General features: G+C 43.2%; 58 protein-coding genes (2 of these 58 only partly in view). 36 read left to right on the top strand and 22 right to left on the bottom strand.

The window, feature by feature from the left end:
* Nucleotides 1-1,060 carry the 5' portion of a type IX secretion system periplasmic lipoprotein PorW/SprE gene (gene porW / locus IRJ18_RS13875; RefSeq protein ID WP_194106920.1) on the bottom strand. 1,742 nt of this gene lie to the left of the window's left edge, so only the first 1,060 of its 2,802 coding nucleotides appear in the window; its start codon is at nucleotides 1,058-1,060; the stop codon falls past the left edge of the window.
* Between the two features lie 72 nt (nucleotides 1,061-1,132).
* Between porW and IRJ18_RS13870 the strand changes: the two genes are divergently transcribed.
* The 9 genes from IRJ18_RS13870 to IRJ18_RS13830 all read left to right on the top strand — a co-directional run bounded on the left by IRJ18_RS13870 (nucleotide 1,133) and on the right by IRJ18_RS13830 (nucleotide 7,601).
* Nucleotides 1,133-1,354: an AtpZ/AtpI family protein gene (locus IRJ18_RS13870; RefSeq protein ID WP_194106919.1), complete on the top strand. Its 222-nt coding sequence runs from the start codon at nucleotides 1,133-1,135 to the stop codon at nucleotides 1,352-1,354.
* A complete protein-coding gene (locus IRJ18_RS13865; RefSeq protein ID WP_194106918.1) occupies nucleotides 1,351-1,737 on the top strand; it encodes a hypothetical protein in 387 nt (128 codons plus the stop codon). Before IRJ18_RS13870 ends, IRJ18_RS13865 begins: the two co-directional genes overlap by 4 nt.
* Before the next feature lie 32 nt (nucleotides 1,738-1,769).
* Nucleotides 1,770-2,834: a F0F1 ATP synthase subunit A gene (atpB, locus tag IRJ18_RS13860; RefSeq protein WP_228072864.1), complete on the top strand. Its 1,065-nt coding sequence runs from the start codon at nucleotides 1,770-1,772 to the stop codon at nucleotides 2,832-2,834.
* A 56-nt stretch (nucleotides 2,835-2,890) separates the two neighbouring features.
* Nucleotides 2,891-3,133, top strand: a complete 243-nt coding sequence (gene atpE / locus IRJ18_RS13855) for an ATP synthase F0 subunit C (RefSeq protein WP_194108238.1) — start codon at nucleotides 2,891-2,893, stop codon at nucleotides 3,131-3,133.
* Nucleotides 3,134-3,241: 108 nt separating this feature from the next.
* Nucleotides 3,242-3,736 (top strand): F0F1 ATP synthase subunit B, encoded by a 495-nt coding sequence (atpF, locus tag IRJ18_RS13850; RefSeq protein WP_194106915.1) that lies wholly within the window; start codon nucleotides 3,242-3,244, stop codon nucleotides 3,734-3,736.
* Nucleotides 3,737-3,817: 81 nt separating this feature from the next.
* Nucleotides 3,818-4,372: an ATP synthase F1 subunit delta gene (atpH, locus tag IRJ18_RS13845; RefSeq protein WP_194106914.1), complete on the top strand. Its 555-nt coding sequence runs from the start codon at nucleotides 3,818-3,820 to the stop codon at nucleotides 4,370-4,372.
* 37 nt (nucleotides 4,373-4,409) lie between these two features.
* A complete protein-coding gene (gene atpA / locus IRJ18_RS13840) occupies nucleotides 4,410-5,984 on the top strand; it encodes a F0F1 ATP synthase subunit alpha (RefSeq protein ID WP_194106913.1) in 1,575 nt (524 codons plus the stop codon).
* Between the two features lie 107 nt (nucleotides 5,985-6,091).
* Nucleotides 6,092-6,976 (top strand): ATP synthase F1 subunit gamma, encoded by an 885-nt coding sequence (atpG, locus tag IRJ18_RS13835; protein WP_194106912.1) that lies wholly within the window; start codon nucleotides 6,092-6,094, stop codon nucleotides 6,974-6,976.
* Between the two features lie 127 nt (nucleotides 6,977-7,103).
* A complete protein-coding gene (locus tag IRJ18_RS13830; protein WP_194106911.1) occupies nucleotides 7,104-7,601 on the top strand; it encodes a hypothetical protein in 498 nt (165 codons plus the stop codon).
* Between the two features lie 32 nt (nucleotides 7,602-7,633).
* Here IRJ18_RS13830 and IRJ18_RS13825 read toward each other — a convergent pair whose 3' ends face one another.
* The 9 genes from IRJ18_RS13825 to IRJ18_RS13785 all read right to left on the bottom strand — a co-directional run bounded on the left by IRJ18_RS13825 (nucleotide 7,634) and on the right by IRJ18_RS13785 (nucleotide 16,099).
* Nucleotides 7,634-9,709 (bottom strand): TonB-dependent receptor, encoded by a 2,076-nt coding sequence (locus tag IRJ18_RS13825; RefSeq protein WP_194106910.1) that lies wholly within the window; start codon nucleotides 9,707-9,709, stop codon nucleotides 7,634-7,636.
* A gap of 15 nt (nucleotides 9,710-9,724) precedes the next feature.
* The gene (bshC, locus tag IRJ18_RS13820; protein WP_194106909.1) at nucleotides 9,725-11,326 is read right to left on the bottom strand and encodes a bacillithiol biosynthesis cysteine-adding enzyme BshC; all 1,602 of its coding nucleotides are present in this window, start codon (nucleotides 11,324-11,326) and stop codon (nucleotides 9,725-9,727) included.
* Between the two features lie 282 nt (nucleotides 11,327-11,608).
* Nucleotides 11,609-12,961, bottom strand: coding sequence for a 30S ribosomal protein S12 methylthiotransferase RimO (gene rimO / locus IRJ18_RS13815; protein WP_194106908.1), 1,353 nt, complete (start codon nucleotides 12,959-12,961; stop codon nucleotides 11,609-11,611).
* A gap of 7 nt (nucleotides 12,962-12,968) precedes the next feature.
* On the bottom strand, nucleotides 12,969-13,343 hold the full coding sequence (locus IRJ18_RS13810) for a GxxExxY protein (protein ID WP_194106907.1): 375 nt from the start codon (nucleotides 13,341-13,343) through the stop codon (nucleotides 12,969-12,971).
* Nucleotides 13,344-13,384: 41 nt separating this feature from the next.
* On the bottom strand, nucleotides 13,385-14,347 hold the full coding sequence (gene ftsY / locus IRJ18_RS13805; RefSeq protein WP_194106906.1) for a signal recognition particle-docking protein FtsY: 963 nt from the start codon (nucleotides 14,345-14,347) through the stop codon (nucleotides 13,385-13,387).
* Between the two features lie 192 nt (nucleotides 14,348-14,539).
* On the bottom strand, nucleotides 14,540-14,695 hold the full coding sequence (locus tag IRJ18_RS13800) for a DUF4295 domain-containing protein (protein WP_194106905.1): 156 nt from the start codon (nucleotides 14,693-14,695) through the stop codon (nucleotides 14,540-14,542).
* 79 nt (nucleotides 14,696-14,774) lie between these two features.
* Nucleotides 14,775-14,957 (bottom strand): 50S ribosomal protein L33, encoded by a 183-nt coding sequence (rpmG, locus tag IRJ18_RS13795; RefSeq protein WP_194106904.1) that lies wholly within the window; start codon nucleotides 14,955-14,957, stop codon nucleotides 14,775-14,777.
* 93 nt (nucleotides 14,958-15,050) lie between these two features.
* Nucleotides 15,051-15,284, bottom strand: a complete 234-nt coding sequence (rpmB, locus tag IRJ18_RS13790) for a 50S ribosomal protein L28 (RefSeq protein WP_194106903.1) — start codon at nucleotides 15,282-15,284, stop codon at nucleotides 15,051-15,053.
* A gap of 125 nt (nucleotides 15,285-15,409) precedes the next feature.
* On the bottom strand, nucleotides 15,410-16,099 hold the full coding sequence (locus tag IRJ18_RS13785) for a hypothetical protein (protein WP_194106902.1): 690 nt from the start codon (nucleotides 16,097-16,099) through the stop codon (nucleotides 15,410-15,412).
* Between the two features lie 135 nt (nucleotides 16,100-16,234).
* Between IRJ18_RS13785 and acs the strand changes: the two genes are divergently transcribed.
* From acs to IRJ18_RS13740, 9 genes are all read left to right on the top strand, one after another.
* Complete coding sequence (gene acs / locus IRJ18_RS13780) at nucleotides 16,235-18,136, top strand: acetate--CoA ligase (RefSeq protein ID WP_194106901.1); 1,902 nt, start codon at nucleotides 16,235-16,237, stop codon at nucleotides 18,134-18,136.
* 157 nt (nucleotides 18,137-18,293) lie between these two features.
* Nucleotides 18,294-18,479, top strand: coding sequence for a CsbD family protein (locus tag IRJ18_RS13775; protein WP_194106900.1), 186 nt, complete (start codon nucleotides 18,294-18,296; stop codon nucleotides 18,477-18,479).
* A 312-nt stretch (nucleotides 18,480-18,791) separates the two neighbouring features.
* Complete coding sequence (locus tag IRJ18_RS13770) at nucleotides 18,792-19,709, top strand: hypothetical protein (RefSeq protein ID WP_194106899.1); 918 nt, start codon at nucleotides 18,792-18,794, stop codon at nucleotides 19,707-19,709.
* A gap of 24 nt (nucleotides 19,710-19,733) precedes the next feature.
* Entirely contained in the window at nucleotides 19,734-20,432 is a 699-nt protein-coding gene (locus tag IRJ18_RS13765) for a hypothetical protein (protein ID WP_194106898.1), read from the top strand.
* Between the two features lie 57 nt (nucleotides 20,433-20,489).
* Nucleotides 20,490-21,431, top strand: a complete 942-nt coding sequence (locus IRJ18_RS13760; protein ID WP_194106897.1) for a T9SS type B sorting domain-containing protein — start codon at nucleotides 20,490-20,492, stop codon at nucleotides 21,429-21,431.
* 74 nt (nucleotides 21,432-21,505) lie between these two features.
* Entirely contained in the window at nucleotides 21,506-22,480 is a 975-nt protein-coding gene (locus IRJ18_RS13755) for a PorP/SprF family type IX secretion system membrane protein (protein WP_194106896.1), read from the top strand.
* A 45-nt stretch (nucleotides 22,481-22,525) separates the two neighbouring features.
* Nucleotides 22,526-23,296, top strand: a complete 771-nt coding sequence (gene surE / locus IRJ18_RS13750) for a 5'/3'-nucleotidase SurE (RefSeq protein ID WP_194106895.1) — start codon at nucleotides 22,526-22,528, stop codon at nucleotides 23,294-23,296.
* A gap of 218 nt (nucleotides 23,297-23,514) precedes the next feature.
* Nucleotides 23,515-23,934 carry a hypothetical protein gene (locus tag IRJ18_RS13745; RefSeq protein ID WP_194106894.1) on the top strand — a complete coding sequence of 140 codons (420 nt, stop codon included), beginning with the start codon at nucleotides 23,515-23,517 and terminating at the stop codon, nucleotides 23,932-23,934.
* A 99-nt stretch (nucleotides 23,935-24,033) separates the two neighbouring features.
* A complete protein-coding gene (locus IRJ18_RS13740) occupies nucleotides 24,034-24,723 on the top strand; it encodes a GNAT family N-acetyltransferase (protein ID WP_194106893.1) in 690 nt (229 codons plus the stop codon).
* A gap of 42 nt (nucleotides 24,724-24,765) precedes the next feature.
* Here the strand turns inward: IRJ18_RS13740 and pgi are convergent, their stop codons facing one another.
* Entirely contained in the window at nucleotides 24,766-26,412 is a 1,647-nt protein-coding gene (gene pgi / locus IRJ18_RS13735) for a glucose-6-phosphate isomerase (protein ID WP_194106892.1), read from the bottom strand.
* 322 nt (nucleotides 26,413-26,734) lie between these two features.
* On the opposite strand from pgi, the gene IRJ18_RS13730 reads away from it, so the two are divergent.
* The 5 genes from IRJ18_RS13730 (at nucleotide 26,735) to IRJ18_RS13710 (ending at nucleotide 30,900) form a co-directional block, all read left to right on the top strand.
* On the top strand, nucleotides 26,735-27,172 hold the full coding sequence (locus IRJ18_RS13730) for a hypothetical protein (protein ID WP_194106891.1): 438 nt from the start codon (nucleotides 26,735-26,737) through the stop codon (nucleotides 27,170-27,172).
* Between the two features lie 247 nt (nucleotides 27,173-27,419).
* Nucleotides 27,420-28,509, top strand: a protein-coding gene (gene prfB / locus IRJ18_RS13725; RefSeq protein ID WP_194106890.1) for a peptide chain release factor 2 whose coding sequence is annotated in 2 segments (ribosomal slippage) — nucleotides 27,420-27,479 and nucleotides 27,481-28,509 — 1,089 coding nt in all. Because the reading frame shifts where the segments join, the coding sequence is not laid out codon by codon here.
* Nucleotides 28,510-28,673: 164 nt separating this feature from the next.
* Nucleotides 28,674-29,570, top strand: coding sequence for an alpha/beta hydrolase (locus tag IRJ18_RS13720; RefSeq protein WP_194106889.1), 897 nt, complete (start codon nucleotides 28,674-28,676; stop codon nucleotides 29,568-29,570).
* A gap of 108 nt (nucleotides 29,571-29,678) precedes the next feature.
* Entirely contained in the window at nucleotides 29,679-30,023 is a 345-nt protein-coding gene (locus IRJ18_RS13715) for a DHCW motif cupin fold protein (RefSeq protein WP_194106888.1), read from the top strand.
* A gap of 16 nt (nucleotides 30,024-30,039) precedes the next feature.
* Nucleotides 30,040-30,900 carry a YitT family protein gene (locus IRJ18_RS13710; RefSeq protein WP_194106887.1) on the top strand — a complete coding sequence of 287 codons (861 nt, stop codon included), beginning with the start codon at nucleotides 30,040-30,042 and terminating at the stop codon, nucleotides 30,898-30,900.
* Nucleotides 30,901-30,985: 85 nt separating this feature from the next.
* Here IRJ18_RS13710 and IRJ18_RS13705 read toward each other — a convergent pair whose 3' ends face one another.
* On the bottom strand, nucleotides 30,986-31,852 hold the full coding sequence (locus IRJ18_RS13705; protein WP_377094140.1) for a transglutaminase-like domain-containing protein: 867 nt from the start codon (nucleotides 31,850-31,852) through the stop codon (nucleotides 30,986-30,988).
* Between the two features lie 40 nt (nucleotides 31,853-31,892).
* Between IRJ18_RS13705 and IRJ18_RS13700 the strand changes: the two genes are divergently transcribed.
* A complete protein-coding gene (locus IRJ18_RS13700; protein ID WP_194106885.1) occupies nucleotides 31,893-32,678 on the top strand; it encodes an O-methyltransferase in 786 nt (261 codons plus the stop codon).
* A 248-nt stretch (nucleotides 32,679-32,926) separates the two neighbouring features.
* Entirely contained in the window at nucleotides 32,927-33,190 is a 264-nt protein-coding gene (locus IRJ18_RS13695) for a hypothetical protein (RefSeq protein WP_194106884.1), read from the top strand.
* 47 nt (nucleotides 33,191-33,237) lie between these two features.
* Here the strand turns inward: IRJ18_RS13695 and IRJ18_RS13690 are convergent, their stop codons facing one another.
* The 5 genes from IRJ18_RS13690 to IRJ18_RS13670 all read right to left on the bottom strand — a co-directional run bounded on the left by IRJ18_RS13690 (nucleotide 33,238) and on the right by IRJ18_RS13670 (nucleotide 39,526).
* Nucleotides 33,238-34,062 carry an alpha/beta hydrolase family esterase gene (locus IRJ18_RS13690; protein WP_194106883.1) on the bottom strand — a complete coding sequence of 275 codons (825 nt, stop codon included), beginning with the start codon at nucleotides 34,060-34,062 and terminating at the stop codon, nucleotides 33,238-33,240.
* Between the two features lie 498 nt (nucleotides 34,063-34,560).
* The gene (locus IRJ18_RS13685) at nucleotides 34,561-35,697 is read right to left on the bottom strand and encodes a BamA/TamA family outer membrane protein (protein WP_194106882.1); all 1,137 of its coding nucleotides are present in this window, start codon (nucleotides 35,695-35,697) and stop codon (nucleotides 34,561-34,563) included.
* Nucleotides 35,698-35,827: 130 nt separating this feature from the next.
* On the bottom strand, nucleotides 35,828-36,532 hold the full coding sequence (locus IRJ18_RS13680) for an SDR family NAD(P)-dependent oxidoreductase (protein WP_194106881.1): 705 nt from the start codon (nucleotides 36,530-36,532) through the stop codon (nucleotides 35,828-35,830).
* A gap of 126 nt (nucleotides 36,533-36,658) precedes the next feature.
* The gene (locus IRJ18_RS13675; protein WP_194106880.1) at nucleotides 36,659-38,434 is read right to left on the bottom strand and encodes an aromatic amino acid hydroxylase; all 1,776 of its coding nucleotides are present in this window, start codon (nucleotides 38,432-38,434) and stop codon (nucleotides 36,659-36,661) included.
* A 153-nt stretch (nucleotides 38,435-38,587) separates the two neighbouring features.
* Nucleotides 38,588-39,526 carry a lysylphosphatidylglycerol synthase transmembrane domain-containing protein gene (locus IRJ18_RS13670; RefSeq protein ID WP_194106879.1) on the bottom strand — a complete coding sequence of 313 codons (939 nt, stop codon included), beginning with the start codon at nucleotides 39,524-39,526 and terminating at the stop codon, nucleotides 38,588-38,590.
* A 221-nt stretch (nucleotides 39,527-39,747) separates the two neighbouring features.
* Between IRJ18_RS13670 and IRJ18_RS13665 the strand changes: the two genes are divergently transcribed.
* Entirely contained in the window at nucleotides 39,748-40,617 is an 870-nt protein-coding gene (locus tag IRJ18_RS13665) for a carbon-nitrogen hydrolase (RefSeq protein WP_194106878.1), read from the top strand.
* Between the two features lie 108 nt (nucleotides 40,618-40,725).
* Nucleotides 40,726-41,775 carry an agmatine deiminase family protein gene (locus tag IRJ18_RS13660; protein WP_194106877.1) on the top strand — a complete coding sequence of 350 codons (1,050 nt, stop codon included), beginning with the start codon at nucleotides 40,726-40,728 and terminating at the stop codon, nucleotides 41,773-41,775.
* An 11-nt stretch (nucleotides 41,776-41,786) separates the two neighbouring features.
* Here the strand turns inward: IRJ18_RS13660 and IRJ18_RS13655 are convergent, their stop codons facing one another.
* Complete coding sequence (locus IRJ18_RS13655; protein WP_194106876.1) at nucleotides 41,787-42,206, bottom strand: hypothetical protein; 420 nt, start codon at nucleotides 42,204-42,206, stop codon at nucleotides 41,787-41,789.
* A gap of 242 nt (nucleotides 42,207-42,448) precedes the next feature.
* Here IRJ18_RS13655 and IRJ18_RS13650 point away from each other — a divergent pair, with 242 nt between their 5' ends.
* From IRJ18_RS13650 to IRJ18_RS13640, 3 genes are read left to right on the top strand one after another with little or no spacing between them, the layout of a single operon-like run.
* Nucleotides 42,449-43,291: a LiaF transmembrane domain-containing protein gene (locus tag IRJ18_RS13650; protein ID WP_194106875.1), complete on the top strand. Its 843-nt coding sequence runs from the start codon at nucleotides 42,449-42,451 to the stop codon at nucleotides 43,289-43,291.
* Nucleotides 43,292-43,328: 37 nt separating this feature from the next.
* Nucleotides 43,329-44,363 (top strand): sensor histidine kinase, encoded by a 1,035-nt coding sequence (locus IRJ18_RS13645; RefSeq protein ID WP_228072863.1) that lies wholly within the window; start codon nucleotides 43,329-43,331, stop codon nucleotides 44,361-44,363.
* Entirely contained in the window at nucleotides 44,360-45,100 is a 741-nt protein-coding gene (locus tag IRJ18_RS13640; RefSeq protein WP_194106874.1) for a LytR/AlgR family response regulator transcription factor, read from the top strand. Before IRJ18_RS13645 ends, IRJ18_RS13640 begins: the two co-directional genes overlap by 4 nt.
* A 54-nt stretch (nucleotides 45,101-45,154) precedes the next feature.
* Here the strand turns inward: IRJ18_RS13640 and IRJ18_RS13635 are convergent, their stop codons facing one another.
* Nucleotides 45,155-46,447 carry an HAD-IB family phosphatase gene (locus IRJ18_RS13635; protein WP_194106873.1) on the bottom strand — a complete coding sequence of 431 codons (1,293 nt, stop codon included), beginning with the start codon at nucleotides 46,445-46,447 and terminating at the stop codon, nucleotides 45,155-45,157.
* Nucleotides 46,448-46,903: 456 nt separating this feature from the next.
* Here IRJ18_RS13635 and IRJ18_RS13630 point away from each other — a divergent pair, with 456 nt between their 5' ends.
* The 5 genes from IRJ18_RS13630 to IRJ18_RS13610 all read left to right on the top strand — a co-directional run bounded on the left by IRJ18_RS13630 (nucleotide 46,904) and on the right by IRJ18_RS13610 (nucleotide 54,096).
* Complete coding sequence (locus IRJ18_RS13630) at nucleotides 46,904-47,275, top strand: VOC family protein (protein WP_194106872.1); 372 nt, start codon at nucleotides 46,904-46,906, stop codon at nucleotides 47,273-47,275.
* Nucleotides 47,276-47,286: 11 nt separating this feature from the next.
* Complete coding sequence (locus tag IRJ18_RS13625; protein ID WP_194106871.1) at nucleotides 47,287-48,150, top strand: helix-turn-helix transcriptional regulator; 864 nt, start codon at nucleotides 47,287-47,289, stop codon at nucleotides 48,148-48,150.
* 954 nt (nucleotides 48,151-49,104) lie between these two features.
* Complete coding sequence (locus IRJ18_RS13620; RefSeq protein WP_194106870.1) at nucleotides 49,105-52,125, top strand: SusC/RagA family TonB-linked outer membrane protein; 3,021 nt, start codon at nucleotides 49,105-49,107, stop codon at nucleotides 52,123-52,125.
* A 12-nt stretch (nucleotides 52,126-52,137) separates the two neighbouring features.
* Nucleotides 52,138-53,580, top strand: coding sequence for a RagB/SusD family nutrient uptake outer membrane protein (locus IRJ18_RS13615; RefSeq protein ID WP_194106869.1), 1,443 nt, complete (start codon nucleotides 52,138-52,140; stop codon nucleotides 53,578-53,580).
* Nucleotides 53,581-53,901: 321 nt separating this feature from the next.
* Nucleotides 53,902-54,096 carry a hypothetical protein gene (locus IRJ18_RS13610; protein ID WP_194106868.1) on the top strand — a complete coding sequence of 65 codons (195 nt, stop codon included), beginning with the start codon at nucleotides 53,902-53,904 and terminating at the stop codon, nucleotides 54,094-54,096.
* 113 nt (nucleotides 54,097-54,209) lie between these two features.
* On the opposite strand, the gene IRJ18_RS13605 is transcribed toward IRJ18_RS13610, so the two are convergent.
* The 3 genes from IRJ18_RS13605 to IRJ18_RS13595 form a co-directional block, all read right to left on the bottom strand.
* Complete coding sequence (locus IRJ18_RS13605; RefSeq protein ID WP_194106867.1) at nucleotides 54,210-54,506, bottom strand: hypothetical protein; 297 nt, start codon at nucleotides 54,504-54,506, stop codon at nucleotides 54,210-54,212.
* 16 nt (nucleotides 54,507-54,522) lie between these two features.
* Nucleotides 54,523-55,437 carry a methionyl-tRNA formyltransferase gene (fmt, locus tag IRJ18_RS13600; RefSeq protein ID WP_194106866.1) on the bottom strand — a complete coding sequence of 305 codons (915 nt, stop codon included), beginning with the start codon at nucleotides 55,435-55,437 and terminating at the stop codon, nucleotides 54,523-54,525.
* Nucleotides 55,438-55,537: 100 nt separating this feature from the next.
* Nucleotides 55,538-56,842: an exo-beta-N-acetylmuramidase NamZ family protein gene (locus IRJ18_RS13595; RefSeq protein ID WP_228072861.1), complete on the bottom strand. Its 1,305-nt coding sequence runs from the start codon at nucleotides 56,840-56,842 to the stop codon at nucleotides 55,538-55,540.
* 95 nt (nucleotides 56,843-56,937) lie between these two features.
* On the opposite strand from IRJ18_RS13595, the gene IRJ18_RS13590 reads away from it, so the two are divergent.
* Nucleotides 56,938-57,671, top strand: partial view of an ABC transporter permease gene (locus IRJ18_RS13590; RefSeq protein ID WP_194106865.1) — the 5' portion only. 478 nt of this gene lie beyond the right edge of the window; 734 of the gene's 1,212 nt are visible here — the first part of the coding sequence; it begins with the start codon at nucleotides 56,938-56,940; its stop codon lies off the right edge, out of view.

Here is a 57,671-nt window from a genome sequence, read left to right as displayed (position 1 = left end):
TGTTATTGTTTTTAAAGCTGATATCGGCCAGGCGCAGATAGGAGAGCCCTTTCTGGTTTTGGTTCTTAGTGCTGTTGCGAATAGATAGCTGCAGGTTTTTTACTGCGTTAGGGATATCATTATCGGCCAGGTAAAGCAGCGCCATTTGGTAATATATTTGATCAATGAAATCTTCGTTCTTATCATCGCGCAGTAAACGCCTTAACCTTTCCATGCGGGTAAGGTTGCGGTTGGCCCGGCTATCTTCTAAACGGATGCGGTTCAGGTCGGCGTTAAAAGCCATCTCGAACGATGCGTTGCTTTTTACCACATGGCTATAATTTAAATAAGCATCCTGCGGCTCGTTGTTTAATTCCTGCAACTGGGCCAGTATAAAGGTCCAGCGCAAGCGCTGCCTTTTATTATTGGCATATTTTACCGCCAGTTTGGCCATGCTTTCAGCATTCGTATATTCGCCGGTGTGGATATAGTATTGTAAGGCGATAGCATAAACATCGGCAGTAATGTTCTTTTTAGGATTAACATTTTTCAGCGCCGAATCAATAAGCAGTTTAGCCTGCGGCATTTGGTTAAGATACATAGCAGACCGCGCCTGCCAAACCCGTGCCTCCTGTACCAGGTCTTTCTGTTTAGGGAACGATAAGGTTACATATCTAAAAAACTCAATTGAGTTGAAATAATTGCCATATAAATGATTGGCCTTACCCAGCAGCAGGTAAGCATCACCAATATAATGGCTTTGTTCTTTTACACTGATGATGGTATTTGCTTTGGTAATAGCGGCATCAAGTTCCTTGTCTGCCGCAGCTTTTGCGTGGGCGGTGGTATCCTGGTAAACGCTCAGTATCTCGTCATAAGCATCAACGTATGATGTTTCATAGATCTCCTGCTTTTGGCGCAGCAGTTCGTTGGCGTTGAATAAAATGTTGTAGTGCGCGGTAAGGTTTTGCAGGCTACGATTAAGCCCGCTTTCTTTTTCAAGGGAGCAACCAGCCAACAGCAAAACAAAAAACACTAACCCAATTTGTGGTAAACTATATAATGCAGATACTCTCCTCAAAGCAATATTCGCCTATTTTAAAAGCAACGCTAATTTACTAAACATTATGCAATAGGTTTAATAAATTTGCACATGACTAAAAACGAACAGGATAATTTAGGCAAACAGGGTAACAGCTACGCCAAATTTACCGGCCTGGCTTTCCAGATGATCGCCATTATAGGCATTATGGCCTACGCGGGTTATAAAATAGACCAGCATGCCGGGCACCAAACCAAATGGGTAACCGCGGCAATGTCACTGGCCGGGGTGTTTATTTCCTTATATCTTGTTATCAGATCTGTAAAAAGTTGAAACTATCAAACACTATTTTGCGCTACCTGGTATTTGTGCTGGTAATAGCCATACCCCCGGCAATAATGATATATACCGGGCAAACCGAATATATTATTACTAAATTTTGGTTATTATTTGGTTATTTATCGGCTTTAACGCTAATGGTTATTATTACGGTGCTTACTGTGCAAAAAAATAATAAGGAATTATATGCCCCGTCCTTTTTAGCGTCAACCACGGTTAAGATACTGGCAACGCTGTTTTTTGTGCTGTTTTTTCTGCGGAAAAACCCCGTAAACCGCTTCGCTTTTGCAGGCGATTTTTTTTATGTATATTTCTTAAATACGGCCTTTGAAGTTTATGGTTTGTTGCGTAACTTGCGCAACCAAAATTTAAGGTAGAAAACTTCATTTAGATGTATAACGGCTCGATTTTGAACTTAAAAAATTTTAAACTTTCGCTATTTTCTGCGTTTTTTGTGATGCTGGCCCTGTTTCCGGTTCTTGGTTTTGGCCAGGAAAAAACTGCCGGCGAGCCTAAAAAAGAGGTAGACACCAAAGACATCATTTTCGAACATATCGGCGATTCGCACTCGTGGACAATGTTAGGCGAGCATGCCTTACCATTACCTATTATTTTATATACTGATAAAGGCCTGGAAATATTTTCTTCGGCAAAAATAAAGTCGGAAGGTGAAGAAGCGCCATTGCACGTTTATCAGGGCAATCATTACAGCTATGCTTTAGAAAAAGATAAAGTAAAAGTTGTTGACGCGGCAGGTAAAGTGGATGAGGCGGCGACCAAAAAAGTATGGGATTTTTCTATCACCCGTAACGTAGCCAGTATGTGGATGGGGATGATCATCCTGATCCTGATCTTCGGCAGCATATCATCAGCCTATAAAAAACGCCAGGGCAAAGCGCCTAAAGGTTTACAGTCGTTCTTAGAGCCCATTATCCTTTTTGTGCGCGACGATGTGGCTATCCCTAACATTGGCGTAAAGCATACTAAATACATGCCTTTATTGCTAACTATATTCTTTTTTATACTAATAAATAACCTGCTTGGTTTGATCCCGATTTTTCCGGGTGGTTTTAACCTTACAGGTAATATAGCGGTAACTTTAACCTTATCGGTTATTGTATTAATAGTAATAAACTTTAGCGGTAACAAATATTACTGGAAGCACGTTTTCGCACCAGATATCCCGCTATGGTTATACCCAATTATGGTTCCGGTGGAAATTATCGGTATCATATCTAAGCCATTCGCGTTGATGATACGTTTGTTCGCTAACATTACCGCGGGCCACATTATTGTGTTGAGCTTAATATCGCTGATTTACATATTTAAAAGTATGTGGATGGCTTCAGTATCAGTTCCGTTTGTAGTATTTATGGACTGTATTGAGTTACTGGTGGCTTTCCTGCAGGCGTTCATTTTCACCATGCTTTCAGCCTTATTTATAGGCATGGCTGTTGACGACCACAAGCACTAATTTGAATTATTAATTATCTATATATACACGTTTTAAATTAACAAACAATGACTGGAATGATCGGAATGATTGCAGAAGCTGCTACAGCTGGTGTTGTAAACCTAAGCAAATTAGGCGCTATCGGCGCTGGTTTAGCGGTTATCGGTGCTGGTATCGGCATTGGCCAAATTGGTGGTAAAGCCGTTGAAGGTATTGCCCGCCAGCCAGAAGCTGCTTCTAAAATCCAAACCAACATGATCATTGCTGCAGCCCTTGTAGAAGGTGTGGCTCTGTTCGCGGTGGTAGTTGCATTGATGTAATCTTTTAAGGTTACGTAAAAACAAAATATGTATCCCGGAGCGGTTGGCTCCGGGCGACATATTTTAGAATTAAAGAAATTGAAAATTTAATATATATCTGAAAAGAGTATGGACATTGTTCAACCCGCGATAGGCTTAATTTTTTGGACGCTGATATCGTTCGTTATCCTGTTATTCATTTTAGGAAAATTTGCCTGGAAACCAATTTTAGGCGCCGTTACCGAACGTGAGCGTTCTATTGAAGAAGCCTTATCGAAAGCAGAGGCTGCTAAAGATGAGATGTCGCGCCTGACTAACGAGAACGAAGCTTTGTTAAAGAAAACATTGGCCGAGCGTGATATGATCTTAGCTGAAGCAAAGCAACTGAAAGACCAGATTGTAGGTGAAGCCAAAGAAGCTGCGCAAACCGAAGGTGCCCGCATGATAGAAAATGCCCGCATTGAAATTAACAATCAAAAAGCCATTGCTTTGGCTGATGTGAAAAACCAGGTAGCCAGCCTTTCTATTGAAATTGCTGAAAAAATATTACGCAAGCAGTTTGAAGATGCCCACAAGCAGGATGAACTGGTGAGCGATCTATTAAAAGAAGTGAAATTGAAATAAGTTCTAAGTCTTGAGTCCTGAGTTCTAAGTTTTCTTTGCACTCATTACTCGAAACTCATAACTCTCAACTAAAAGAAGAGAATGTCTGAATTAACAGTTGCCACCAGGTACGCCAAGTCGCTGATAGACCTTGCACAGGAGCAGAATGCCCTTGATGCGGTACGCGAGGATATGGCATTTTTTGTAAAGACCCTGAAAGCCAGTTCAGAGCTGCAGGCTGTTTTGCGCAACCCTATCATCGCGCATACAAAAAAGAAAAGTATCCTGCATGCTATTTTTGGCGAGAAGGTGAGTAAAGTTACCGTATCGTTTTTTGATATTATGGTGAACAAAAGCCGCGCGGAAATATTGTTTCCAACCGCGCTTGAATTTGTAAACCAGTATAATGTGATCAAAAACATTATCAACGCCAGTGTGGTATCGGCCACTCCGCTATCAGCAGAAAATTTAGAGAAGCTGACCGCTGAGGTGAAAGAAGTGACCGGTGGTAATGTAATATTACATACCAAGGTTGATCCTGAGTTAATTGGTGGCTTTGTATTAACCATTGGCGACCGCCAGATTGATACCAGCGTAAGCACCAGTTTAAAAACAATTAAGAAAGATTTTGCCCAAAAGGTAATAACCCGTGGGTAGTACAATAAATTAAAACTAACACAAAATAAAGTAACAAATGGTAGAGGTTAGACCAGACGAAGTATCGGCAATTTTGCGTCAGCAACTGTCGGGCTTTAAGTCAGCAACTGAGTTAGAAGAAGTAGGCACGGTATTGCAGGTGGGCGATGGTATTGCCCGTGTATACGGCTTAACAAAAGTACAATCAGGTGAGCTGGTTGAATTTGAAAACGGACTGCAAGGTATCGTATTAAACCTTGAAGAAGATAATGTGGGTGTAGTATTGCTGGGTGCTTCAGAAGGTGTAAAGGAAGGCGATACTATTAAACGTACTAATAAAATTGCCTCTATTAAAGTTGGCGAAGGTATGCTTGGCCGTGTGGTAAACACACTGGGCGAGCCAATTGACGGTAAAGGCCCTATTGCAGGCCAAACCTATGAGATGCCTTTAGAGCGTAAAGCGCCAGGCGTTATCTACCGTCAGCCGGTTACCGAGCCTTTACAAACCGGTATCAAAGCTATCGACGCGATGATCCCTATCGGCCGTGGCCAGCGTGAGTTGGTTATCGGCGACCGCCAGACAGGTAAAACTGCGGTTTGTATCGATACCATCATCAACCAAAAAGAATTTTACAACGCAGGCCAGCCTGTAATTTGTATATACGTGGCTTGCGGCCAGAAAGCATCAACCGTTGCGAACATCGTTCGTACACTGGAAGAGAACGGCGCTATGGCTTACTCAATTGTAGTAGCCGCTAACGCTTCTGACCCTGCACCAACCCAGTTCTTCGCGCCATTTGCGGGTGCTGCCATTGGCGAGTATTTCCGCGATACCGGAAGGCCTGCTTTGATCATCTATGATGATCTTTCTAAACAAGCAGTTGCTTACCGTGAGGTGTCATTGTTACTACGTCGTCCACCGGGCCGTGAGGCTTACCCTGGTGACGTATTCTACCTGCACAGCCGTTTATTAGAGCGTGCCGCTAAGATCAACTCTAACGACGCGATAGCACAAGCGATGAACGACTTACCAGAGTCTATCAAAGGTATCGTTAAAGGTGGTGGTTCGTTAACCGCGCTGCCAATTATCGAAACACAAGCTGGTGACGTATCGGCTTACATCCCAACCAACGTAATTTCTATTACTGATGGCCAGATCTTCTTAGAGTCGAACCTGTTTAACGCGGGTGTTCGTCCGGCTATCAACGTAGGTATTTCGGTATCACGTGTAGGTGGTAACGCGCAGATCAAATCAATGAAGAAAGTAGCAGGTACCCTGAAACTTGACCAGGCACAGTTCCGCGAGTTGGAAGCCTTCTCAAAATTCGGTTCAGACCTTGACGCTTCGACCAAAAACGTAATTGATAAAGGTGCCCGTAACGTAGAGATCCTGAAACAAGGTCAATACTCACCGGTATCGGTTGAAAAGCAGGTAGCTATAGTTTACGCAGGTACTAAAAACCTGATGCGTAACGTGCCTGTGAATAAAATAAAACAATTTGAAGCTGAATATACCAGCCAGTTAGAACTGCGCCACCCTGAAGTGTTGGCAGGCCTTAAAGCCGGTAAACTGGATGATAATATCACCAACGTACTGGAAACAGTAGCTAAGGAATTATCAGGTAAATATTAATGTGCGGATATGCAGATGTGCGAATGTGCAGATGCTATCTTCATGAATTAATTAACGAATAAGTCAATTTGCATATTTGCATATAAGCACATTTGCACATTTAAAACATGGCTAATTTAAAAGAAGTAAGAAACAGGATATCGTCGGTAAGCTCAACGCAGCAGATCACCAAGGCTATGAAAATGGTTTCGGCGGCTAAGTTGAAACGTGCTACCAACGCCATAGTAGCTTTGCGCCCTTATGCCACTAAGCTTAAGGAATTGCTGGGTAACCTATCGGCAAGTTTGGAAGAGGGTTCATCGCCGTTTTTGCAGGAGCGCGAACCGGTGCGTGTGCTGGTGATTGTGGTAACATCAAACCGTGGTTTGGCAGGCGCATTTAATGCTAACGCTATCAAAACTGCGAATAACCTGATCGCCGAGAAATACAGCACGCAGTTAGCTGCCGGTAATGTATCTATCGTATCTATCGGTAAAAAATCGCAGGAGTTTTACGAGCGCCGCAAATACAACGTAATTGGTAACAATAACGACGTATACAACGATCTGAATTTCATTAACGTTTCGAAAATAACCGAAAGCGTGATGGAAGGTTTTCTGAAAGGCCAGTACGATAGGGTAGAACTGGTATATAATCAATTCCGCAACGCCGCTGTGCAGATTTTGACTACTGAACAGTTATTGCCGGTACCGAAATCGGAAGCCAGTAAGGTAGCCAAAGCCCCAACTGTTGATTATATCCTTGAGCCATCGCAGGAAGAAATTGTTCAGCAACTGATCCCTAAGAACATTAAGATCCAGGTATACAAAGCGGTGCTTGATTCTTACGCATCTGAACATGGTGCCCGTATGACAGCCATGGATAAAGCAACTGAAAATGCCGGCGACTTGTTAAAAGCACTGAAATTAGCTTACAACCAGGCCCGTCAGGCGGCTATCACTACCGAGCTGACCGAGATTGTGAGCGGTGCGGCAGCGTTATCAAACGGTTAATAATTATAATCTTAATAAATCCATTAGCCTCTCCTGCAAAGGAGGGGCTTTTTTATACCCCTTTGTGGCTTTAACTTAAGCCACTTAAATATTAAAAATTTGTTTATTTTTGATCGCCCTGATTAAAATGAAGAAGTACCTGATTATCACATTCCTGCTTTTTTGCTGCGCTGTTTCCCGGGCGCAAACCATGTCTTTTTCCGATCTTGCCGATCTGGCAAATTTAACCCTGCCCCAGGCAGATAATATTTTGATACAAACCGGTAAGTTTAAGATCAATAATAAAGAGGAAGTATTAGGGCAGATACTCACCCATTATCAAAGTATCGACAAAAATAAAAGCGTGATCAAAGGAGAAAGCCTGGTCACGGGCGCCTACCGCACTACCGGCGACGGTATTATGTTAAAAACCATTACTTACAAAACCGTTTACCCTGCTTATATTGATAACCTGGTGAAACAGATCAGGCATTTTGGTTATCGGTTAACATTTACCGGTAAGGATGAAACCCAAAATATTCTGATATTTGATAACCAGCTAAACCATATTACTATTTCAAAAAGGTTTGATGGGGTTAGCAATTCTATGGTTATCCGTCAAAAAGAAATAGGGGTAGATCAATAACTTTACCTTATTCATTTTGCACCGTTATGTTCCTAAAATATAACATTAAAGCCTGCAAAGTAATTGCGCAATGGCGATGGGTTAAAATACCGGCTGCCTACCGCGTTCAAATCGTTTCCTAAGCTATAATGCGCATTCAGTAAGTTATCGGCCCCGGCATATAGTTCAAATTTTATTTTATGATTAATGGCATGCGCCCAGCCAATTTTTGATTGCAATAAATGATATTGCGGCGCAAAAACGGTGTTGGCATCGTTAAGCGGGATGCTGGCGGTATAATTATGCTGCACAAACAAATAAAGCTGATGCGGTACTTTTACCTGCAAACTGCTTACAATTACGTGTTTGGGTACGCCGGTTAAGGGATTACCGGAATAATTGGTAGTAGCATCGCTATAATCCCGGAAAAAATAACTACTCAGGGTATAAGCTGTATTGAACTGCAGCCCACGGATAAAACGGCTATTGTTTTGGCGGATCAGCCAATCGGTAAAGGCCAGCTCGAAGCCGGTTTGATTAGTCCCCCCCGCGTTTGTGTAATATTCGGTTTCATCGGGGTGCAGCCGGCGCACAATAGCGTTTCGTATACGATAATAAAATACCGAAGCATCAAGGTACAGGCTTTCATCGCGGTTACGCAGGCGCAGGCCGGTTTCGTAGTTCCAGCCGGTTTGCGCTTGCAGGGCTGTGTTAACTACATTATCCGTCGGGCGTACCTCGGCCGTAGTTGGTGTGCTATAGCCACGACTTACAGAAGCCCGGGCAATAAAATCGTATGTTAAGGAATAGGATAGCGCCAGCCTCGGCATCAGTTGGGGCGAGAAGTTCCGATCAGTAAACCCTGATTGATTTAAAGGGTAAATATTTTGGAACGTATAATTATAATAATTCAGGCTTAGCGCCACCTCCAAATGTAATTTGTTTTGGATATCGGCTGCGTAACGCCCAAAAACAAAATGTTGCTTGCTGTGGATGTTATCAAATTTTTGCGGGTTACCTTTTACCCCGGCATTATTGTCGTAATTATTAATTACCGATTTGGTTTGTTGCCATTCCATGCCAAGGTTTACTTTCCAGCTATAGCTGTTTTTTCCGTTAGCCAGTTCAAAGTAACTGCGCAAGGCATAAGTGTTTTCGGTGCGCTGTTCGTAATTGGTGATGAACGGGTTAGCAAAATCTACGTGCATAGTTGATACCGAAGTGACATTTTTAAGATGATCACTTAGTTGTGCTTCGTTAACCAACCCGCCCAAAAATACTTTTGTGGTGATGCGTATTTGCTGATCTATAGCGCCCGGAACTGTTTTGGTAGCCAGCCGTGCCGACTGGGGATTGGCCTGCATTTGTGCCAGCGTTAAACCGCCCGGTGTTTCATAAGCCAGATTTGAGTATAAGGCCAGTACTTTCAATCCGTCCTTTGCCGATATATTGTACTTGTCACCTAACTGAAAATATTGCCTATCCATGTAACTATGTTCGCGATAGCCACCATAACTTTGATAGGCCTGACTAATATTGAGCTGATTTTTGCCCAGGCTGTTTTGAATAGCAGCGTTTTGATGCAGTAAACCGTACGACCCGGCATTGAAGCCAACCTTAGCATAATTGCTATCCGCTAAAGTTGATAAGGGCCGCAGAATAACCACCCCGCCCGAATTGGCGCCGAACAAGCTGCCGTCGGGCCCTTTTAAGATTTCCACGCTCCTTATGCTGTTTACATCGATGGCATTCAGATAGGTGTTGCCGCCGGCATCTGTAAGAGGGATCTCATCAAAATAGATCTTCACATCGCGCACGCCAAACGGCGACCGCAATAAACTGCCCCGGATGGAAAGGCGATAGCTGCCCGGCGAACGTTCTTCCATTTTTACTCCCGGTACTGTGTTTAATGCCGGTACGAATGAATTATCGGCCTGCAGTTTGAATTGTGACGGCCCTAATACGCTTACCGATGCTGGAATGCTGATAACAGGCTGCGCCGATAGATAAGCTTTGATGGTCACCGTTTTTATAGTGTCGGTGGTAAGTGGTTTACCTGTTTGAGTTTGCCCGTATGTGGCGAAGGTGGGTATCAGCAATAAAGGAAGTAAGTATAAGCGCTTTGCCATTGTAATTACTGCCCGTTACTCTGCCAATACCGTAAATTCAAAAGCCAAAGGTTGAAAATGGCGTATCAGTTCATCAATAAAGGATTGGCCCCACTTTACGTAAAACAGGCCAAAGTTCTCGGTGCGCTCCTGCAGACTGTCTTTAGGGAACAGGTCGGCTTTAATATGGTCTATTTGCTCTAAACGGGTGCTGTAGTTGCGTTTTTCAGCGCGAACTAACTTCTTCTCCAGATTATCTAAAGCGTGCTTTAAACGGGCTTGTACGGCCGCAGCCGAGGGGGCAAGGGTTGGGTCTATTTTGGCGGCCTGTTGTTTAATGTTTTCAAACAGGGCTTCCAGTTGTGCCCATTCATTTTGGAGGCTTAAATTATTATTGGTATTGGCTTTAACCCAATTCTTCTTTACCTCGTCAGCTGGCTTAAAAAAGTCTGCTGCCGTAAGTCCCATGCGGGCAATTTTAGGGGTGTATTCTTTAGGGATGATCAGGCCTGAATTGCGCAGGATAAGGATAGGGAAATCAACTTTATAATGGTCGAAATTGGATTTCAGTTCCAGCCAGTAAACTACTTCGGCACCACCGCCCACATAAGCTATGTTTGGTAAAATGCACTCCTGGTAAAGCGGGCGCATCACTACGTTCGGACTAAACCGCTCGGGGTGTTCAGCTATTTCGGCTTTCAGTTCCGCTTCGGTGAAAGTAATTTCTGTATTTAAAACGCTGTACGTGTTATCCTCAAAAACCAAACGTTCGCGCAGGTTATCTTTTAGGTAAAAGAAATTGATCTCGCGTGGGTTAACCTGTATGTGCACATCAATAGCGGCCAGCAGTTTGTTGGTTTCGCTAATGTTTTTGAAACTGTTTTGCCCGATAATATCCTGCTCCATAATAGGGGCGAAGTGCTTTTTCAGGCGGGTATCATCAGCATCAATAATCACTAACCCATACTGGCCAAATAATGCGTTAACCAGGTAACGGGTAGCATCCGCTAATTTGTGAAACTTAGTATAGGCAGTTTCCACCAGCTGGGCCAGTTCCGGGCCATGGGCTTCCATACCTAATACGCCTTTGTATTGATTCAGCGCCTGGCGCATGGTATCGGGATTGATTCGGCCTGTAGCGCCGCTGGCTTCGTACCACCAGTGCACTTTTTTACCGCCAATATTGGTGTAATTTATTTCGGCAAAATCATGGTCTTCCGAGGCCATCCAGTAAACAGGCACAAAGTTTTTATCGGGGAAAGCCTCTTTTAACTGTCGGCTTAATTTAATAGCAGTAACAATTTTATATATAAAGTACAGCGGCCCGGCAAAAATATTGAGCTGGTGGCCGGTTGTAACGGTAAAAGTATTATGGGACTTTAAAAGCTTGATATTATCATGAACACTTTTTAGGCTAAAGGTTTCACTTTCGTGAATGCTGGTATATTGTTCTGTTAAAACTGTAGCTAACAGCGCACGATCGGCAATTACTCTTTTGTGATTGAACTGTTCGGCGAAACCTTCAAGTGTGGGGCGATAGCTATAAAATGATTTAAGGTTCGGGGCATCCTCCAGGTAATTGATCACTGTTGGCGAGAAATACCCGGTGTTTTTATAGCTTATACAACTTGATTCCATAATCGTAAATGCGAATTGCGAAAGTTCAGGTTCGGAATTAGACCAGAACCCGCTTATAAACATCGAATTTAGATTTTAAAATGCGAATTCAAACATTGGCATCCGGCAATCGCCAATATTTTACAATTTGTAGATAATGATATGATAGCGATAATGGTGTATTGTCATTTCGAACGAACCCGCGTGTGACTGTGGGGAAGGAGTGAGGAGAAATCTTCTACGCGCAGCCGGCTGCATTTGGAAGATTTCTCCCGCTGGTCGGAATGACAATGGGGTTGTGAATTACTTCACAATATCCCCGTACAGATCAAAATCTTCAGCGTTGTCAATTTTTACATTCACAAAGCTGCCGATGGTGGCATAGTTAACCGTGGCGTCAATTAATACCTCGTTATCTACTTCAGGCGAATCGTATTGGGTGCGGCCTATAAAAAAGTCGCCATCTTTTTTATCTATCAGCACTTTAAACGTCTGACCGATCTTTTCCTGGTTCTTATCAAAAGAAATACCCTGCTGAATTTCCATAATAGCATCGGCGCGTTCCTGTTTTACTTCCTCAGGTACATCATCAACGAGGCTATGGGCATGGGTTTTTTCCTCGTGCGAATAGGTAAAGCAACCCAGGCGGTCGAACTTAGTATCTTCAACCCATTGCGCCATTTCTTCAAAATCCTGCTGAGTTTCGCCAGGGTAACCGGTGATCAGTGTGGTACGCATGGCAATACCCGGCACCTTATCACGTATCTTGTTTACAATATCAATGGTTTTTTGCTTGGTAATACCACGGCGCATAGACGATAGCATATTATCGGTAATGTGCTGCAGCGGCATATCCATGTATTTGCAGATATTATCGCGCTCGTTCATTACATCCAATATCTCCATGGGGAAACCTGAAGGGTAAGCATATTGCAGGCGGATCCATTCAATACCGTTAACATCGCTCAGGCGGCGCAGCAATTCATCCAAATTACGTTTGCCATATAGATCAAGACCGTAATAGGTCAGGTCCTGCGCAATTAGTATCAGCTCCTTCGTGCCGTTTTTAGCTAAAGATTCCGCGTTGCGTACTAAATCCTCCATGGGGGTGCTCAGGTGCTTGCCGCGCATTAACGGAATAGCGCAAAATGAGCATGGGCGGTTACAGCCCTCGGCAATTTTAAAATAAGCAAAATGCGATGGGGTGGTCAGCATGCGCTCACCAATCAGTTCGTGACGGTAGTTGGCGCCAATTGAAGTCAGAAGATTAGGCAGGTCATTTGTACCAAACCATGAATCGACGTTGCCAATTTCGGCTTCCAATTCAGGTTTATAGCGTTCAGAAAGGCAGCCGGTAACAATTACCTTGCCTACCTTGCCTTGCTCCTTCAGTTCGCTGTATTGCAGTATGGTATCGATAGATTCCTGCTTGGCGTTATCAATAAATCCGCAGGTGTTAATAACAATGATATCGTTCTTACCCACTTTATCTGCCTCGTGCACTACATCAAAAGCGTTGCCTTTTAACTGCCCCATCAGCACTTCCGAATCGTAAGTGTTTTTAGAACAGCCAAGGGTCACTACATTGACACGAGGCTTCGCCTCGTTTGATTTCACAGATTTTAAACCCGATTTCACCGATTCTTTCGTCCTCATTATATAACTATTTGGATACCCTTTTAACCTCGCAACTTGCATTGCCAAAGTTTATAAGTAATCCTGTTTGTATTTTACTTGCTTTTAAATAAGACAATAACTGATTTTCAAAAAGCTTCGGGATATATCCCGTTACGGATTTTAATTCTACAATTACTTTATTGTCAACAAATAGGTCACATCTAAATTTGCCTACAAATTCTTCATTGAAAAATACATTAAACTCTTTCTCTGCCTCGTATTTTAAACCTTCTTTTCTCAATTGAATTTGTAAGGCTTTCGCGTATATTTTCTCGATAAATCCAGGCCCTAAAGCAGTATGAACAGCATAACAACAACCTATTATTCTATGGGTTAATTCATCTTGTTCAACGCTCGCCATTTTTAATCGGTGAAATCAATTCTTAATCGGTGAAATCAGAATCACTTAAAAAGTGATTCTACAAATGCCTTCCTATCGAAAAGCTGCAAATCGTCCATACTTTCACCTACACCAATATATTTTACCGGTATCTTAAACTGATCGGATATGCCTATTACCACGCCGCCTTTGGCAGTGCCGTCCAGCTTGGTTAGGGCCAGGGCATTAACGTTGGTAGCTTCGGTAAATTGCTTGCATTGTTCAATGGCGTTTTGCCCGGTCGAGGCATCCAGCACCAGTAAAATCTCGTGCGGAGCGCCAGGCACAACCTTTTGCATTACGTTTTTAATTTTAGTCAGCTCGTTCATCAGGCCAACTTTATTATGTAAACGACCGGCAGTATCTATAATTGCCACATCATCACCATTAGAGACAGCAGATTTCAAAGTATCAAAAGCTACCGAGGCCGGATCCGAGCCCATTGCCTGGGCCACTACACGTACTTTAACACGTTCGCCCCAAAGTATCAGCTGATCCACTGCCGCCGCACGGAAGGTATCGGCAGCCCCTAATACCACCTGGTTGCCTGCTTGTTTTAGCTGATGGGCCAGTTTGCCAATGGTGGTGGTTTTACCCACGCCATTTACGCCCACCACCATAATTACATAAGGCTTATGGTTGCCATATTCAAAGCTCTGGAAATCGTTACTGTTATTTTCGGCCAGCAGTTGCTGTATCTCATCGCGCAGTATGCCGTTCAGTTCGGATGTGCCGATGTATTTATCGCGGGCTACACGGGCTTGTATACGCTCAATAATTTTAAGGGTGGTTTTAACGCCAACGTCGGATGTTACCAAAATCTCTTCCAGCTCATCCAGTACGTCATCATCGACAGTAGATTTACCGGCTACCGCCTTGGTTAACTTGCTGAACAGGTTATCCTTGGTTTTTTCCAAACCGGTATCCAGCGCCTGCTGCTGCTGCGGGGTAGTTTCCTTTTTCTTAAAAAAATCAAATAAGCCCATGTGAATATGCGAATCTATGGATGTGCAAATATGCAGATTAATACTCGACGATGATTTCCCTGATCGTTTTACGGAATTGATTTTTACACAATCGTGTAGATACTTAAATCCGTTTAATCATGGTCAAGACCATTAACAAAAAAAGCCCTCTCGCGAATACAAGACGGCTTTTGGTATTTTTTATAGTAGTAATTAGTTTTTAGCAATCACATCCTTAACGGCTTCGTTAGGAACAATTGCTTCTTTAAATGAATAAGCACCGGTTTTAGGTGACTTAACCATAGTAATTACTTTTGAGAATTCTTTGCCTTTACCTGTTTTCAGGGTTGCAACTACTTTCTTTGCCATTTCTTTTAGTTTTATAAGTTTTGAGTTTTGGGTTTTGAGTTCAAAAACTCATCACTCACTACTCACAACCGAGTACTTATTACTTAATTTCTTTATGAACGGTTACTTTTCTTAACACCGGATTGAATTTTTTCATTTCTAACCTTTCAGTGGTGTTTTTCTTGTTCTTGGTGGTAATGTAACGAGACATACCCGGCATACCGCTTTCTTTATGCTCGGTGCACTCTAATATTACCTGAACCCTGTTGCCTTTTTTTGCCATCTTGTTTATGAATTGTAAGTTATGGGTTTTGAGCTTTAAGTTTGAGCATCACCAGGATACTCACAACTACTGACTCACCACTCAATACTTGAATTATATTTTTCCTGTTTTTACAAATTTGTTAATGCAGGCAGTGATGCCGTTTTTGGTAATGGTTTTAACAGCCGAAGTAGACACTTTCAGTGTGATCCATTTATCCTCTTCAGGGATATAAAACTTTTTCAGTTGTAAATTTGGATTAAATCTGCGTTTGGTTTTGCGGTTCGAATTTGAAACGCTATTACCGGTAAGTGCCGATTTCCCTGTTAAATCACATATTCTTGACATGACAATTTCTTTTTAGTTGTATTCCTTTTCTCAAAAGAGTTTGCAAATATCAGGATTTTAAGTTTAATATTCAATAGCGGATTGAAAATATTTTCAAAAGATTTCAACAAGGACATTTACGCCTGCTATTCCCAATAAGTTAATTGCCTGCCAGATACATTGAGCACATTTTTGTTGGCATCCAGCCGCGTACATTTAGTCCAATTGCCTTTGGCGTCGGGGTCACTATATATATTGTAATAAATATAAGCTAAGGTGCCATTAGGGTTGTAACTGCTTTCTTTCAGTTCATTACCTGCAGTATCATACTCATATTTTATCTTGTTAACCAAAGAATTATGGCCATCATAAAATTTAGTTTGTGATTGGACTGTGTTTTTGTATTTGCTCACCATTTCAACCTCGATTTTTCCGTTAGGATTGTATTCTGTGTAGTTTACAATACGGCCTTTCACATCGTGCGTTATCACAACTTTTGTCCGCCCCCGGTAAAAGCTTATAATTAAATTTTTATACTTGTCGTAAGTGCGTATAAAGACAGATTCCACGAATTCTTTTTTTAAGTGCGGGTTTATTTCACGCTTTCGAAAAAAGGTAACTGTTTGATTAATCGCCTCTCCATCCCGATTATAATTAATAATACTTACGCTCGAATCGGCATTAGGGATATTGCTTTTATTAAAGGTAATATTGGTTACAGATGCCACCCTGCCATTCATGCGCTGGTTACCGAATATACTGCGAGTATACTGGGCGTAACCCTTATCTGTAAAAGCTATAAATATCAATAGCGTGTATAGTAATATTTTTTGCATGTGGTTAATAAGTGTGGCTTTTTAAAAGATATATCGGGTACGTACACATTTTGTTGTTTATATTCAATTTTTATTGTTTTTTTGTTATTGATACCGCATATAATTACTAATTTACGCCACCATTTATACTAAGCTATGAAAATTACCTCATTCGACGATTACAAGCAAATTTATAAACAAAGTGTAGAGCAACCCGAGCAATTTTGGGAAGGCGTAGCCAACACATTCCAATGGCGCAAAAAGTGGGATAAGGTGCTGGAATGGAATTTTACCGAACCCAGGGTTCGCTGGTTCGATGGCGCAAAACTGAACATCAGCGAAAACTGCCTCGACCGTAACCTGGAAAAACTGGGCGATAAACCAGCCATTATATGGGAACCGAATGACCCGACCGAAGACCACCGCGTGTTGACTTATAAGCAACTGCATGATAAAGTTTGCCAGTTTGCTAATGTGCTGAAAAATAACGGGGCCAAAAAAGGCGACCGCATTTGTATATATATGCCAATGGTGCCCGAACTGGCTATTGCTTTGCTGGCGTGTGCCCGTATTGGCGCTATACACTCGGTAGTGTTTGGTGGGTTCTCTGCCCAGTCAATTGCTGATAGGATACAGGATGCCGAATGTAATATTGTGATCACTGCCGATGGTGGTTTTCGTGGAGCTAAAGATATCCCTTTAAAAAGTGTAATTGACGATGCCCTGGTGCAATGCCCATCGGTTAAGAGGGTAATTGTATTAACCCGCACCCGCACACCGGTGGCCATGATAAAAGGCCGCGATGTTTGGTGGGAAGATGAAGTAAAAAAGGTAGAAACGCAGGGTAATGTTACTTGCGAAGCCGAAGAAATGGAAGCCGAGGATATGCTGTTTATTCTGTACACTTCGGGATCAACGGGTAAACCTAAAGGGGTGGTGCATACTTGCGGCGGGTATATGGTTTATGCCGGGTACACCTTTGATACCACCTTCCAATATCAGCCCGGAGAGATATTTTTCTGTACCGCAGATATCGGCTGGATAACCGGTCACTCCTATATTGTTTACGGGCCCTTATCGCAAGGGGCAACTTCATTAATGTTTGAAGGGGTACCTACTTGGCCGGATGCAGGCCGTTTTTGGGATATTGTAGATAAACACAAAGTAAATATATTATATACCGCGCCAACTGCCATCCGCTCGCTGATGAGTTTTGGGGATGAACCGCTGAAAGGGAAAAACTTAAGTACGCTAACCAAACTCGGATCGGTAGGTGAACCTATTAATGAAGAGGCCTGGCATTGGTTTGATGAAAAAATAGGGCATGGCAAATGCCCCATAGCAGATACCTGGTGGCAGACTGAGAATGGCGGACATATGATAACGCCGATTGCTGGCGTTACGCCATTGAAGCCGGGCTATGCCAGTTTCCCGCTGCCAGGCGTACAGCCTATTTTGGTTGACGAAAAAGGTAACGAGATTGAGGGTAACGGCGTAAGCGGTAACCTTTGTATAAAATTCCCATGGCCGGGTATGCTGCGTACCACTTATGGCGATCATGAACGTTGCCGCCAAACGTATTTTGCTACCTATCCCGGCAATTACTTTACCGGCGATGGCTGCCTGCGTGATGAAGACGGCTATTACCGCATTACCGGCCGTGTGGACGATGTGTTGAATGTATCCGGTCACCGCATAGGTACGGCCGAGGTAGAGAACGCTATTAATATGCACAGCAGCGTAGTGGAATCGGCAGTGGTTGGTTACCCACACGATATTAAAGGACAGGGCGTATATGCTTTTGTGGTTAGTCCGAATCAGCATGGCGATGCCGAACTTGCACGCAAAGATATCATGATGACTGTAGCCCGAATTATAGGCGCCATTGCCAAACCCGATAAGATCCAGTTTGTAAGCGGCTTGCCAAAAACCCGCTCGGGTAAAATTATGCGCCGCATATTGCGCAAAATTGCCGAGGGCGATACCAGCAACCTGGGCGATACATCCACTTTGTTGGATCCGGGCGTGGTGGAGGAGATCAAAGCGGGGGCGTTGTAGGGATTGCCATCGCTGGCAGCAATATTTTTCTAAACGACATTTCACCATTTGGCGAAATGTCGTTTTCGTTTATAGCCAACCTGATGCTTTAATCCTGATTATTCCCAAACTAAATCCACCTCAGGCTGTTTTTCTAACACATCTAAATAAAAGCAACATGGATAAGTTAGAGATTAAAGGCAAATGGAACGAGATAAAGGGTAAGATTAAGCAAGCTTATGGCGACCTGACCGAGGACGACCTGGCGCACGAAGAAGGCCAGGACGATGAACTGTTAGGTAAGCTGCAACAAAAAACCGGCAAAGGCCGTGATGAGCTGGTAAAATGGATCAATAGTTTATAATAAAGCTCCTCTCTAAATTCTTCCCGGTCAAATATGATATCTGAAATAAATATCTTCGGATATCACTATAAATTAACACATTAACAAAATGTGGATAAATTATGACAAAAGCCGCCAATGTGCGGCTTTCTTTATAACCATGCTATGAAAATTTACTATCGTTATAACCGAAAGTAATATTGCAGCAGGTTTTTATTAAATATCTCCCGCAGTTTTATTGGTACTCCCAAGAATTTGATAACCCTGTATAAGCTTTTACGTACAAAATCCCGGATCGTATAATTAGGTAAACAATACAGTGTCGGATTTACTATGCAGGGGATTTATACCAAACAAGTTTCGCTTACATATTACCGGGTAGTTTTAATTACCATGGTAGCAGTTTCGCTACTCTTGGCCAGGACCATTATAACAAAGGGCAACCATGCTGGCAATTCGCCTGAAACTTCGTATAAAAGCGCTCCGGCGGCCCAGGCACCCCAAATTTGCCATATATCTGCAGATACTACTATAACGCAATGCGGCAGTAGTGTAACGCTGCATACTGATGCGGATATTCCCAACTACACCTGGAGCAACGGTTCAACCTCATCTGCTATCACGGTTACCGAATCGGGCCAGTATTATTGGCAGTTTATTGATATGAGCCGTAATACGGTTACCAATGGCGATTTCACCAGCGGTAACACGGGGTTTACCAGTGCTTATACTTATATCTCTCCAACAGGTTCAACAGGGGCCTATGGTGCATTAAGCGCGGAAGGTTATTATACAGTTACTACCAGTCCTAAAATTACGCATACCAATTTTTCGGATTTTCCCGATCACACTACTGGCACAGGCAAAATGATGGTGCTCAACGGATCGCCAACGGCTAATGCTAAAGTATGGGGACAAAGTATTACGGTTGAGCCCAATACCAGCTACATATTTTCAATCTGGGCAGCATCGGCGCATCCGTCAAATCCGGCTAAACTTACCTTTTCAATCAATGGGTCGCAACTGGGGGTAATACAGTTAACCACTACAACAGGTGCCTGGCAAAACTTTACCGTACAGTGGACATCGGGCAGCAGCACAACAGCGGCTATTGGTATAGTTAACCAGAACACCATTGCCAGCGGTAATGATTTTGCCCTTGATGATATTGTATTTGCGCCGGTTTGCCGCAAAATTTTCAATGTAACCTTAACACCCAATCCTGATAAACCATCTATAACGAATAACTAAACACACTTAACAGAACACACACACATGAAACTATTACTTACAAAAAAATTAATCTTATTACTATGCTTAATGGGGTTAACCGTATTTGCGAAGGCGGCCACTTCTGGCCCAAGCGACGCTACCAGCGCCCCGCCTGTTAGCGCCTCGAGTGTTGGACAGGTAGTATGCTATGGCGCGCCTATCAGCCTGAAGGGCCCTACAGATCCGGGATCGAGCTACAAAAAATACGAGTGGTATAAACTTGATGCCAATGGTAACAAAACTTTGGTTAAAGACGGTACCGCTACAGATAATTCTTATACCGAAGCATCAGATGGCGCCGGTTACTATATCTATCAATTGGTAATTATTAATACTAATGATTGTTCGTCCGATATTTCAGACCCTTACAAGGTATATGTATTACCACAGTTAAATGTCAATATAGTCCCTACGGGTAACGTAACCTCGGTTTGCGAAAAAGGGCAATCAACTACAACTTTAACAGCCAGTGTAACTAACCCAAATCCTAACCTTGTTTATACCTACCAATGGCAGCGTAACGGTACCGATATAAGTGGTGCTACTACCAATACTTATTTGGTTACCGAAGCAAATTCGGGCAGTGTAAATTTTGGTGTTAAAGTAAGTTATGTGCTTGATAACGGATGTACGCAAACGGCATCGCAAACTATTACTGTAGTGCCAATGCCGGTTAAGCCGGTAATTGTTGCAGGTCCGTAATTTATAGTAATACAGGCTTTGCGTTTCATCAGTTATATAGCTGTTATAAGTATACTCATGTTTTGGGCAGTGGATAGCTTTGCCCATAATAAAATAAAAACTGATTATACAGATGGTAATGTAATTGTGATTCAGGAAGGCCACCAGATAACCTTGCACGCCGGGGTAGCTAATGCGGCAGCCTACCAATGGTTCAACCAAAAAGTAGCTATACCCGGCGCTGTAAAAAGCGAATTGACGGTTAACAAAGGTGGTGTGTACACCGTAATGGCCTACAGCAAGGCAGGATGCTCAACGGATATGTCGGACGAGATGAAGGTGATCGTAGTGAATACGTCTATTCCTGCTGTAGTTGATATAGCCGTGAACAAAGTTGCTGACAGCAAGCCTGTTACTTCAGGCGAAGTTTATGGCTACACTATTACTGTAGTTAATAAGGGTGCAAACGGCGCTACCGATGTTACAATGAAAGATGTGCTGCCCCAGGGGATGTTCTACGTGGGTATAAAAAATGCCACGGTTGGTACCGGACTATATGACGCCGATAGCCACACGGTGATCTGGAAAATTGGTAATATGAAAGGTGGCAGTACCGAAGAAATGCAGTTGCTGGTTAAATCATCAGGTAACGGCGCTATACGGAACACCGCCACGGTAACATCAATTGAGGCCGACAGCGATCCGTCCAACAACGCATCCACCAGTATTAAAGATATCCAGGGATTAAATATACCCAATGTGTTTACACCTAACGGTGATGGTGTAAATGATACGTTTGAAATTGCCGGCTTGGCTAATTATCCCGATAACGTTATTGATATTTTTAACCGCTGGGGCAACAGCATCTATCACAAGAAAGGCTACCTGAATGACTGGACAGGCGAGGGCCTTAACGAGGGGACTTATTTTTATGTGATACAGGTAAAGGATGCCACTGGTTTTTCTGCCACCTATAAAGGTTATATAACGCTGTTACGATCAAGAAATTCGGAAGAGTAAAAAATCCCTGCATGCTTAACTAAGAGGATGCAGACACAAATATGAAATAGAAACATTAAGATAGATTTATGAGGATGAAAAGGTTTTTATGGATATTATTTTGCCTGATAGCCGGTGTGGCCAGGGCACAACAGGATACACAATACAGTCAGTATGTGTTTAATGGGTTATTTATTAACCCCGCTTATGCAGGGTATAAGCAGGACCTTTACCTGCAAAGTTTTTACCGTGCGCAATGGACCGGTTTGGAAGGCGCGCCGCAAAGCTTTTCTGTATCGGCAGATGGTGCCGTTAACGATAATAAAGTGGGTTTAGGTGTGCTGATAGCACAGGATAGGATAGGGGCGCAAAGTTCGCTGGCGGGGTATGCTAACTATGCCTATCGTTTACAGGTAGGCGAGAACGAAAATAGCCATCTCTCGTTTGGCATAGGCGCGGGTTTTGTACAATCGGGTATCGATGGGACAAAGTTGCATGCCGCTAATTTAAATGATAATACGGTACCGGCAGTTTATCAAAGCGAGATATTGCCCGATGCCCGCCTTGGTGTAATGTATACTAATGATGACCTGTTTGTAGGTTTCTCGGCCGATAACTTAATTGCCCAGCATATGCGTACGGATAAATCTTTATTGGTACCCATACCTAAGCCACACTATTATTTTACCGCCGGGGCTTTGTTTGAAATGAATGGTGGAACCAAATTTAAACCATCCATATTAATTAAAGATGATGCCGCCGGGCCAACCAGTCTGGATGTAAACGCCTTTTTTTTACTGGGTGAAAAAATATGGATAGGCAGTACTTTCCGCACCGCTATACCGCTTTATGCTAAACCTTATTTGCAAAGCGACCTGCAAAAATCAAACTCTATTACCGGCATGGCCGAGTTTTTTGCAACCGACAGGTTTAGGGTAGGTTACGCTTTCGATTACTCGCTGACATCCATAGGCACCTATAGCTACGGGACGCACGAGTTATCTATCGGCTTCTCATTCGGTTCAGACAGCAGTGATAAAAGGCAGTATAGGCCTAAGTGTTATTTTTGATTTGGTGATAGGAAGCTTGTTGCGGATATTACCTAATTTCGCCCCATGAAAAACCAGCCCACCATACTTGTAGTAAACGACGACGGCATTACCGCACCCGGCATAAAAGCTTTAATTGATGTAATGAAAGAACTGGGCAGGGTGGTGGTAGTTGCACCCGATAGCCCGCAATCGGGCATGGGGCATGCCATTACTATTGGCAAACCCTTGCGTTTAGACCAGGTAGATATTTATGATGGTGTGGAAATGTACCGTTGCTCGGGTACACCGGTTGATTGTGTTAAACTGGCCGTTACCCGTGTATTCAAAGGTAAAAAGCCCGACTTGTGTGTATCGGGGATCAACCATGGCTTAAACAACGGGATAAACGTATTGTATTCCGGGACAATGTCGGCAGCGGTAGAAGGCGCTATTGAAAGCATCCCATCCATTGGTTACTCTTTAGATGATTATACCTTGCAGGCCGATTTTAGTCATTGCCTTAAATTTGTAAAAGAGATAGCCGCACAGGTGTTGCAAAATGGCCTGCCGGTAAATACACTGCTGAATGTAAACTTCCCCAATACTGCCCATATAAAAGGCATAAAGATATGCCGCCAGGCTAATGCCAAATGGGCCGAAGAATTTGATGAGCGTGTTGACCCATATAAACGTCCGTATTTTTGGTTAACCGGGGTATACCAGTTGAACGACCATGGCGAGGACACCGACTCCTGGGCGCTTGATCATCACTACGTCTCGATAGTGCCGGTACAGTTTGATATGACCGCGCATCATGCCATCCCCGTTTTAAACGGCTGGACTTTTAACGTTTAACTATTTAATACCGGGCAAAGGATAATTAACACACACCGGGTTACCCTTCATGTGCGGATAGGTAGATAAGCGGGATTAGTCCTTGATAACGTTATTTTTAAGATACATATAATTAAAACAAACTATTTAACATTTATTAACGTATACTTATATAAATACCAGTATATTTAACCATCTGAAATAGCACCGGACGATATTTTCCGCAGGGCGATTTTATAATGAAAAAACTTGTATTATATACTGCCTACATTTTCACCATGCTTTTTATAGCTGCAGGCTGCAAGAAGGACGATTCGGTGGAAAAGAAGGAAGAAAGTAAAATAGTGCAAAGTGCTATCGCCGGTGTTAATGGCCCCACCAGCGGTAAAGTAAATAAAACACTGACCTTTAGTGTAGTGTGGCAAAATGCAGATGGCACGCTGAAGTTTGACCATTTGAAGGATTCTACTATCGCTACCACCAAAATTATTCGCCTGTTTGCTTTAACCAACGTAACAGACACATTGGCTACTGTTAAAGGGTCAAACACAGTTTCCTATAAGTTCAAAGCAGATAGCGCAGGTACCTACTACCTCAAATTCTACCGTGCCGATAATTCAGACAAATCGGCCATTATTGATACGGTGGTTATTAAATAATTTCCGGCTAAACGAAATTTCTTTTCGGTCAAAACTAAAATGACAAGCTGATAACATGGCTAATGTTAAAATATCAGCCGGGTTTTATAGGTTTGCCGCATGGCTAATGTATTAGATAATCCCGCATGGAACGCATTGTTATCAGGTAACCAATCCCTGGCTTTTGGTAGCCTTGATGTGAAGTTTTTCGATAAGTCGGTTTCTCCTTTTGTGGGCCTGCGGGATAATTCTGACGCCAATTTCAGCGAGTTATTGGAATTGCTTCCCCACAACGGCCCGGCTGGTTTTATATCGCCTGTTGAACGGGAAATACCTGCGGCATGGCAGATTTTAAACCATATCAAATGCTATCAAATGGTTTATAACGGCGACGTTAAGCCACTACAGAAAAATATCAGTCTTGTTCCTTTAACCGAAGAACATATCCCGCAAATGATGGCTTTAACCAAGCTAACAAATCCCGGGCCGTTCGCCGAGCGCACTATAGACTTTGGCCATTATTATGGCATTTTTGATAATGATAACCTGGTAGCCATGACCGGTCAGCGCATGAACCCGCTACCCTATGCGGAGATCAGTGCGGTTTGTACCCACCCCGATCATTTGGGGAAAGGCTATGCGCAGCAATTATTGAATTTTCATATCAATAGAATAATGCAAGAGGGAAATATTCCTATGTTGCATGTCCGCACTGATAATGACCGCGCAGTTGAAGTTTACAAGAAAGTCGGGTTTGAGATTAGACGGGAACTACAATTTTATATTATAAAGAGACAGGATGGGGTTTAAGTCCATCCTGTTTCTTTTATTATGTCGATTCTTGAATCTATCTTATCTCCACGCTTTAAACTGATTGATCAATCCATTGGTTGATGCATCGTGGGTGCTGATCTCTTCGCCGCCTTTTAATTCGGGGAGTATTTTGCCGGCTAACTGTTTGCCAAGTTCTACGCCCCATTGGTCAAAGCTATAGATGTTCCAGATAATGCCCTGTACAAATATCTTATGCTCATACATGGCTATAAGCGAACCCAAACTGCGCGGAGTTATCTTTTTAACCAATATGGAATTGGTAGGGCGGTTGCCCTCAAAAACTTTAAATGGTGCCAGCTTCTCAATTTCTTCAGCGCTTTTTCCGCTGGCTTTTAATTCGGCTACCACTTCATCATAAGTTTTGCCATTCATCAACGCTTCGGTTTGGGCAAAGAAATTTGACAGCAGCATAGTATGGTGTTCGCCCAGCGGGTTATGAGATTGTGCGGGTGCTATAAAATCGCAGGGGATCAGTTTGGTTCCCTGGTGTATCAATTGATAAAACGCATGCTGACCGTTAGTGCCCGGCTCGCCCCAAATAATGGGCCCGGTTTGATATTCGATGGGTTTACCGTTACGGTCGGTTGATTTACCGTTGCTTTCCATATCCCCTTGCTGAAAATAAGCAGCAAAACGGTGCATGTACTGGTCGTATGGTAAAATAGCTTCGGTCTCGGCTTCAAAAAAGTTGTTATACCAAATGCCAACCAGCGCCAAAATAACCGGGATGTTTTCTTCCAGCTCGCTTGTGCGGAAATGGTTATCCATGGCATGCGCGCCGGCAAGCAATTCCCGGAAATTATCAAACCCAATGCTTAACGCAATGGAAAGCCCAATAGCGCTCCATAACGAGTAGCGGCCGCCAACCCAATCCCAAAACACAAACATATTAGCCGTATCAATACCAAATTCCTCAACCGCTTTGCTATTGGTTGATAGTGCTGCGAAATGTTTAGCTACATCGGCCTCTTTAGCACCGGCAGCCAGGAACCAATCGCGGGCGCTGTGCGCATTGGCCATCGTTTCCTGCGTAGTAAAGGTTTTACTGGCAATCAGAAACATGGTAGTTTCCGGATTTAACCCTTTTAGTGTTTCCACGATATGCGTACCGTCAACGTTGGATACAAAATGTAGGTTAAGGCGGGTTTTGTAAGGTTTTAATGCCTCGGTAACCATCACCGGCCCTAAGTCTGAACCACCAATGCCGATATTAACCACATCCGTAATTTGCTTGCCGGTAAAACCCTTCCAGCTGCCGGAAATTACGGCTTCGCTAAAAGTTTTCATTTGTTGCAGCACGGCATTTACCTCGGGCATTACATCTTTCCCATCCACTAAAACAGGTGTGTTGCTTTGGTTACGCAGGGCAGTATGCAATACCTGGCGGCCTTCGGTAGCGTTTATCTTATCACCGTCGAACATTGCAGACACTGCATCATTTAGCCTACACTCCCTGGCCAATTGAATCAACAGTGCAAGGGTTTCGTCGGTAATCCGGTTCTTGGAATAATCGACCAGGATGTCTTCAAATTGTAAAGAAAATTTCGTGAAACGATCGTTATCCGCTTTAAAAAGGGCTTTAAGATCAATCGATGCAATATCAATGAAATGATCGGTTAAATATTTATAGGCTTTGGTGGTGGTGAAATCAATATTTGGCAGCATAGTTGATGTATTTATATCAAATGTAATATTTAATGCTTGAACCGGCATTAATGTTTTCAAAATCTGACACTGTACGTTTAACCGGCCAAATTTATGTGATGGTTATACCTGTATGCTAAGTGTTTGATTAACACCATTTCTAAGTGTAGTGCGAACACTTTACCATAGTGTTTATAATACACCACAAAATTTGCGAGAATTTAAATTTTTTTTAATATATATTTTGAATATTAAAATCTTTAATTGCTATATTTGTCGTATTGATAAATAAATGTAGTTTTTGTAATCATTTTATTAATCAGCATAAAAACACAAAGAAGCCATGTTTGAAAAACTGTTTTTGCTTGTAAAAAATAACGCCGGGACGGCTGTTATTAACAATCCGGTAATTGCTGCTAAGGATCGTGACGCGGTGATCATTGAAGCTTCCAGCTCCATCATCGAGGTTTTAAAAAGCCAGATGGAGAGCGGAAAATTAAATGATCTGGTCCGATTTTTTAAGTATTCGGGTATTTACAGCACAGCATTAATAGCAAGTGTGGTTAACCGCTTTGCTAATAAGCTGAACAATTTTTACGGTATTGAACCCGAAGCTGCACACAACACAGCCGAAATGCTGATACCTGGGGTATTGCAACAATTGATATCGCAATCAAAAAGCGGAGAGGAAGCAGAATTTGCCCTGGGCAATATGTTATCGAACCTTAATGGTAACCGCGCCGACCTAAGCATGCTGGTAAACAGTATGATGGTAGCTTAGTCCTTTAGATTAAACAACTTATATACAGCCCTGCGGTTTACCGCGGGGCTTTTTTGTTTTTGTTATTTGCTACGCTGTATGAGTTGTTGTTAGTTGCGTTAGGGATAGGAGCGGATACCGACCTGTGGCTAAGGCCTGGTGCAGTATAAGAGGATAGCCCGGCCGAAGGCAACGCCCGGATTTGTTTTTGAAAAGCGTTGCCAACATTGCATACTTACACATGCGCACATTTGCTATATTTGCCATTATGACTAAAGAACAAGTTCAGGATTTAAGGGATAGAGCAGTTTCCCTGAGGAGGCATCTTTGACATCGATAAAAAGCTCGATCTGCTTGCCAAAGAACAGGAAATAACCCTTGGCCCACACTTTTGGGACCATCCGAAAGAGGCCGAGAAGGTGCTGGCCTCTATAAAAACCAAAAAAGTTTGGACAGACCAATATCAAAAACTCGTATCGATACTTGATGATATGGCTGTAATGTTCGAATTTTTCCAAAGTGGCGATGCTACCGAGGCCGAAATGAAAGAACAGTACGATATGGCTGTTAAGGCTACCGAAGAACTGGAGTTTAAAAATATGCTCTCGGCCGAGGAAGACCAGTTAAACGCCGTACTGCAAATTACCGCCGGTGCCGGTGGTACCGAAAGCTGCGACTGGGCCGGAATGCTGATGCGGATGTATATTATGTGGGGCGAGAAGAACGGCTATAAGGTTAGTGAACAGGACTTTCAGGAAGGTGATGTGGCGGGTATAAAAACCGTAACACTACAGTTTGAAGGCGATTTTGCTTACGGTTACCTTAAGGGCGAAAATGGCGTGCACCGCCTGGTGCGGATTTCTCCATTTGATTCGAATGCTAAGCGGCATACTTCTTTTGCTTCGGTATATGTGTACCCGTTAGTGGATGATACCATTGAAATTGAAATTAACCCTGCGGACGTAGAGTTTGAAACATTCCGTTCAGGCGGTGCCGGTGGACAAAACGTTAACAAGGTGGAAACCGCCGTGCGTTTGTATCACAAGCCATCGGGTATTATCATCAAAAACCAGGAATCGCGCTCGCAATTGCAGAATAAGGATAACGCCATGCGTTTGCTAAAATCGCAATTGTATGAAATTGAGATGCGCAAGCGACAGGAAACCACCAATGCTATTGAGGGCAACAAAAAGAAGATAGAATGGGGCAGCCAGATACGCAACTATGTGTTGCATCCATACAAACTGGTTAAGGATTTACGTACCGACCATGAAACATCCAACGCGCAAGCCGTGCTGGATGGCGACCTGGACGAGTTCCTGAAAGCTTACCTGATGGAGTTCGGCGGTTCTAAATAATAGAATAATTAACCACAGAGAACACAAAGACTTTTCACAAAGGCCGCAAAGAATTAATTTTGTACACTGTGCAAATCTCAGTGTCCTTTGTGGTTTCTTCCTTTGTGTCCTTTGTGGTTAAATTTTTAATTCGCTATTTTAGAACGCCCAATAAACCATTTACCATGAAGAAGTTATTATTACCATTGCTGATGTTATTAACTGTAACCGCATTTGCCCAGGAGAAGGCGATAAAGCTATATCCAAACGGTGTACCCAATAGCAAACCCGCCCCGGCAGATTATGTAGAAGACGATTCCAACAATCATGCAAGATTAGTTACCGACCCTACAATTACCCCATACCTGCCCGACAAGGGCAAAGCTACCGGTACTGCCGTGGTAGTATGCCCCGGCGGCGGTTATTCGGGATTAGCTATAGACCACGAAGGCTGGGCTATAGCTAAAAAATTTAACGAAATTGGCGTAACAGCTTTTGTGCTGAAATACCGCTTGCCGAGTGATAAAATAATGGTTGACAAAACTATCGGCCCGTTACAGGATGCGCAGCGCGCTATACAGATCATCCGAGAGCGCGCCGCCGAATGGGGTGTTGACCCGGCTAAGGTGGGCATTATTGGCTTTTCAGCCGGTGGGCATTTAGCTTCAACAACCGAAACCCATTTTGATAAAGTGGTAATTGATAACCCTAAAAATACCAGCGTACGTCCTGATTTCGCATTGCTGCTATACCCGGTAATTACCTTTGGCAATTTGGCCCACCGTGGCTCGCAAGTAAACCTTACCGGTAAGGATGCGCCTAAAGAACTGATAGACCTATACAGTAACGAGAAACAGGTGACCCCAAATACCCCGCCTACATTTATTGTACACGCCGAAGATGATAAAACCGTGCCTGTACAAAATAGTCTGATGTTTTACGAAGCCCTGTTGGCCAATAAAGTAAAGGCCGAAATGCATATTTATCAGGCGGGTGGCCATGGCTTTGGCTTAAACAACAAAACCACCCCCGACCAGTGGTTCGACCGCTGCGCTAACTTTTTAAAACAGAACGGATTTTAATTAAACTATGTCATTTCGACCAACGGGAGAAATCTTATAAATGCGGACAGTTTCACGTAGAAGATTTCTCCTCATTCGAAATGACATGTATTTATAAATGCCTAATCAATGTCCAATATTCCCTTCCAAACCATCAACTGGGATAATATCTCTAAAGAGGAACGCCCCGGCGAAACAGGTACCTCCTGGTGGCAGGTGCTGCAATTGCCCGGCTTACGCATCCGCATAGTGGAATATAGTGCGGGTTACCTGGCCGACCATTGGTGCCGGAAAGGCCACATTGTACATTGCCTGGAAGGCGCCTTTGAAAGTGAAATGGCAACGGGCGAAGTGTTTAGGATGGAAAAAGGCATGACCTATGTCGTATCCGATGAATTAAGTTCACACCGGTCGGTTTCTAAAGAAGGAGTGAAGCTGCTGATAATAGACGGTGACTTTTTGAAACTGAAATAAGCTTGCATTATCAGTTATGAAAACCAAGGATATACTTAAAGATATTTTACTGATAGTTTTAGGGATATTTTGTGCCGGTATGGGGCTGAAAGGTTTCCTGCTACCCAGTCATTTTATTGATGGCGGCGTCACCGGGATATCGTTATTAGTGGCCGATATTACTGACCTACCTATAGCCATTCTTATTTTTATAATAAACGTACCATTTTTATGGCTGGGTTATCGCAAACTTGGGAAAATGTTCGCACTGAAAAGTACGCTTGCTATAGCTGGGCTGTCCCTTTGCCTGGCATTTGTACAATACCCCGATGTTACCCCCGATAAACTACTGACGGCAGTATTTGGTGGCGTTTTTTTAGGTGCAGGAGTAGGCCTGTCCATACGCGGAGGAGCTGTGCTTGATGGTACTGAAATAGCAGCCTTACTGGTCAGCAAAAAAACACAGGTAGTAAAAGTAAGCGATGTGATATTGATACTGAATGTATTGATATTTGGTGTAGCCGCATTTTTATTAGGTATTGAAGCAGCTTTGTATTCTATCCTTACTTACCTGGCGGCTTCAAAAATGATAGACTTTATTTTGAACGGGATAGAGCAGTATACGGGCATTACCGTAGTATCTGTTAAAAGTGAGAAAATAAGAATAGCGATCACCGAAAATCTCGGCCGTGGGGTAACGATATACCAGGGCAAACATGGGTATGGCAAAGACGGCCTGATCAACGACCCGCGCGATATTATCTTCACGGTAGCTACCCGTTTAGAAATACCAGCCATAAAAAAACTGGTATTAAGTATCGATCCCAAGGCCTTCATTGTTCAGCAAAGCATCGATGATACTACTGGCGGACTGCTCAAGCGGAAAGGGCTCCACTAACCGTGCCTCATCCTGAAATTGTTTCAGGGTTTCCCTTAGGACAAGAAACCGGCATGATGGGATGCCGAAACAAGTTCGGCTGACGTTATAATTCTTTGCTTACGATATCCAGCAACTCATTCAATTCCCTTACTTTATCGGTTGATCCTAATGCCTCATAGGCACTAATGAGGTTGCGCAAAATGCGTTTGATAATATCAGTATTGCTGCAGGGTTCGTAAAATTGTTTCTCAGCTTTCAGGTTCAGCTGTTTCAGGAACATATCCACATCGCGCCGCCCGAAGATAAAGCCCTTGTTGAAGGCATTAATATAGAATAGGATGCCTCCTTCAAATTCACTTTCCAGACTTTCATCAACATAGGCCAAAATAAAATGCTGCGGCAGGTTAACGCCATAAATAGGTATATCCAACTTTTGGGCAATAATGGAATAAATTATAGCCAGCGATATCTGGTTCCCTTTTTTGGTTTCCAGCACCTGGCTTAAATAACTATTTTGAGGGTCCTGATGATTGGCCGTATTGCCGCTGAACCCATGGATACTATACAGCACATGGTTGATCAGTTTTACATGCTCGGCCGGACTGGCGTCGTATATCATTTGCAGCCAGATATCACGCTTAATGGCCTCTATCTGGTTAATTATCTTCTGCTCATCAAGGTCGGGGTATTGGTATTTGTTAAGTATCAGTGCGCCTTGCAGCAGGTCGAATGCGCCACCCTGGTGCCAAAGCTGCAACTCGGTTTTTAACGTACCAAACTGGATTTCATGCACCAGGTTGGCAATACGGTCCTGCTGTATAGGGTCGAAAGCTTTTTCAAAAGCATTTTCCAGGTATTCAATTACCTCGCTGCCGTACGATTTTAGCTTATCATGCACATGCTCAAATATCTCCGCATCCGGGTCATCCAGCAAACGTATCAACGATTCTATTTCTTTACTATTCTCTATCATTCTTAGTCCCAACCAAAAATATTAATAATTTTACCGCATGTTAAATATAAGGTTCGCGTATGATTACCTGATGCACAAATTAACTGCCAAAAGCAGGCATGGCGTACACTCGCCTTTTGTGTACAGGCTGGTTGATGAGGTAATTTACGATTTTTCTGAAAAAGAAATATACGGCAAAATTGAAAATGCCAGAAAAAGACTGCTTAATGACAATCATACCATCACCGTAACCGATTTGGGCGCAGGCTCGCACCTCAATAAAAACCGCGAAAAGCAGGTGAGCACTATCGCCAAAAACGCGCTGAAATCGCCGCGATTGGCACAACTTATTTACAGGCTGGCGGCAGATGCAAAACCTGAAACCCTAATAGAATTGGGCACCTGCTTAGGCATTACCACCCTATATTTAAATAACGCGGCACCCCAGGCCGAAACCTTTACACTGGAGGGTTGCCCCCAAACCGCCGCGGTAGCCGGAAATGTTTTTAAACAAGAGCACGCCACACATATTGAACAAATAGTAGGCAACTTTGACGATACCTTATCACCACTCATCAACAACCTGCCGCAACTGGATTTTGTGTATGTAGACGGCAACCACCAAAAGGAAGCTACGCTGCGTTACTTTGAATGGTGCCTGCCTAAAGTGCACGAAGGCACGCTGCTGATATTCGACGACATCTACTGGAGCGAAGGCATGAAAGAAGCCTGGGCACAAATAAAAGCACATCCACAGGTTACTGTAACCGTCGACCTGTTTTGGATAGGCCTGGTGTATTTCAGAAAAGGGCAGGAGAAGGAAGATTTTAAGGTGAAGTTTTAGAGGAATATGCAAATGTGCGGATATGAAGATGTGCAAATGATTATGTAATCTTACTTATGCGTAAAATTATATTTATAATATTTTCAGTTATCATTTTAGGATTTATTGGGCGATGTATTTATATGGTTGCGTGTGTTAGTTGTACTATACCGCATATAAAAGATTACGAGTATGCCGGAAGACTGACGAAGTTTGAGTCAGGGTTGCATAACCAAATTCACGATCATAAAGATATATCGTTTAAAAATATGGATACCGTAGGCGATAAGGACACCGGCTACGCATATGATATAAACATACAGTTTAAAGATAGCTTATTATATAATTTGAGATATGAGGCCATTTCAAACAATAAAATAGTAATTGGTTTAATTGGAGCGCTCGATCTGAAAACAAATAAGGGCGGATATGGAATTAAAGCAGATGGAATGAATGAACTACTGAAAGAGTTTGATAGGCGAGTGTTAAGACCATTAAAAGATGAGCAGCATATCGAATTAAAGGCTAAATGATCTAATAATTAAGTCGACGGAGCATTTTACATGGTATCCGGATGCCATTACGGCTTTAGCTGCTTCTTAAAGAAATCAATCACCACCGCATCAGCTTCACTGGGATAAACGTGACCACCCGGATGCAGGTACCAAACAAATGGGGTGCCTATAGCTGATGGGTATTCCGTAGCATATTCGCTGATCTTCTGGCCGGTTTGCTGGCATTTATTTAATTTGAGCAGGTAATTACAGGTCATACGCTGCCAGGCGGGTTTCACCAGCGGGTCGGTTTCGCCCATAATGTGCAGGGCTGGTTTTGGCTTTAACAACGGCATCAGTTTGGCCGCTACCGCTGATGAGGGCGCTACAGCAGCAAATACATCACCGCGCATGGCCCATAACAGGTACGTGAACCCGCCACCATTGGAATGACCGGTTACATAAATACGTTTATCGTCAATTTTATAATCTTTTTTAAGCGTTTGCAGCATAGCGTCAAAAAACTTCAGGTCGCTATTGGTGGTATCAGCCGCCATTTGCCAGCCGGGCAGTTTGCCCTCCGGATCGGTCAGCGCGCCCACCGTTTTTAAACCCTGCGGACAAATAAAAATAGCCTCGGGCCAAAGCTTATCAAACCTGCGCCCATTATACATGTGCTGCATAGTGCCGCCATGCCCGTGGTAAGCAAAAATAATAGGTGTAGGTTTCGTCTTAGCAGATACGGGGATATAAACCAATGCCTTACGTGTAACTCCGGCAACCCTCCACTCCAAAGTTTGGGGTTCGGTTTGAATGATGCGCGGTTTTACTTTTCCAAAAGTTAGGCACGTAACAAAGCAAAAACATGCTAATATGAAGATGCTGAAAAGTGATGACAGTTTGATTTTCATATGTTTAAGATACAAAAGTCTCAAGATGGTTTAATGCTCTGCTTGCACTCGTTACAAACGAGCGCAAGTTTATAATTTTACAGACAGGGTGGGAGTTATTTATTGTACAATCTGTACAAAAGTACCTTTTGTAAAAATCGCTAAAAAAGCGAAAGGCTTCCTAATTTGATATCTTTAAAATCTAAAAAAGGCTAAAAATCGCCAAAAAACTATTTGTTTTTTAACGTCGAAATGGGTATATTAAGGTAAATGTTCTTTGAGGGGTAAGTGAAATCAGGATCACTTGTAAATAGCCGTTTTGAACTTAAATAAGTATGTTTTAAAGAATTTTGGGCATAAAAATGCACAAAGTTCGATTAAATTCCAGCATGGTTTGCGGGCAAATTCGGTGGCTTTTTGATGCGGTTGATTTTTGAAGCCAAAAAGCGGCAAGTTTTAATTAAATGAGGTTGCAAGATAGTATAATTTAGCCGCAAGAATAAGCAATTATATACGTATCTAAAACGCTTCGCCCATACTAAAGTATACCCCGCTTTGCCTGGCTTCGCCGGCTACTTTTTGCCCAGCGCCATAATCCAGGCGAATGGTTAAACCTTTTTCCACATCAAAAAAGTAACGTAAACCGCCGCCATAGTTAGGCTTCAGGGTTGATAGGTCGGGCGATTTATTATAGACGGTGCCTCCCCCTACAAAACCTGCTACGGCAAAGCGGTTGCTAAAGCGGTAACGCAGTTCGGCTTGTCCGGCTATCATGTTGCGATCGCGGTAACGCCCATTGTAATAGCCGCGCATAAGTTCATCGCTGCCTAACGATGGCAGCAGGTAAAACGGCGACTGACTGCCGGTTAGGTTTTGGCTTTGTACATCAAATCCCAGCATAAGCCGTTTACTTAACGGGTTAAATTGGGATACTTCAACATTCAGCAGCCCTCCCTGATAACTGTTGTTGCTCCCCACACCCTGGAAAAAGTTGAAGTAGCTGGTGATAATGATACCGCGGGTGGTGTAGGTGTTATTATTGCGGGTATCAAATATTAATGCCGGCCCGGCTAACAGGCTGCCACCACCTGCCCGGTTTTGTATCTGGGGGTTAGTATCAAAAATACCGCCCGGGTTTTCATTGGTGAATTTATAATCGAAGGCACCGGCCATCAGGCCCAAGTAAATATACTTGCCAAATTTTTTGTCTGCTTCAAAGTTTAACTTAAAGCGTTTTTGGCCAAGGTGGTCCTTGTTGATTTTATAAGTATCTGGCCCTATGCCGTAAAAATCGAATGGGAAATTAATATAGCTTACAGATGCCAGGTAGCGCCAGGCATTGTGCGGTGCCCAGTAAGTAGTGCTTAGGCTAAGGCGGCTTTGGCCTTTGGTAGTAACCGTACCATAACCGAAGATGTTGGATACACGTGTGTCATTATGCACCGTATCGGTATAAAAGGAATACAAAGCCGAGCCGCCAACCTCTAAACCAGTCTCGGGTGCCGAACTGAATACGGGTAACAGGAAAAAGCTGCTGTGCTTGCTGCTATCGTTATTGAAGATTATTTTACGTACAAATTTGGGCAGCAGATTTTTTTGTGCGAATGCGGGAGTAGTGAATAATATAAAGACTAAAAGCGTAAGGAGTTTTTTCATGTTCAGATTTGGCAACTAAGATAAGGGCATTTTTGTTTTAAATATTAGATACCATCCAGGAACATAACATGCTGTGAGTAGCCCACGCTAAGATTTTATATTGTACAGACAAAACTCATATCAATGGCCGTTAGGGCGTAGTTACGGCTACCGGCAAAACCTTCCCATTAAAAAAACGGTGACCCGTCAGTGCGAAATCGGCAATGTATTTACCCATTTCAAAAGCCATTACCGGCGATTCGTACCCTGGGAAGGCCTGCTCCAGCATCTCGGTTTGCGCCGAACCCAGGGCCAGGCAGTTAACTTTTATTTGCCGCTCAGTTAATTCCAGCGCCAGGCATTCGGTAAGCGTATGTAAGGCAGCTTTGCTGGCCGAATAGGCAGATAACCCCTGGAACTTAACGCTGCCCTGGAAGCCGCCCATACTGCCAATGTTAACTATATGCGCGCCCTGTGCCATCAGCGGAATGGTGGCCTGTATCATACGTACATGGCCGATGTAGTTGCTTTGCAGCATTTCCACAAAGTCGGTCTCGTCCAAATCCATAAAGGGCTTGTTTACCAATATACCGGCGTTGTTGATCAGGATATCTATTTTACCATCAAAACGAGTTTGGATAAACTGCTGCAGGTCGTGGTAATCATCGTGCACAATATCAAACACAAGCGGGTACAGTATGCAATCGGGGTTTAAACCCAAGGCTATTTCCAGCAAACGTGTCAATTTATCCTGCGACCGTGCCAGCGCTATCACCTTGTGGTTGCCCGATAAGCACAATTCTAATACTGCCTCGAAACCTACGCCGCTGCTGGCGCCTGTTATAATGATGTTCATGGGGCTAATATATAAAACTATGTCATTTCGACCAGCATCAACGTTATCCGAACTTGTTTCTGGATTTTATAAGATAGGTAGCGACTTTGCAAATGGATGCCGAAACGAGTTCGGCATGGCGTTTTGTTACACCACCAATTTCTGTTCAACCGGGTGTTTAATCAGATAAAAACCATCGGTTATTAGTTTCTTCAATTCGGGCTCGTTGCCGGCTTTGTTTTCAAGGAAGTTGCGTATATCGGCTGCCAGTTGTGGTTCAATATCTTCGTGGTCCAATATCTCTAAAATTTCCATGGCGCATAACCAGTCGTCCTGGTGATGTTTTTCCAATTGCTCCCACACATTGCCTAAAAAGTCGTAATCTTTTTGTGTTTGACGACAATCGCGCACCTGCTGGTAAAGCTTGTGCAATTCCAGGGTGCGCGCATCGTACTGTATATGGTGTGTCCCGGTGTTCGATTTATAGCTGATCTCTTCAAAAGCCTCTTTGTCCGCTGCCCCGCAAAATACCGATATGATCAGTTCGCCGACTGCCATATCATATACTCCCCACGATGGGTCGAACAGGATATTGCCTTTGGCATCCTTCACGGTGCAATCCTTAAAAGTTATCAGTTGCAGTTTTCCATTATTAATTATTATTGATTTTACTTTGCCTGCCACACTAATGCCGCTTTCAAAATGAAGTTCAACTGTTTTGCCTTCCTGTATACCCGCTTCAAGGCGCTGTGTTTCATTAAAGTCTTCCAGGGGCAGATCCTTCCCCTTTAACTTGCCAACAGGCGAACTAAAGCCATCTTTATGGTAATCTTTACCATGACCTTTCAACTGTTTATTATCGTAGGCTAAAACTGTTGGCCCAGTAAATTTCAGGAACGATGGTGTGCCCTTGTCTTTCTTAAAATCGGTAACTGTACCACTAACCTGCAGGCCCGAGCTATAAACTACAGTGCAGGTATTTTTGCTTTCCATAGCTTTTTCAAGGCCGAACGTACCGCCTTTGCGAAAAGCCATTGTATTAGCAAACTCTTCAAGCACATCGATCAGGTTTTGGAAGGTGGGGGTTACAAACAGCTGCGGTTGTTGTTTGGTGATATCGTAGGTGTAATTTACTGCATCGATAGTATAAGGGATCTTCTTTACCTCGGGCAGCATACAGCTTACGCTTTCGCCAATGGACGAGAGTAAGCCTGCCCCGTATATTTTCGGATTGTCAAGCGTGCCTATCAGGCCATATTCTACTGTCCACCAATGCAGGCGACTTAATAAAGCCATTTCTGATGGTGCACCCATATTGTCCTGTCTATAAGCTACCAAATCTTCAGCCTTTTTAATTTCTTCAGGATTTGCGTCGGGCATTTCTTTCAGGATAGATAAGGCGCGGATAGCCTCGTACAGTTCAAAATCCTGCGCCGAGAACATGGCTTTGGCCCCGATAGAACCAAAGTAGCTCAGGTATTCGTGGTAATCCTTATCTGCAATAATAGGTGCATGCCCTGCCGATTCGTGGATAATATCTGGTGCAGGTGTATATTCAATATGTTTTAATTGGCGGATATCTGCCGCTATTACCAGCACCCGGTAGGCCTGGTATTCCATAAAGGCGGCAGGAGGGATAAAACCATCAACGGTAACCGCACCCCAGCCAATTTTAGCCAGCGCGTTATTCATATCCTGCAGGTTAGGGATTTTTTCTATCGTTAATCCGGCTTTTTCCAGTCCGGGGATATATGGATAGTAAGCCACATCCTTCAAATAACTGTAGTTTTGGCGCATTACATAGCGCCACACGGCATGGTCGATGGGTGTATAATGCTCGTAATGCTGATCTACAATAAATTGTTTTAAGTGCGCGGGCAACGCGGCAACCTGCGGATTATTAAAATCATTAAAACGGCTCATTTGGCTGGTCTGTGTTATACAAACACCAAGTTAAGCAAATGGTTGCGTAGCTTGCAAATTTCAGATCATAATTCTATTTTGCCAATATAAAACAAAACTTAATTTGCAAAATAGCCTATAATCCAAATACTATTGCTTGCAAAAACGCGCTTCTTACTTCCTAGCCTTTTTTTGCATTTCAGGCAAACCATCGGCCAGTCTGCTAGGGCGCAATACATAGTAAACGCCAAGCAACGCCACAATAACAGATATGAGGTAGAATGTGATAGGCAGGAAAACGCCCAGTCCAACATCCATCGGAAATACTTTACTTAGTTGCTGGAATACCGTTTCGCGGATACCCGCTCCACCCACGCTAATAGGAATAATAGTTGCTAATGCCGATATTAAAAATGACAGCAAATACGGCGAAAACTTACCGGTAAAATTTTGGCCCACCATAATACAAACTATAGCCAATACCTGGAAGCCCTGTACGCCAACCGCCTTTGCATGGCCGCCAAGGAAATTACGGGTATAATCGCGGAAAAATTTGTAGGCTACAAAATAATAAATGGCCGATGCCACAGCAAATATGCCGAATGGTACACCAATATGCACATCAATTTGGGGAATTAGCAGTATCAGGAACACCGTAACTAAGCCAATGGCCCACAAGCCGCTCAGCCTATCGAACATAATAGCCCAGAATACTTTTTTTGCCGGCATATTATAGTTTTTGTGCAATAAGTATATCTTATAACCATCGCCGCCAATACCGCCCGGTAAAAGGAAATTATAAAACAAGCCCAGCAGGTATAAACGAAAATTAAATTTAGCGTTAAGTTTCAGGTCGATAGATTTGAAGAAACTCATTAAACGCCAGGACGACATCAGCATAGAGCAGAAATAAAGCACCAGCGCTGCCAGCATCCACCAATAATTAGCGTGCAAAAGCCTGAATTTCACTTTCTCTAACGGTACTTTGCTAAATACATAGTACAGTAAAGCAACGCTTACTGCAATTTTAAGGATAGTTTTTACCGCTGTCCAAAGCTTTTGCTTTAGGGTTTTGGGCTCTTTATATTCTAACGTTTCTTCTATTTCTGACATTGGCGACAAAGATAGTGAATTAGAGATTAGAGGTTAGTTAATTAGTGTTAAGTTAATCGAATCAATACTGAAACATCATCAAACCTTCATTGTTTCGGAACTGTAGCCATAGGTTTTAATCCTATCGCTATGGAAATGTCATTTATAACTAATCTCTAATCAACTAATCTCTAATCTCTGATACAAAACTGTATTTTTGCGCAAAATTTGATCTGATAAATATGAGCAAGGTTAAAGTTGGAATAGTGCAAATGACCTGTGTTGCCGATAAGCAGCAAAATTTGCAAAAAGCGATAGTAAAGGTGCGCGAGGCAGCCGCTAAAGGTGCGCAGATCGTCTGCCTGCAGGAGTTATTTACCTCGTTATATTTTTGTGATGAGGAAAACTACGACAATTTTAAACTGGCTGAAAGCATCCCCGGCCCATCTACCGATGAACTTTCTAAAGTAGCGGGTGAATTGGGGGTGGTGATCATCGCATCGTTATTTGAAAAGCGCGCACAAGGCGTTTACCATAATACCACCGCTGTGCTTGATGCTGATGGGGCCTACCTTGGCAAATACCGTAAAATGCATATCCCGGACGATCCCGGCTTTTACGAGAAATTTTACTTTACCCCGGGCGATTTGGGTTACAAAGTTTTCAAAACCAAGTTTGCTACTATTGGCGTGCTCATTTGCTGGGACCAATGGTACCCCGAAGCTGCCCGTATTACTAGCCTGATGGGTGCAGAGATACTATTTTACCCAACCGCCATAGGCTGGGCTACCACGCAGGATGAAGCTACAAACGTTAAGCAATACAACGCCTGGCAAACTATTCAGCGCAGTCATGCAGTGGCTAATGGTGTGCACGTGGTGAGCGTGAACCGGGTAGGCGAGGAAGCTGGTGTAAAATTCTGGGGCGGCTCTTTCTTTGCTGATCCATTTGGCGAATTATTGCACCAAACCACTGTTGATGAAGAAGAAGTGATTGTAAAGGAACTCGACCTGGATAAATCTGATTACTATCGCAGCCACTGGCCATTTTTGCGTGACCGCAGGATAGATTCTTATCAACCGATAACAAAACGATTACTCGATAACGATTAACCACCGCGCCATTGCGAGGAACGAAGCAATCTCCCGATTAGCAGAACAGTTTGCATAGCTTTGAGATTGCTTCGTGCCTCGCAATGACGACGTTTATGTCATAATACCATGAACCAACCCACCAATAAACACTTGCCCGTAGGCTTCTCCTTCCCCGCCGAATGGGAACGCCACACTGCTACCTGGCTTAGCTGGCCACACAAGGAAGAATCGTGGCCGGGTAAAATTGGTTTGATATATAGTAAGTATGCCGAATTTGTACGCGAGATAGCCAAAGGCGAACTGGTACGTATTAACGTAGTCGACGAGCAGATGCAGGCCTTTGCCAAATTACAACTGGATATGGCGGGTGTGGATATGACCAAGATCGAATTCTTCCAGTTCCCCACTAACGATGCCTGGTGTCGCGATCATGGTCCGGCGTTTTTGGTGAACAGAGCCACTAAGGAAAAAGCTATTATTGATTGGGATTATAATGCCTGGGGCGGTAAATATCCGCCATTTGATTTGGATGATGTGATCCCGACCAAAATAGGCGAACATTTCGGTCTGCCGGTATTTCACCCGGGTATTGTAATGGAAGGCGGCTCGGTTGATTTTAATGGGGCCGGTACGGTGCTGACTACTACGGCTTGCCTGCTAAACCAAAACCGTAACCCGCATTTAAATCAGCAGCAAATAGAAACTTACCTGCATACCTATTACGGTGTTGACCAGGTATTGTGGCTGGGCGATGGCATTATCGGCGATGATACCGATGGCCATATTGATGACATTATACGTTTCACTAACGAAGATACTGTAGTAACCGTTGTTGAGGAAAACAAAAACGACGAGAACTATCATATTTTGCAGGAGAACCTGCAAACCCTTAAAACAATGCGCCTGCTAAACGGCAAGCAGTTGAATATAATAGAATTACCCATGCCCGACCCGGTAATATGGGAAGATCAACGCCTGCCGGCATCGTATGCTAACTTTTATATTGCCAACTCGGCAGTTATTGTGCCAACATATCGTTGCGATAAAGATGATAAAGCACTGGATATCCTGCAGCAATGCTTCCCCGACAGGAAAATTGTAGGTATCGATTCAACAGATATTATCTGGGGCTTGGGCAGCTTCCATTGTTTAAGTCAGCAGGAGCCGGCGGTGTAAGTTATTACGGATTACTGCTCGTCTAAATTCACAAACCTGCTTTCCACCAATTGCAGTATTTCCTCGCCATCGCGCAGATTTGAATAGGGCACGCGCATAGTGCGCCCTGATTTTGATACCAGGATAATACGGTAACGCCTGGTTTTGGGAATACGGCGCATTTTATAGCCTGCAACATCGTCAAAAAGCATTTCATTATTGGCCAAAGCGCTTTTAGTTTTAATGCTGTTTGATGTAATAATTACTTTTAGGCTTAGCATAAAGAAAATCACAAAAAACATAACTAACACTATCACAACAGTTGCCAGCAGCCAGGCCGCTTGTTCGGCAGATGCAGTAGGGTAACTGCGTAACAACGCAATAATGGCAAATACAGTGATGCCTGCAACAGCTATCCGGAAAGGTAAGGCTACCTGATATTCTTTCTCCATATAACACCAAGATATAAATGATTTTTCAGTATTTGCTGTTCAGAATTCTCTTTGTGTTTTATTAAAATCCTTATACTCTTTTTGGTTAAATTAATTTAGCCGATTTTTCACCGACAATTCGCCCGCTTTTACCGACTTCTTTACTTAACCTGCCAACTACCAGTTTGCAAAAGCGTACCATTATATTAGTTTTACATCATCAAATAAAATTACAATACGTACAATACAACACAACATAGATCATGAGTATCGAACAAAAATATCCACAAGGCCAGCGCAATGGAAAAGTAATTGCTGGCCTTATTCTTTTAGCAGTAGGCGCGGTGCTGCTGCTACAGCAATTAAGCTGGTTCTTTTTTCCCGGCTGGCTTATTAGCTGGCCAATGTTTTTTATAGTTTGGGGACTGTATAGTGGCGCCAAACACGAGTTTAAAAAACCCGGCGCTTTAATTATACTCGCTATCGGTATCATTTTCCTGGCCGATCGTATTATTCCCGGCATCCACCTTTCGCGTGCTATTTGGCCATTAATGATTATTGGCTTTGGTTTATGGATGATAATGGGTAAACGCCAGCGCTGGGACCGTAGAAGTTTTGAAAAGTATAGAGGAGGTAACCCTTTTGGTGGTCACGAGTTTACTAATCCGTTCGACCCGACAAATAAACCTGACCCCAATTTTGACCCTAATGGCCCAAGTGCCGATCAGGCTACCAGTGGTTCATCCACTGTTCCGCCGTACGAGGGTGATAATTACATTGATACCGTATCAGTTTTTGGCGGTGTGAAGCGGACGATCCTTTCAAAAGACTTTAAGGGCGGAGACATCGTTAACATTTTTGGTGGCACCGATCTTGACCTTACCCAAGCCGATATTAACGGACGGGTTATTATTGATATTACCCAGTTGTTTGGTGGTATTAAGCTGATCATTCCGCCGCATTGGCAAGTGACATCAGATGTAGCCGCTGTTTTTAGCAATGTTGATGATAAGCGTCGCAGCATGGGTACCCCGCTAAGCAACGATAAAGTGCTGGTAATAACCGGCACCTCCATATTTGCCGGGGTTGATATCCGGAGTTTCTAATTACGCAGCGCAAACGTAAAACTTAACTATAAACAATTTGAGCAATCAAACATCAGCTTCGTTGAAATTGGACTGGGCATTTGCCGGCTGTGGTGTGGCATGGTTTGCGTTGCAAACTTATATCATCCACAGCTTTGCTTTTGATTGGTATACCGCTACCATTGATGGGCTGGCCAGTACCATCCTGCTTTCGGCGGCCTGCTGGTTAATTAACAATAACCTGCGTTACTATCAACCGGGTAAAGGCAGCTATATTAACCTGTTTATCTGGTGCGTGGCGCTTGCCGCGGCAACTGTGGCCGGCAGCCGTTATTGCCTGCCATTGGTAAATAGCAGTGCGCTTTATCTTAGTTTCTTGTCGCAATCGCTGGTTATACGTTTTTTTACTAATTTTTTGGCTATTGGCTGGATGGCCATGATAAGCCTGGTATGGTATGCGCAGATAGATCAAAAAGAGAACGAGAAACGCAAAAGTGAAGCCGAACGCCTGGCCCGCGATGCCGAGCTTTATAACCTGCGCCAGCAATTACAGCCGCACTTTTTATTCAATAGCTTAAATTCAATTAACGCGCTGATAGGCTTTAAACCCGACGAGGCCCGAAGAATGATCCATCAGCTGTCTGATTTTTTGCGGGGTACCCTGAAGAAGGACGATCAGCAGTTGGTGACCCTAAACGAAGAACTGGCGCATTTGCAGTTGTACCTGGATATAGAAAAAGTGCGCTTTGGCCACCGGCTAAATACCGAGATAAGCTGCGATAAGCAATGCGGTACAGCAATGTTACCTGCTTTGCTGCTGCAACCCATTGTTGAAAATGCCATAAAATTTGGCTTGTATGATACTACTGACGCTGTCACTATTAGCATACGCGGCGAACTGGAAGATAGTTATCTGTTAATTATGATACAAAACCCTTACGATGCTAAAACTACCCGCCCGCGCACAGGTACAGGTTTTGGTTTGCGAGGGGTACAGCGCCGCCTTTATTTACTTTTTGCCCGTAACGACCTGGTGGAAACTCATGGAAATGATGATATATTTACAACCATTATAAAAGTACCGCAGGTATGAAACGCGTATTAATTATTGATGATGAACCTTTGGCACGAATGGTTGTGCAGGAATATTTACAGGGGATGCCCGGCATAGAAGTTATTGGCGAATGCGGTGATGGGTTTGAAGGTATAAAAGCCGTCAATCAACACAAACCTGACCTGGTTTTCCTTGATGTACAAATGCCCAAAATAAACGGCTTTGAAATGCTGGAACTGTTGGAACAACAGCCTGCCGTAATATTTGCCACAGCTTTTGATGAATATGCCATTAAGGCCTTTGAAGCACATGCGGTTGATTACCTGCTAAAACCTTTTAGTAAAGAGCGCTTGCAAAAGGCGGTTGAAAAATACCTGGGCCAGGCACCGGTACAAGCTCAGAAACAAACCGAGCAACTGCTGGAAAGCGCGGCATTATCGCCGGCACAGCACGAGCGGATTGTAGTAAAAACCGGCACTAAAGTAAAGATTATCCCTGTGCAGGATGTATTATACCTGGAAGCTGATGATGATTACGTAAGTATCCATACAGCCGAGGGATCGTACCTGAAAAATAAGACCATGGGTTTTTTCGAACAAACGCTCGACCCGCGCCAGTTTGTACGCGTACACCGCTCATACATTGTAGCCATCCCCGAAATTACCCGTATAGACCCCTATGAAAAAGATGCCCACATTGCCATCCTGAAATCAGGCGCTAAAATACCGGTAAGCAAATCGGGCTATGTGAAGCTGAAGCAGGTACTGGGAATTTAAGCCCCTAACCCCTAAAGGGGAACTTCCATACCTCCCCTTTAGGGGCGGTGGCCTTCAATACAACAGCCTAAACCTAATGGTCTGCTCAATCGCTTTTAACTCCTCTAATACCTGTGTATCGTAGCCTGTGTTTACATCGGTAATTACGTAGCCAATTTGCGGGTTGGTCACCAAAAATTCGCCAACGATATTGATGTTATGACGGGCAAACACCTCGTTTATTTTAGCTAAAATACCCGGCACATTTTTGTGGATATGTATCAGCCTGTGGGCATTGCTTACACGTGGCGGTTGCAAATCGGGGAAGTTGCAGCTGGTATGGGTTTTACCCTCGTTCATAAAGGCAATTACCCTTTTGGGGATAAAATCCACATTGCGGGGGTTGTTCTTCGGGTCGTCAAAGATGATGATCCCTGCGGCGCAGGCGGTATCGGCCAGTTTGCGGCTTTGCACTTTGCCAAAGCAACCAATAACCTTTAAGCGGCCGGCATTTTCTACCTGTTCGGGTGTGGGCTGGTTGGCCTCATCGCAAAATAGTACACCGGCTTCCTGCAAATAACTTTCTTCAATATGGCTTTTGTGGCGGATGTTGTAGCCTTCTTTACGCATTTGTGCCAGCGCTTCTTCGTCTATATCGCCAACCACCAAACATTTAATACGGTTTTTAGGATAGGATATAGCACGCGGCAGTTTATTCAGGTACAAAAATTCGTCAAAGCTTGGCGTGATATGGTCGGCGCGCTCGGTTACCGATTTACGCTCGATATTCTCGGTATAAGCAAAGAATTTTTTGATCATCCCCGATTCCCGCAACTGGAAATCAGAGTAGCCATCGCCAATGCCAAAAATATCGCCCTGCAAGTTTAACTCCTTCAACAGTTTAACCTTGCCGCCTTCCTGCGATAAGGGGTTGGATTTATCGTAACCAATTATTTTGCCTTCCTCATCAAACACAAAGGTATTGGCGTAAATATTTTCTTTCTTAATATGGTACTCAGTTACCACTGGGATAATAAATTCCTTGAATCCACCGGATACGATCAGCACTTCATCGGCATGATTTTTAAAAAACACACTGTTGCGGGAAAATGAGATAGATACCTTCTTTTTTAAATGAGTGATCAGTTGTTTCAGATGGTCGCGATTGGCTTCCAGCAGTTTTACCCGGGCAGCTAAACTTTCGGCAAAGGATAGGCGGCCTTCCATACTGGCGTTGGTATAATCTTCTATCTGCTGATATATTTTTTCGCGGTCGGGGTGGTTTTTTAATGATATGCGGGCCAGTTCATCCAAAGCCTCAACCTGTGTAAATGTGCTGTCGAAATCAATTATATAGTACTGTCCCATAAGTGTATGTATAACACCGCAAAAATGCAAAAAAATGCACAAAGGTTTATCCACAAAACATTAATGTGGAAAAACGATCAGTTTTGTAGTCTATCTTATACTAATTGCCAACGAGTATATTTTACAAATCACCCTATAAGGGTGTAAAACAGATGCTTGCAATAATGTAAGTTTAAAATGTCATTTAATTAATTAGCTATCAATATGTGCGTAAACCACTATCCTTTATAGGGAGGTGCAATTGTTTAAGCCCGTACGCCTAAGGTTTTGGTTAAATGTTAAATTATGTAAATCCCCCTATTTGGGGGATAAGACTACTAAATTGATAGTCTAAATTTGGAGCATACATTACAATACTATAACTGATCGAATTGTAACACAACCTAACCGGGAAGCCCTCAGCCGCATTCCGGCATCAATTATCATTTTACAATCATCAAGGGGTAGTATTCAAGTATGAGAATAAGGTATATTCCGTTTTTTACCGAAAATATGGAAGAGCAGGTCAGATTTTTTACGGAAACATTAAAGTTTAAAGTTGTAAACAAGATTAACTTGTATGCAAACACAACCGGTACTGTTTTACAAAGCGAAAATGACGACGTGCTGATAGCAGTAAACGAACACCGGGAATACCGGGGCTGCAAAAATACCGTGATATTAAGTACAGATGATTGCCTGAAGGATTATCATAACTTACGTACCGAGGGCCTTGTGTTTACAAAAGAACCGCATTATTTGCCTGTTGGGCTGGTGGCTGAATTTACCGACCAGTTTGATAACCGCTTTATGCTGCTTGAGGAACGGAACTACAACGATGACCTTTAAATCAATTTGCTATGAAATACAACAAAACGCTGCGTAATAACAACACCATATGGAGTGATACGACCAGCCATAAACAGCAAACCCAGTACACCAATGATTTTAATATCCGCTTTGTATTTAGCGGGGATGAGGAATACAATATCGGCCGCAGGCAATTAACACTGTATCCCGACTCCTTTTTAATATTGAATAAAGGTACCCAATACACCAGCAAAATTGATTCGGCCAGCCCGGTTGAATCATTTTCGATGGGCTTTGATCAGGCTTTTTTGAATGACTTTAGCAATAGCTGGCAACTGAACGAACGCAGATTGCTTGACCGTAACAGCAGCCGTGTGCATGAATATGATTTCAGCGAAACCCTTTATCCTTTTAAAGGAGATATACGCTTTAACGTGCAACACCTTAAAAACTATATGGATAAAGGTGCGCATAATGAAATGCTGATAAATGAATACATGCACCACTGCCTGCTGAATTATTATACCATATATGACCAGGAAATATACAAGAAAATAGAATCGCTTAAGTTTTTGAACCGTAGCACTAAGGTTGAAATTTTACGTCGCCTTAACCTGGCGAAAGAATATTTGCTGAGCAACTTTAATCAAAATATCAGCCTGGAAGACCTGGCCGACCATGCCTGCCTTTCGGTAAACCACCTGCTGCGCACGTTTAAACAAGCTTTTCATCAATCGCCGCATCAATTTTTAATGCAAACACGTTTACAACGTGCCAAAATACTTTTAAAAACAACTAATTACCCTATTAATGAGATTGTAAACCTGGTAGGGTTCGAATGCCCAAGCTCGTTCATCAGGTTATTTAAAAACCGTTACGATATTACACCTTTAAAATTCAGGTGTTCGTTATAACTCCCTTTTTTGATGGTTGACAATAAGCCGGGTAGTGCAATAAGCTATCCGGTTTTCTTTTGTACGATCTTACCAGGTGTGATGTGCTGATTTGCTGGTTGTTCAGGCGCAGAACTGCATCGCGTTTTAAAAAGCAAAATTGGCAGCAAATAACCACTGTTCAGCGCTAATATTTATGCGGCCTTAACCTCGCCTATTGGGTGAAATATCGGCCTATTCCGGTTAAATTTGACTATCAGGCTGTCTTTTTGATACGCGGGTATCTTTCAAAGAACTTACACAATATACTAAATTTCAGGGCGAATAAAAAGCGAATTTTTTGAATAATTTGGAATAAATTACCGGGCTTATCGAATAATTATAAATAATAATAAATAATTTTAAGTAATTACTTTTTGTACAGATGCTACAATAATCAGCTCTTTGTATCTATAAAAAATATGCCCGCGCAGTAGCTCCCAAAATTCAAGATAGTGTAGCCGCTGTTGGAGTTGTCTCCAACAGATTTGTATGTTGCCGTGAATTAGTTGTTGGTGACAACACCAACAACGGCATCCTGTTGCCTCCAACAGCATGCGCGTGGCCGTGATTAATTGTTGGTGACAGCACCAAAACGGCATCAAGAGTTGTCTCCAATAGCATGTGCTATCCGGTTTTCTTATGGATACAAGGTGTATCATGGCCATCCCCCTCACTTAAAATATGCCGGAATTGTCAAAAGAGTGATAACCGCATATCCGGGGGTGATACTCGCATATCACCCTGTATTTGCCTTTCCTAATATTACATTTTAACATAATTGGCGCCCAAAGCCAGATTGATTTTTATTAACTGTTTACACATGTCAGCATTTCAACGCAACAGAAATCCACCTTAATTTATTTTTTAACATGCTGATAAACAGCAATTAATGTATTTATCCAATACGCAACAACTAACTAACTCACAAAACACATGAAGCAAAAATTACTTATTATTTTATTATTGGGGTTTGCGGTATTAACCAACGCATTTGCCCAGGAAAGAAAAATTACGGGTAGGGTGGTAAGCGCCGACGATAATCAATCGTTACCCGGCGTATCCGTAAAAATTAAAGGGACCACCAAAGGTGTATTAACCGATGGCGACGGAAATTTTTCTATTTCAGCAAACACTGGCCAAACGCTGGTATTTTCATTTATAGGTTACAGCGAATATAGCGTTGTTGTACCTAAGGGCAACCTTCCTTTAATTAAACTGGGTGCCAGTAATAAGCTGCTTAGCGAAGTTGTGGTAACCGATGGTTATACCACACAATCTAAAAAATTCCGCACAGGCGCCTCAACTACAGTATCAGGCGTTGAGAATGAGAATAAACCATTCTCGTCGCCACTGCAGGCATTGCAGGGCGAGGTGCCGGGCTTAAACGTTAGCTCGAACAGTGGCCAGCCGGGTGCTAACGTACAGGTGCGTTTACGCGGTGTGGGCTCTATAGGCGCAGGCTCGAACCCGTTGTATGTAATAGATGGTATGATAGTTAACGCCGGTGACCTTTCACGCTTAACTACCAGTACCAACGTTTTGTCAGGCATCAACGAGGATGATATTGAAAGCATCACCGTTTTGAAAGATGCCTCTGAAACCGCTATTTACGGTTCAAGGGGTGCTAACGGTGTTGTTGTTATTAATACCAAACATGGTAAAGCCGGTAAAACACAGGTAAGGTTTGATGCAGAGGCGGGTGTTACCAACGTTTTGCCTATCCCGGATGCAGGCAAACCATTGACAGCCGATCAATTTAAAGCTTTATTTATTGAAGGTGATACCAATTCAGGTTCAACTGCGGCCGATGTAGCTGCAGATTTGGCTTCGTTTGGCTTGAACGGCCCAAGCAACGATTGGTATAAACTGATTACCCGTAAAGGTACGCAACAGCAATACAACGTTTCTATTAATGGCGGTAGTGATGCTACCCGTATATTTGCATCGGCAGGATATTTTAAACAGGAAGCTACAATTATCGGTTCAAGTTTAAAAAGGTACACCGGTCAGTTCAATATCGATCATACCATTAGTAAAAAGGTTTCGTTAAGTAACAACCTTAATTTTTCTAACATCAACCAGTTAACGCCTACCAATGGTGGTACTTTTGCCAACCCTACCAGCAGTATATGGTTTTTGCTGCCCTACCAGCTAGCCTATAATGCCGATGGTTCAATCAACTCATCAACATCGGGCAATAATAACTTCACCAGCCAGTATAACCCAATATATATAGCTGCTAACAATAAATACTATTCATCGCAGAATAGAATACTGGAAGGCTTGACCTTAAAATGGAATATTTTGGATAATCTGAAATTTACCAGCTTTGGAAGCATTGACTATAATGTACTGGAAGAGCAATTGTTCTATAACCCGGTTATGGGCGACGGCCAATCTGCACATGGTTCAGGTTATGATTATTATACCCGCTTCTTTAACTGGCTGGCCAGGAACCAATTTGAATACCGTGCCAATTTGCTTCCTGATATGCATTTGAACGTAACAGCAGGTTACGAGGCGCAACGTTCGCAAAGTTATCAGATCAGTGCGCAGTCAAACGGTTATCCAACAACGCAACCTTTACTGCTGGCATCAGCTAACGCTTCAACGCCAATCACCGGTCGTGGTACATTCTCCAACTATGCTTTCGATTCGTTCTACAGTATTGGTGGTGTGAATTATAAAAACAGGTACTCATTAACTGCGACATTCAGAAGGGATGGTTCGTCTGTATTTGGTACCGACCACCAGTTTGGTAATTTCTATTCAGTGGGCGGCGCCTGGAATATCGATCAGGAAAGCTTCTTTAATGTTCAGCACACGCTGTCATCGTTTAAGCTACGCGGATCATACGGTACCGTTGGTAATGCACAGGGATTGGGTAACTATGCCGCAAGGCCAACCGCGGGGTACGGTGTAAATTACGCCGGTAATAACGGCCAGAACTATAATACCGTAGGTAACCCTGAACTGACCTGGGAAGCGCAGAAAAAGCTGGACATTGGTGCTGATTTTGGCTTCCTGCACGATAGGTTAAGCTTCACAGTTGATTACTATCGTAACAACATCGACCGCCTGATCCAAACTGCGCAAATTTCGCGCACCACTGGTTTTGCCGGTATAGTGGAGAACATTGGCGGTATGGTAAATAAAGGTTTTGAAGCCAGCGTGAAAGGCTGGGTTATTAAGTCGAAAGATTTTAACTGGAATACCAGCTTTAATATAGCCCTGAACCAAAACCGTGTAACATCATTAATTGGCCACGCGCCGGTTGTGAATGGCCCATTCCAATATCGCGAGGGCATGGATTTCCAAACCTACTATGTGCGTTTATATGCCGGTGTTAACTCTGCCAATGGCGAGGCTTTGTGGTATACTGATGGTACACGTACCGCTACCACAAACTCATACACCACTGCGCAGCGTGTAAATATGTACCAGGCAGATCCAAAGGAGTTTGGTGGTTTTAGCAACACGTTCAGCTATAAAGGTATTACCCTTACCGCTGATCTGTACTACAACTTTGGTAACTATGTGAATGATTCGAGCTGGGGTTATTACCTGAACGATGGCACTTTTGCTTTGAGTAATAAATACCAATACACATATCAAAACCGCTGGACAACGCCGGGTCAGGTTACCGACGTGCCTAAGTTTGTATTTGGTGGCGGTACATCTCCTAACTCATCAAACTTCTCATCGCGCGAGCTATACTACGGTGATTACATCAGGCTTAAGAACCTTGTTGTTGGTTACGATTTCAAAAATATCGCTTACCTGAAAAGATTTGGTATCAGCAAACTTTACCTGTATGGCCGTGGCACCAACTTATGGACAAAAACTTACGACAAACGATTGCCATTTGATCCGGAGCAAGGTATAAACGGGACTAATAACCTTGATGTATTACAGGGCAAAACATTCACAATAGGTTTAAATATTGGCTTATAAAATTTAAAGACTATGAAAATTAAAAGATTAATATATTTATTACTTGCAGGTGTCACAGCTTTTAGTGCCTGCAAAAAAGAGTTCCTGGATGAGAAACCGCCAACAGCGGTACCGGTAACCGAGGCGATAAAGACCGAGAACGATTTAGCCGACGCTGTTAACGGTATGTATGCTGCTATGCGCTCTACCCTATTCTATGGCCGCGATGTGCAGTTTTTAGGTGATGAACTTGCAGATAATACCTATATCAGCAATAATAATTCGGGTCGTTATTTGTCTGAAATGACTTATACCTACATTGCCAGTTCGGGTGAACCGGCAAATATATGGGGCCAGGGGTATTACACCATATTACAGGCCAACCGTATAATTTACGCTGCTAACTCGCTGCCTGCAAGCAACAATGTTAACCAGTTAAAAGGCGAGGCTTACGCTGTGCGCGCGTTGTGTTATTTAACCTTGCAACAGTTTTATGCAACTCCATTCACTGTAGATCCGGCTGCCATTGGCGTGCCACTGATTACCGCGCCAACAAACATTATTGGCCCGTTTGCTAAACCATCCCGTAATACTTCGGCTGTAGTTTATGCTAAGATCATCAGTGATTTGGATAGTGCTTACGCGATTATGCCTGCTACCGGTGCGCCAACACTGCATGCGCAAAATTCCGAGTATATTGCCAAATATGCTGCTAAGGCTATTGAGTCGCGCGCCTACCTGTATAAAGGCGATTACGCCAACGCCCGCGATGCTGCCCTACTGGTAGTTAATAATGGTGGTTATACCCTTGCAACAGCTGCTAACTATGTGGCTTACTGGGCTAATCCTGCGCCGCAAACCGGCAAACTGGAGACCATTTTTGAACTGGCGCAAAATACCGCCACCAATAATGGTAACACTGGTATGGATTATTTTTATAACCAGGCGGGTTATGGCGATGCTTTAGTTTATACCGATTTTTACAACACCTTCTCGGCAACGGATGTACGTAAAAGCTTGTTTTTAACTACCAGCGCAAAACGTGGCGCGGTACTGGTAAACAACAAGTATTCAAATGTCACTAATGCTAACGATAAGGACGATATTAAAGTGATCAGGTATTCGGAAGTGTTGCTAACTTTAGCCGAGGCCTATGCCCGCACCGGTAATGAACCGCTGGCCTTAACCTACCTTAACCAAGTGGCCCAGCGCCGTGATCCATCGCTGATTGGTTATGTTTCAACAGGCGCAACTTTAATCAACGATATCCTAAACGAAAGAAGGAAAGAATTGGCCTTTGAAGGTTTAAGATATTACGATTTGGTGAGGCTTAACTTGCCGGTGAACCGCCCGGCCCAAACTGCTGCGGCTGCGTTTACACGTACGCTCGATGTAACCAGCCCTAAACGTATATTCCCTATCCCGCAAGGTGAAATTGACGCTAACCCGGCAATTACCCAAAACACGGGTTACTAAATTTTGCTGTGATACAAAATAAAAAGCGGCCCTGTTTTAGGGCCGCTTTTTTATGTTTTTATGCGTAATAGGGTGATTTTCACCTATACGCAACAAATCACATCAGCTACTTTTACAGCAACCGAATGTTTCTTCATTTTAATATTTGGTCAGTTAATAATAGTTAATTAAAAAGGCCAGTCACGCGAGGTGGGTGGCTTTTCTTTTACTAAGATATTTAAAAAAATGAATAATCCAAAAATGTGCGAAAATCACCATTGGTGATTTTGCGTGTAACGTTTTTTGGGTGAATGTGTCTATTAGTAAAACATCACCACAATTATGAAACCATATATAATAGTAGCAGTAGCGGGTACCGTGATCGTTAACGGTTTTGGCTTTGGCAAGGCCGACAGAAAGCACGACCCTTTTTTAAAAGCGGATATGAAGTTTTTAAAAAACCACGAAAAAAAGTGTAACGACAGCGTAAGCAACTGCAAAGCCAGGCATTGGCACAATTGTAAAGCTGTGGTTTAGTATAATGTCCAATCCGCCGTTGTATTAGTAACTAAGCCGGCGCCCATCATATATATTCAAATTGCAGCAGCCGGCCCGTTCCATACGAACAGGCCGGCTGTTTTATTAATTATTTACTTAGCATTATCAGCCAATTCCCAAAATACTTTCGCGCTAAGAGGGTATACCACACCTGTATCGCTTGTTTTTAAATGTGCGGCATACCGTTGCAGCAATGCCGGATGATGTGCCAGCGCACGGAGATAGTTTTTAATATGTTGCAGGGTAAAGCTTTGCCTAAACTCTGGCCGCAGGGACGGCTCGTTAGCGTAGCATACGTTCCCCTCAGTATCACCGGGACTGATATACAGTAGTCCAAGGTTGCTGCTTACATGCTGTATCAGATCGTCAATATGTTGTGGGTTGGGCATAGTACTATTTATGCCATCACAGTTTCACACCCCTTAAAAACTCCTCGATACCCAACCGTTTTTTGCCTTCCAATTGCAAATCGGTTACTGATACAAAGCCGTCTTTACATGCAAATTTCAAGTATGCTTTACCATCGGTTAAAAAACCACCGGGTTGTATGCCAGGTTCAGTTTCATCTTTCAAGGCCTTATATACCTTCAGGACCTTATCATTCAGCGTAGTAAACGCGGTAGGGTATGGACTAAGCCCTCTGATCAGATTATAAACTTTTTCAACCGGCTGATTGAAGTCAATTTTACAGGTTTCTTTAAATATTTTGGGGGCGTGTTTTATCTCGGTTGCCTCAAAACTGTCCTGCGGGTGTTGCTGGTAGCGGCCGCTTTCAATAGCCTTAACGGTTTTTACCAGTAAGCCTGCCCCTTTGTTCATCAGGCGGTTGTGAAGGTCGCCGGCGGTTTCTTCGCCGGTAAGGGTAACTTTTTCGGTGAACAGCACATTGCCGGTATCGATATCATGCTGTAATAAAAACGTAGTAACGCCGCTCTCTTTTTCCCCATTAATAATAGCCCAGTTAATTGGGGCGGCACCCCGGTATTGCGGCAATAGCGAGGCATGCAGGTTAATAGTCCCCTTCGGCGGCATATTCCAAACTACTTCGGGCAACATACGGAAGGCTACTACTACTTGCAAATCAGCATTCAGTGCCTTCAGTTCTTCCAAAAATTCCGGGTCCTTCAGCTTTTCTGGCTGCAGTACTTTAATACCTTTGGCTACTGCGTATTGCTTAACGGCCGATTCGCTTAGTTTTTGTCCGCGGCCAGCCGGTTTATCAGGCGCGGTAACTACGCCAACAATATCAGCGCCCGAATCTATCAAAGCTTCCAGCGATGCAACCGCAAATTCGGGTGTCCCCATGAATACTATTTTCATAATCTATTATTAAGCCCCCTCTAAATCTCCCCCTGTAGGGGAGACTTTATAATATCCTGCAAGCCCTCCCTTCCGGGGAGGGTTGGGAGGGGCGGGTATTTTATTTATATAATAAATATTTTTGCCGCATAAGCTTATACCGGCTCAATGCAGGTTCCCAGCTCAAACGTATTTCTTCCTCAGATTTTCCAGCTACAATTTGCTTCCGTAATTCTTCCGATCCGGTTAGCTTTGTGAAATAGGCTGTAAAAAAATGCTCTTTATCCGGCGATTGCTTATACATGTCGATGATCCACGAGAGGTTTAGTTTGCCGGATTTCCACAATTTATCGGTGTCATATTTCCTAAGGTCTAAGCCATAGCAGGTTTGACCCTTTAGCGGCGGGTTATCACTTACACCGGGGATACTTACCGGGGTGAAGCTAAACTTATATTTATCTTTCAACAACGGACTCCCCACCACCTGGAATGGAAACGGCGTACCGCGGCCCAAACTAAAAGTAGTGCCCTCAAACAAGCACAAACTTGGATATAATAATACCGATTGGTATGTGCTTAAATTGGGCGATGGGTTAATAGGTAATTTATATGCCATGGCATGGGTATAGTTGGCCACTTTAATAATTTTCAGCTTACACTTAATGTGGCCTTTTAACCAGCCTTCGCCATTTATCATTTGGGCATATTCGCCCAGCGTCATGCCGTGAGTGATGGGGATAGGGTGCATCCCAACGCTCGATTTGAACGCGGTATCCAACACCGCGCCGTCAACCACATTGCCATTTGGATTAGGCCGGTCAAGTATCATTAGTTCGATATTGTTTTCGGCACAGGCCTCCATTACATAGTGCAGGGTGGTGAGGTAAGTATAAAAACGGGCGCCAACATCCTGCATGTCAAAAATCATCAGGTCAATACCTTTTAAATCTTCAGGGCGGGGTTTGTGTTTGCGGCTGCCATAAAGCGATAGGGCCGGTATGCCTGTTTTAGGATCTACCGTATCTTCTACCTTACCGCCATCCGCCGCGTTGCCGCGGAAGCCATGTTCGGGGCCGAATATTTTTTTCACCTCAACACCAAGCTTTACCAGGCTATCTACACTGAAGGATAGGTTTTTGCCAATTACCGATGTTTGGTTGATCACCATACCTACATGCTTGCCCTTTAAATAGGGAAGATATAATTCGGTTTGGTCGGCACCGGTAGCGATTTCTTTACTATTTCGTAGGTCAATTTTCGAAACGGCATTGCGTATACCCTTATAAAGTCCCCTTACATCGCCTTTGCCAGCCGGTTTGCTAAGCGGGGGCTGGTTTTGGTCTCCCTTAGTATTCACTTGTGCGAACACGCTTAAGCTACCCAGCGCCAGCATTAAAACTATAAACGATCTTTTTTGTGCTCTCATTTACATCAAACCTAAATTACAATTGTTAAACCAGCTTAATTAAGTCATTTTCGCCTTAATTCTGCATATTTGCTAAAATACAAAAATAATCTGCATTGAGTTTTTCAAGGTTCATAGCTGCCCGTATAAGTTTCAAATCAAAACGTACATTTTCAAAGCTGATTGTACGCATAGCCATTGTTGGTATTATGCTGGGCCTGGGCGTAATGATCCTCTCACTGGCTATTATTAAAGGGTTTAAACAAGAGATCAGGGAAAAAGTTCGGGGTTTTGCAGCCGATATCACTATTTACCGGTACGATCTGAACAACTCGTTCGAGATATCGCAAATAGTAGAGGACAACGCCTTTATCAAACGTATCAAAAGTTTGCCTTATGTTGCCGGTATTTCGGCATTTGCTACTAAGCCGGGTATTATTAAAGCCAATAACGAAATTGAGGGAGTGGTACTGAAAGGCGTTGGTGAAGATTACGATTGGTCGTTTTTTAGTAAAACACTGGTAGCAGGCCGGGTAATAAATTTTAAGGATACCGTAAACGAGATCATGATATCCACCTACACGGCCAACCGCTTAAAATTAAAGCTGAACGATAAGTTTTTGATGTACTTTGTACAGCAACCGCTGCGCAAACGCAAGTTTACCATAGTGGGTATTTATGATGCGGGGGTAGAAGATGTGAATAAGGTTTTCGTAATAAGCAGCCTCTCGCTAATACAGAAGCTGAATAACTGGAACCCCAATGAGATAGGCGGCTACGAAGTGCGGGTGCGCGATTTTGACCATGTAGAGGAATACAATCAGGGTGTGCGCGATCAAATGCCGGTAGA

The organism is Mucilaginibacter boryungensis (assembly GCF_015221995.1).
GTDB lineage: Bacteria > Bacteroidota > Bacteroidia > Sphingobacteriales > Sphingobacteriaceae > Mucilaginibacter > Mucilaginibacter boryungensis.
This window is presented reverse-complemented; position numbering and strand designations above follow the sequence as displayed.

Bases quoted from the DNA above. Each gene is read 5' to 3' on its own strand.
- IRJ18_RS13870 (WP_194106919.1), top strand. From the start codon at position 1,133: ATGACTAAAAACGAACAGGATAATTTAGGCAAACAGGGTAACAGCTAC.
- atpE (WP_194108238.1), top strand. From the start codon at position 2,891: ATGATCGGAATGATTGCAGAAGCTGCTACAGCTGGTGTTGTAAACCTA.
- atpF (WP_194106915.1), top strand. From the start codon at position 3,242: ATGGACATTGTTCAACCCGCGATAGGCTTAATTTTTTGGACGCTGATA.
- atpH (WP_194106914.1), top strand. From the start codon at position 3,818: ATGTCTGAATTAACAGTTGCCACCAGGTACGCCAAGTCGCTGATAGAC.
- atpA (WP_194106913.1), top strand. From the start codon at position 4,410: ATGGTAGAGGTTAGACCAGACGAAGTATCGGCAATTTTGCGTCAGCAA.
- atpG (WP_194106912.1), top strand. From the start codon at position 6,092: ATGGCTAATTTAAAAGAAGTAAGAAACAGGATATCGTCGGTAAGCTCA.
- IRJ18_RS13830 (WP_194106911.1), top strand. From the start codon at position 7,104: ATGAAGAAGTACCTGATTATCACATTCCTGCTTTTTTGCTGCGCTGTT.
- IRJ18_RS13825 (WP_194106910.1), bottom strand. From the start codon at position 9,709: ATGGCAAAGCGCTTATACTTACTTCCTTTATTGCTGATACCCACCTTC.
- bshC (WP_194106909.1), bottom strand. From the start codon at position 11,326: ATGGAATCAAGTTGTATAAGCTATAAAAACACCGGGTATTTCTCGCCA.
- rimO (WP_194106908.1), bottom strand. From the start codon at position 12,961: ATGAGGACGAAAGAATCGGTGAAATCGGGTTTAAAATCTGTGAAATCA.
- IRJ18_RS13810 (WP_194106907.1), bottom strand. From the start codon at position 13,343: ATGGCGAGCGTTGAACAAGATGAATTAACCCATAGAATAATAGGTTGT.
- ftsY (WP_194106906.1), bottom strand. From the start codon at position 14,347: ATGGGCTTATTTGATTTTTTTAAGAAAAAGGAAACTACCCCGCAGCAG.
- IRJ18_RS13800 (WP_194106905.1), bottom strand. From the start codon at position 14,695: ATGGCAAAGAAAGTAGTTGCAACCCTGAAAACAGGTAAAGGCAAAGAA.
- rpmG (WP_194106904.1), bottom strand. From the start codon at position 14,957: ATGGCAAAAAAAGGCAACAGGGTTCAGGTAATATTAGAGTGCACCGAG.
- rpmB (WP_194106903.1), bottom strand. From the start codon at position 15,284: ATGTCAAGAATATGTGATTTAACAGGGAAATCGGCACTTACCGGTAAT.
- IRJ18_RS13785 (WP_194106902.1), bottom strand. From the start codon at position 16,099: ATGCAAAAAATATTACTATACACGCTATTGATATTTATAGCTTTTACA.
- acs (WP_194106901.1), top strand. From the start codon at position 16,235: ATGAAAATTACCTCATTCGACGATTACAAGCAAATTTATAAACAAAGT.
- IRJ18_RS13775 (WP_194106900.1), top strand. From the start codon at position 18,294: ATGGATAAGTTAGAGATTAAAGGCAAATGGAACGAGATAAAGGGTAAG.
- IRJ18_RS13770 (WP_194106899.1), top strand. From the start codon at position 18,792: ATGCAGGGGATTTATACCAAACAAGTTTCGCTTACATATTACCGGGTA.
- IRJ18_RS13765 (WP_194106898.1), top strand. From the start codon at position 19,734: ATGAAACTATTACTTACAAAAAAATTAATCTTATTACTATGCTTAATG.
- IRJ18_RS13760 (WP_194106897.1), top strand. From the start codon at position 20,490: ATGTTTTGGGCAGTGGATAGCTTTGCCCATAATAAAATAAAAACTGAT.
- IRJ18_RS13755 (WP_194106896.1), top strand. From the start codon at position 21,506: ATGAAAAGGTTTTTATGGATATTATTTTGCCTGATAGCCGGTGTGGCC.
- surE (WP_194106895.1), top strand. From the start codon at position 22,526: ATGAAAAACCAGCCCACCATACTTGTAGTAAACGACGACGGCATTACC.
- IRJ18_RS13745 (WP_194106894.1), top strand. From the start codon at position 23,515: ATGAAAAAACTTGTATTATATACTGCCTACATTTTCACCATGCTTTTT.
- IRJ18_RS13740 (WP_194106893.1), top strand. From the start codon at position 24,034: ATGGCTAATGTATTAGATAATCCCGCATGGAACGCATTGTTATCAGGT.
- pgi (WP_194106892.1), bottom strand. From the start codon at position 26,412: ATGCTGCCAAATATTGATTTCACCACCACCAAAGCCTATAAATATTTA.
- IRJ18_RS13730 (WP_194106891.1), top strand. From the start codon at position 26,735: ATGTTTGAAAAACTGTTTTTGCTTGTAAAAAATAACGCCGGGACGGCT.
- IRJ18_RS13720 (WP_194106889.1), top strand. From the start codon at position 28,674: ATGAAGAAGTTATTATTACCATTGCTGATGTTATTAACTGTAACCGCA.
- IRJ18_RS13715 (WP_194106888.1), top strand. From the start codon at position 29,679: ATGTCCAATATTCCCTTCCAAACCATCAACTGGGATAATATCTCTAAA.
- IRJ18_RS13710 (WP_194106887.1), top strand. From the start codon at position 30,040: ATGAAAACCAAGGATATACTTAAAGATATTTTACTGATAGTTTTAGGG.
- IRJ18_RS13700 (WP_194106885.1), top strand. From the start codon at position 31,893: ATGTTAAATATAAGGTTCGCGTATGATTACCTGATGCACAAATTAACT.
- IRJ18_RS13695 (WP_194106884.1), top strand. From the start codon at position 32,927: ATGGATACCGTAGGCGATAAGGACACCGGCTACGCATATGATATAAAC.
- IRJ18_RS13690 (WP_194106883.1), bottom strand. From the start codon at position 34,062: ATGAAAATCAAACTGTCATCACTTTTCAGCATCTTCATATTAGCATGT.
- IRJ18_RS13685 (WP_194106882.1), bottom strand. From the start codon at position 35,697: ATGAAAAAACTCCTTACGCTTTTAGTCTTTATATTATTCACTACTCCC.
- IRJ18_RS13680 (WP_194106881.1), bottom strand. From the start codon at position 36,532: ATGAACATCATTATAACAGGCGCCAGCAGCGGCGTAGGTTTCGAGGCA.
- IRJ18_RS13675 (WP_194106880.1), bottom strand. From the start codon at position 38,434: ATGAGCCGTTTTAATGATTTTAATAATCCGCAGGTTGCCGCGTTGCCC.
- IRJ18_RS13670 (WP_194106879.1), bottom strand. From the start codon at position 39,526: ATGTCAGAAATAGAAGAAACGTTAGAATATAAAGAGCCCAAAACCCTA.
- IRJ18_RS13665 (WP_194106878.1), top strand. From the start codon at position 39,748: ATGAGCAAGGTTAAAGTTGGAATAGTGCAAATGACCTGTGTTGCCGAT.
- IRJ18_RS13660 (WP_194106877.1), top strand. From the start codon at position 40,726: ATGAACCAACCCACCAATAAACACTTGCCCGTAGGCTTCTCCTTCCCC.
- IRJ18_RS13655 (WP_194106876.1), bottom strand. From the start codon at position 42,206: ATGGAGAAAGAATATCAGGTAGCCTTACCTTTCCGGATAGCTGTTGCA.
- IRJ18_RS13650 (WP_194106875.1), top strand. From the start codon at position 42,449: ATGAGTATCGAACAAAAATATCCACAAGGCCAGCGCAATGGAAAAGTA.
- IRJ18_RS13640 (WP_194106874.1), top strand. From the start codon at position 44,360: ATGAAACGCGTATTAATTATTGATGATGAACCTTTGGCACGAATGGTT.
- IRJ18_RS13635 (WP_194106873.1), bottom strand. From the start codon at position 46,447: ATGGGACAGTACTATATAATTGATTTCGACAGCACATTTACACAGGTT.
- IRJ18_RS13630 (WP_194106872.1), top strand. From the start codon at position 46,904: ATGAGAATAAGGTATATTCCGTTTTTTACCGAAAATATGGAAGAGCAG.
- IRJ18_RS13625 (WP_194106871.1), top strand. From the start codon at position 47,287: ATGAAATACAACAAAACGCTGCGTAATAACAACACCATATGGAGTGAT.
- IRJ18_RS13620 (WP_194106870.1), top strand. From the start codon at position 49,105: ATGAAGCAAAAATTACTTATTATTTTATTATTGGGGTTTGCGGTATTA.
- IRJ18_RS13615 (WP_194106869.1), top strand. From the start codon at position 52,138: ATGAAAATTAAAAGATTAATATATTTATTACTTGCAGGTGTCACAGCT.
- IRJ18_RS13610 (WP_194106868.1), top strand. From the start codon at position 53,902: ATGAAACCATATATAATAGTAGCAGTAGCGGGTACCGTGATCGTTAAC.
- IRJ18_RS13605 (WP_194106867.1), bottom strand. From the start codon at position 54,506: ATGCCCAACCCACAACATATTGACGATCTGATACAGCATGTAAGCAGC.
- fmt (WP_194106866.1), bottom strand. From the start codon at position 55,437: ATGAAAATAGTATTCATGGGGACACCCGAATTTGCGGTTGCATCGCTG.
- IRJ18_RS13595 (WP_228072861.1), bottom strand. From the start codon at position 56,842: ATGAGAGCACAAAAAAGATCGTTTATAGTTTTAATGCTGGCGCTGGGT.